We start from the raw sequence: 57671 nt of genomic DNA, 5'->3' as shown, positions 1-57671 counted from the left end.
GGCCGGGATTGCCGACGGTCGGGGTGGCGCGCGGCGGGTTGATGTCCTCGAGGCTCGCGTAGCGCTGGCCCCAGAAGGCGGTGCCCCAGGCCTCGTTCACCGCGTCGACACCGCCGTACGTCGTCCCCAGCCAGCGGCGGAAGTGGGCGGCGCAGGAGTCGCAGTAGCAGGCGGAGACGGGGACGCCGTACTCGTTGTGGACGTGCCACAGGGCGAGCGCCGAGTGGGCGGCGTAGCGTTCGGCGAGCCTGGTGGTGATGTTCGCGGCGGCCGCGCGGTAGTCGGCGTTGCTGTGACAGATGGCCCCACGGGAGCCGAACTCCAGGCGTACGCCCTCGGCCGTCACGGGCAGGGCCTCGGGGTGGGCCCGGTAGAACCAGACCGGCGGCACCACGGTGGGGGTGCCCAGGTCGACGCGGATGCCGTTCTCGTGCAGCAGGTCGATGATCCGGTCCAGCCAGCCGAAGTCGTACTCCCCCGGCGAGGGCTCCAGCAGGGCCCAGGAGAAGATCCCGACACTCACCATCGTGACGCCGGCCTCCCGCATGAGCCGGACGTCCTCCTGCCAGACGCTTTCCGGCCACTGCTCGGGGTTGTAGTCCCCACCGAAGGCGAGCCTGGTGAGGCCCCTGGGTGTGGTCTCCGGCATGGATCTCTCCCGTTAAATCGATCATTTGGGAACGTGCACACAACTCTGTGGCGGTGCGAGCCCAACATAACCGCACAGCAACAACCATTGACAAGTGTCCGGGATGTTTCTCTACTGTGAACGCTCACAGAGAGCATGGCAGGGCCTCGCGACGGGCGAGAGCCCAGGTCATGCGTTCGCATGGCAGGTTCCCGCACCCGGCGGGGACCCAGGTCAGGGGAGAGATCCATGCCCAACACGAAGCGCCGTCGCCTCGTGACAACCGCCGTTGTCGTCACTCTCGGCGCCACCGCCCTCGCCGCCTGCGGCTCGTCCGACGACGACAGCGGCGCCGAGTCCGGTCCGGTCTCGCTGACGTACTGGACCTGGACGCCCGGCATGGACAAGGTCGTGGACCTGTGGAACAAGGGGCCGGGCAAGAAGGACCAGATCACCGTCACGGTGAAGAAGCAGGCGTCCGGCGACACGCTGGTCACCAAGATCCTCACCGCGCACAAGGCGGGCAAGGCGCCCGACCTGGTCCAGGCCGAGTACCAGGCGCTGCCGACGCTGGTCAGCAATGACGCGCTCGCCGACATAGGCAAGAACGTCGGCGACGCCAAGAGCAAGTTCGCGGGCGGCGTCTGGCAGCAGACGACGCTGGGCACGGACGCGGTCTACGCGGTGCCGCAGGACATCGGCCCGATGATGTTCTACTACCGCGCCGACCTCTTCAAGAAGTACGGCCTGTCGGTCCCGGCGACCTGGGAGCAGTTCGCGGAGACCGCCCGCGCGCTCAAGAAGAAGGCCCCGGACGTGGACCTGACCACGTTCTCCGCCAACGACTCCGGTCTCTTCGCGGGTCTCGCCCAGCAGGCCGGCGCCCAGTGGTGGACCACCTCCGGCACCACCTGGAAGGTCGGCATCAACGACACGGCCACCAAGAAGGTCGCCGACTTCTGGGGCGGCCTGGTCGAGGAGGGCGCCCTCGACAACCAGCCGATGTACACCCCGGCCTGGAACAAGGCGCTCAACACCGGACAGCAGATCGCCTGGGTCTCCGCCGTGTGGGCGCCGGGCACCCTGACCACCGCCGCGCCCGACACCAAGGGCAAGTGGGCCATGGCCCCGCTCCCCCAGTGGTCGTCCGGCGAGAACGTCACCGGCAGCTGGGGCGGCTCCTCCACCGGTGTGACGACGGACTCGAAGCACAAGGAGGCCGCCGCGAAGTTCGCCGCCTGGCTGAACACCGACGACGAGGCCCTCCAGGCGCTGGCCAAGGAGAGCGGCATCTACCCCGCCGCCACGAACGCCCAGACCAGCGGCGCCTTCACCACCGCGCCGGACTACTTCTCGACGCAGCCGGAGTTCTACGCCCTGGCCTCGAAGATCGCGAAGACGACCGCGCCCTCGGCCTGGGGCCCGAACGTGAACGTCGCCTACACGACCTTCAAGGACGCGTTCGGCGCCGCCGCCAAGAACAAGTCGGACTTCTCCGCCGCCCTGGACACGATGCAGGCGGACACCGTCGCCGACATGAAGAAGCAGGGCTTCGAGGTCTCCGAGTGACGAGCGCACGCCGGACGTCGTACGGGGTCAAGGGGGCCCCGTACGCGTTCCTCTTTCCCGCGGCGATCCTCTTCGCCCTGTTCTTCGCGCTGCCCATCGGGTACGCGGTGTGGCTCAGCTTCCACAAGGTGAAGGTCTCCGGGCTCGGCCTGGGCACCGGCGCCCGCAAGGAGGTCTGGGCCGGCCTGGAGAACTACACGGACTCCCTCACCGACAGCGAACTGCTCGCCGGCGCCCTGCGGGTGCTCGGCTACGGCTGCATCGTCGTCCCGGTGATGCTGGGCCTGGCGCTGGTGTTCGCGCTGATGCTGGACTCCGAGAAGGTGCGTCTCGCGCCGTTCACCCGGCTCGCGATCTTCCTGCCGTACGCCATCCCCGGTGTGGTGGCGGCGCTGCTGTGGGGCTTCCTGTACCTGCCGAGCGTCAGCCCCTTCTACTACGTGCTCGACGCGCTGGGCCTGCCGCAGCCGGACCTGCTGGACGGAGGCCCCCTCTACGGCGCCCTGTCCAACATCGCGGTCTGGGGCGGCACCGGCTTCAACATGATCGTCATCTACACCGCGCTCCAGGCCATTCCGGCCGAGGTGTACGAGGCGGCGAAGCTGGACGGGGCCACCCCGCTCCAGATCGCGCTGCGGATCAAGATCCCGATGGTGGCACCCTCGCTGGTGCTGACCTTCTTCTTCTCGATCATCGCGACGCTCCAGGTGTTCAACGAGCCGACCACGATCAAGCCCCTCACCAACTCCGTGTCCACGACCTGGAGTCCGCTGATGAAGGTGTACCAGGACGCCTTCGGCAAGGGTGACATCTACCAGGCGGCGGCCGAGGCCACGATCATCGCCCTCGCCACGCTGGTGCTCTCCTTCGGCTTCCTGCGGGCCGCGAACCGCCGGAACAAGCGGAACGTCGGTCAAGGAGGCGCACGATGAGTTCACTTGCCGTACAGAAGGTGCCCTCGGCGGCCGGTACGACCGGGGCCACCCGGGGCCGTCCACCGCTGCGCAGCCGGATCGCGCTGGTCCCGACGCTCACACTGCTGCTGGGCGCGGTCTACTGTCTCCTCCCGGTGGCGTGGGTGGTGATCGCGTCCACCAAGTCCGGCAGCGAGCTCTTCTCCACGTTCACGTTCCTGCCCGGCACCGGCTTCACCGACAACGTCAAGGACCTCAACGCCTACCGCGACGGCATCTACTGGCAGTGGATGGGCAACTCCGCCCTGTACGCCGTGCTCGGCGCCCTGCTGTCGACGTGCGTCTCCGCGTTCAGCGGCTACGCGCTGGCGACGTACCGCTTCCGCGGCCGCGAGACGATGTTCAACGTCCTGCTCGCCGGCGTGCTGATGCCGCCGATCATCCTCGCCGTACCGCAGTACCTGCTGCTGGCGAAGGCCGACCTCACGGACTCCTACTGGTCCGTCCTGCTGCCGCAGATCCTCTCCCCGTACGGCGTCTACCTCTCGCGCATCTACGCGGCCGCGGCCGTGCCGGGGGACGTGGTGGAGGCCGGCCGGATGGACGGCGCGAGCGAATGGCGGATCTTCACCCGGATCGCGCTGCCGATGATGGTGCCCGGCATGGTCACGGTGTTCCTGTTCCAGTTCGTCGCGATCTGGAACAACTTCCTGCTGCCTTACATCATGCTCAGCGACGACGAGAAGTTCCCGCTCACGCTCGGTCTGTTCACGCTCCTCGAACAGGGCGCCAACACTCCGGCGCTCTACACGCTGGTCATCACCGGCGCCTTCCTCGCGGTCATCCCGCTGGTGGCGCTGTTCCTGGTCATTCAGCGGTTCTGGAGCCTGGACCTGCTGTCCGGAGCCGTAAAGTCATGACCATGAACAATGGTGCGGGGGCCCGGCGCAAACCGCCGACGATCCACGACGTGGCACGGGAGGCGGGCGTCTCACGAGGCACCGTGTCCCGGGTGCTCAACGGTGGGCACTACGTCAGCCCCTCCGCGCAGGAGGCGGTCAACGCCGCCATCCGCAGAACGGGTTACGTCGTGAACCGGCACGCCCGCTCCCTGATCACCGGCCGTTCCGACTCCGTCGGCTTCCTGCTGACCGAGCCGCAGGAGCGGTTCTTCGAGGATCCCAACTTCAACGTCCTGTTGCGCGGCTGCACCCAGGCGCTGGCCGCGCACGACATCCCGCTGCTGCTGATGCTGGCCGGGACCGAGGACGAACGGCGCCGCATCACGCGGTACATCACCGCGGGGCACGTGGACGGGGTGCTGCTGGTCTCCAGCCACTCCGGGGACCCGATCGCCAGCGAGCTGCGGGAGGCGGGCGTCCCGCTCGTCGCCTGCGGCAAGCCGATCGGGATCGGCTCCAAGGTGAGCTACGTGGCCGCCGACGACCGGGACGGCGCCCGGGACATGGTCCGCCATCTGCTGGCGCAGGGCCGGCGCCGGATCGGTGTGGTCACCGGACCACTGGACACCCCGGGCGGTGTGGAGCGGCTCGCCGGATACAAGGAGGTGCTCGCGGAGGCCGAGGTGGCCTACGACGAGCGGCTCGTCGTCTCCGGCGACTACAGCCGGGCCAGCGGTGAGGCGGGGGCGGCGCGGCTGCTGGAGCGGGCCCCGGACCTGGACGCGGTCTTCGTCGCCTCCGACCTGATGGCCCAGGGTGTGCTGACGACACTCCGGCGGGCCGACCGGCGGGTGCCGGAGGACGTGGCGGTCGGCGGGTTCGACGACTCCCCCGCGGCCACCGCGGCCACCCCCTCCCTCACGACGATCCGCCAGCCCTGGGACCGGATCAGCAGCGAGATGGTGCGCGTGCTGCTCGCCCAGATAGGGGGCGAGGACCCGGCGGCGGTGATCCTGCCGACGGAACTGGTGAAACGCGAGTCGACGTGAGGCGCGGGTCTGGGTGAGACGCGGGTCGGTGTGAGGCACGGCGCCAGGTGACGTGCACGTCGAGGCGTGGAGGGCGGGGCCGGTCGCGACGACCGGCCCCGCGGCGCGTTCCGGTCAGGATTCAAGAAGCGGCCCCCCGGTCCCTCGCCCTAGCGTGAGACCACCGGCGCATCCCGCCGGACCACGCACCAGCGAGGAGCGACCAGCCATGACCACGACCACCGGCGTTCAGACGATCATCTACCCCGTCAAGGACCTCGACGGGGCGAAGGCCCTGTTCAGCGCATTGCTGGAGGTGGAGCCGTACGCCGACGAGCCCTATTACGTCGGGTTCAAGGCCGCCGGCCAGGATGTCGGCCTCGACCCGAACGGACACGCGAAGGGCATGACCGGGCCGGTTCCGTACTGGCATGTCACCGACCTGCGGGCGCGGCTCGCGGCCCTCCTGGCGGCCGGCGCCGAGCTGCTCCAGGACGCGCAGGACGTCGGCGGCGGCCGCCTGATCGCCTTCGTGAAGGACGGCGACGGGAACCTGGTCGGGCTGCTCCAGGACCCCGCCGCCTGAGATCCCGCCGGCGGCCGCTTGCACCCGCACTAGTTGCACACTCAACGAATGCCGCCGACGGTGTTACCGTGCGGGTATGGCAGCGAAAACGGCCGGGGCGGGCCTCGAGGACCGGTGGCGGGACATCCTGTCGGTGCACGCCCGCACGATGTGTGAGATCGACCGCGCCCTGCACCCGCACGGGCTCGGCGCGAGCGATTTCGAGGTGCTCGACATCCTCGCCTCCGAGGCGCCCCGCACGGGCGACCAGTGCCGGGTCCAGGATCTCGTCGGACGGGTGCACCTCAGCCAGAGCGCCCTGTCCCGGCTGATCGGCCGGCTGGAGAAGGACGGTCTGGTCGAGCGGGCCGTCTGCATGGAGGACCGGCGGGGCGTATGGGTCGCCCTCACCCGCAAGGGCCGCGACCTGCACACCGAGGTACTGCCGCTCCAGCGTGCGGTGCTGGAGCGGATGCTGGGCGGGCAGGTCGCCTCCGTCTAGCGGCGCTCTCCGTCTGGCGGCGCTGCGGCCGAGCGCCTGCGTCCGGCGGCATTACGGCCGAGCGCCTGCGCCTGCGCCTGCGTCTAGCGGCGCTGCGGCAGGTCGGCGGTGGTGCGGCCGAGGACGAGCCGGTCGAACAGGGCTCCTCCGCCGTCGCTGCGCAGGCTGACACCGGCCACCGGCAGCTGTCCCCCGGTGAGTTCCCACAGGTCCAGGCGGACGGTCGTCCACTCGGCCGGGGGCCGCTCGCCCAGGGAGACCCTGGTCAGGACCGTCTCGTCCGGCCAGCTGGAGTCCCCCGCCAGCACGGTGACCGCGAGGCCGTCCCGGCCGCGGCCGATCCGCAGACCCATGCCGGTGGTCTCGGGTCCCGCGGCCTTCCAGTCGAACTGGAAGTGGCGGTACTGGCCCGGCTCGGGATGCTGCGCGATCACGAAGTCCCAGTCGGGGATCACCCGACCGAAGGGATGGACGTGCTCGGGCTGCGCCTCGGCCGGGCCGTCCAGCCGGACACGGGTCCCGCCGGGGTGGGTGCCGCCCCGCTGGAAGACCACCGTGTTCCGCGGAACGACCGGTGGCGTCCACGGACCCTGTGACCCCTGCGGCCCCTGCGGCCCCTGCGGCCCCTGCGGAACAACCTGGCGCACTGTCGTCATGGCGGTCGGTCCCCCTTGTGATCGCCTGTGATCGCCCCGAGCACGGCATCGTTGTCATCGTCCCCGGGGCGTGACGGCGGGGGCGATCGCCTGTTGGGGTGATGTTCCGGATTGGCCGATATACGCCCGGGGGGCTGACCGGTTCACCGGTCCGGGCCGGCCGGAACGCGGCCCCCGGCGCGGCGGCTCGCCCGCCGCGCCGAAGGACTGCGACCCGGCCCGGTGTCAGCGGACCAGGAGCGTGCGCACCCCTTCCGAGGTGAGGGTCAGCGGGTGGTCGCCGGCCGCGTCGATGCAGAGCGACAGTTCGCCGGTCGGCCACTGCGCGGCGAGCGCGCCGAGCGGCACCAGACGGTAGCGGTCGACGTCGGGCAGCAGCCCGGCCATCTCCGGTTCGGAGGTGAACACCGGGACGACGGGCGCGCCGCCGGGCTGCTCCAGCACCGGCAGGGCCACGGTGGACGGATCGGTGATGTCCTCGTCGGTGGCGTCGTCGGGCACGGGCACGAGGACGTCGCAGTGCGCGAGGGTGTCCAGGGCCGTGCTGTCTCTGGTGTCCCGGGCCAGCGCGTCCAGCGCCCACCGGGCGGGGTCGGGGGTGTCGTGGGCGGATGTCTCCATGGCGGGTTCCCTGGTGGTGGGGGTCGGTCGGCCCGTGCCGGACGCGGGTCCGGCCGGGCGCGGTCCCGCCACGCGTACCCGACAGGGCCCGGATCAATCCCCTCGGCGAAGGACGTCGTCGACGGTGACGACGCTGATCAGGGGCCGGTACAGGTCCATCACCGCCAGTGCCCGGGCGTGCGCGTCGTCGTCCGCGCCCGCGCAGGCGTCGGCGGCGACCAGGACCTCCACTCCGGCGTCGGCGGCGGCCAGCGCGGTGGACAGGACGCAGCAGTCGGTGCTGACACCGGCCAGGACCAGCCGGCCGGCGGGGCCGGCGCGCTCGGCGAGGGCCGGTGTCCACTTGCCGAAGGTGGACGCGTCCAGGGTGTCGGGTGCGAGGTCGGCGAACTCGTCCGTGAGCCGCCAGAAGGGCGCGTGGGGCGGCCGGAGGGCGAACGGCCATCGGTCGTAGTAGGCGCGCCAGGCGCCGGCCGGGTGCTCGGGGGCGAGGAACCGGGTGAAGGTGACGCGTCCGGCGAAGGCCGGCAGCAGCCGTCGTACGCCTGCCGCCGCCCGGGTGTAGCGCGGGGTCGCCCAGGGGCTGGTGGGGTCGGCGAAGACGTGCTGCATGTCGATGACGGCGAGGTGTCCGGTCATGCGGTGGGCACCGCCCGCGGGGTCTCCTGGGCACGGACGCGGGCGCGGCCGAGCGTGAGGGTTCCGGCGAAGCCCAGGGCGAGGGCGGCGAGGACGCCGAGGTTGGCGTAGGCCCAGGATCCGGACCGGCCGCCGAGGCCGAGGGGGCCCAGCAGATAGCCCTGCCACTCCAGCCAGTCGGCGGAGGCGTTGGTGACCAGACCCCAGCCGAGGGCGGTGGCGGCGAGGGTGAGGAGCAGGGGCAGGGCGGGGATGTCGCCGTAGCGGCCGTCGGGACGGTAGAGGTCGTTCTCGTCGTAGTCGCGGCGGCGCAGGGCGAGGTCGGCGAGCATGACGCCGCACCATGCGGCGACGGGGACGCCGAGGGTGGTGAGGAAGCCCATGAACGGGCCGAGGAAGTCGTCGGCGACGAAGACGATGTAGACCGAGCCCGCGATCATCAGGACACCGTCGACCAGGGCCGCCACCGGGCGCGGGACGCGCAGGCCGGCGGAGAGCAGGGCCAGGCCGGAGGAGTAGATGTCCAGGACGGCGCCGCCGACCAGGCCGAGGACGGCGACCACGGCGAACGGCACCAGGAACCAGGTGGGCAGCAGGATCGTGAGGGCGCCGATCGGGTCGGCGGCGACGGAGGCGGCGAGGTCCGCGGAGGAGCCGGCGAGCAGCAGACCGAAGAGGAGCAGCAGCAGGGGGGCGGCGGAGGCGCCGAAGGTGGTCCAGCCGATCACGCCCCGGCCGGAGGAGGAGCGGGGCAGGTAGCGGGAGTAGTCCGCGGCGGCGTTGACCCAGCCCAGGCCGAAGCCGGTCATCATGAACACCAGCGCGCCGATGAACTCCTGCGCGCAGCCCGCGGGGATCGCGCTGACGGCGCTCCAGTGGACGTCGTCGGCGACCAGCCCGACGTAGACCAGGGTGAGGACGCCCGTGACCACGGTGATCACGGTCTGGAGGCGCATGATCAGGTCGAAGCCCATGACGCCGACGACGACGGTGAGCGTGCCGACCAGGATCAGGGCGACGGCCTTGGTGCTGGTGCCGCCGCCCCAGCCGAGACGGTCGAAGACGGTGGCCGTGGCCAGGGCGGCGAGGGCGACGAGGACGGTCTCCCAGCCGACGGTCAGCATCCAGGAGACCGCCGAGGGCAGGCGGTTGCCGCGGACGCCGTAGGCGGCGCGGCTGAGGACCATCGTGGGGGCGGAGCCGCGTTTGCCGGCGACCGCGACGAAGCCGCAGAGCAGGAAGGAGAAGACGATGCCGACGACGCCGGCGGCCAGGGCCTGCCAGAAGGAGATGCCGAACCCGAGGGCGAAGGCTCCGTAGCTCATGCCGAGCACGGAGACGTTCGCGCCGAACCAGGGCCAGAACAGGGTGCGGGGCGTGCCCTTGCGTTCGCTGTCCCGGATGACGTCGAGGCCGTGCGTCTCCACCTGGAGCGGTCTGTCCGCCGAGGCGGCGCCTCTGGGGTCCTGGGGGCCTCCGGGGCCGTGCGGGCCTTGCGGGTCCTGGGGGCCGTGGGCGCCGCGGGGGTCCGTCATCGTCGACCTGCCTGTTCGAGTGAGGGACGGGGCGGGGCGCTCGCCCCATCGAGTCCTACCCGAGCCGGCCGCCCGATCCACGGCACGGGCGGCCGGGGTCCGCCCGGTGGCCGCCCGAGGCGGATCGCCCGGCTCGGCCCGGCCCCGTTCGGCTCAGCTCACGCGCCGACGTCCGCGATCCGCAGGCCGTCGTTGCGCACGCCCCGCTGGATCATCGCGGCGGCGGCACGGACGTGGGGGCCCACCCGCCGCGGATGGATGATCTCGACGGGCCCCACGACCCCGACCGCGGCCACGACCGCTCCGCGGCTGTCGCGCACCGGGACCGCGAAGCCGCCCCGCTCGGGAGCGAGGGTGCCGTGGACGACGGCGAAGCCCTCCCGGCGCACCTTGGCGAGGCGCTGCTGAAGTTGGGCGGCGTCGGTGATCGTGGCCGGGGTGAACCCGCGCAGCGGGGCGGAGCAGGCATCCTGCTGCACGGTCACCGCGGCGTGGGCGAGCAGCACCTGGCCCACGGCGGTGGCGTGGAGGGGGAGGCGGCTGCCGGGATCGCCGTGGCAGGCGGTCAGTTCGGGGTCGTCGGAGACGAAGGACAGACAGACGCTGTCCCCGCCGTCGCGGACGGCGACCGTCGCCGCCGCCGAGGTCTGCCCGTGCAGCGTCACCAGGTGCGGCCGCGCCGTCTCGACGAGGGCGGAGCGCGGCGCGAGGACGGCCGTTTCCCACAGGCGCAGTCCGATGCTGTACCCGCCGTCGGGGCACCGTTCCAGGGCGCCCCAGCCGTGCAGTTTGTTGACGATGCGGTGAACGGTGGCGACGGGCAGACCCGAGCGGCGGCTGAGGTCACTGAGTGTCAGCGTCCGGTTGTCCCGGTCGAAGGCGCCGAGGATGCTGAGCGTCCGGTCGACGACTGAGCGCTCCGGAGCGGCGGAGTGGGGGGTGGTCATCCCGTTCAGAGTCCCTTCACCTTCAGGTCAGATGCGCGTTGACACATGCGCGCGCGGGAAGTGCACGCGTACACACCAGAAGTGATCTGGCATCGGGCGACCACACCTATCATTGAAGACTCAAGTGGCCACTGAAAGGTCAATTCCGGAACGCTCATGGTCGATTTCGCATCATTACCGATCCCTGTCGTGCCCTACAGACCCGTCTGCCGACCCGGTCTCGGTATCGCCCTGGTGAGCCTGAGCCAACTGCTCACCCTCACCTCCCAGCGCTTCCTCGCCACCCCGCACCGGCTCGACTTCCACCAGATCATGTTGGTCCGCGAGGGAAACGGGAGTTACTCCGTCGACTCCACCCCCTTCGAGTGCCGGGCCGGCACGCTGCTGTGGACCCGCCCGAACCAGGTGGTCCAGTCGTTCCCCGAGGCCTCCATGGAGGCCGACATCATCATGTTCACCCAGGCGTTCCCCTTACAGATGGGTGCGCACATGGGAATGCTCGACGATGTCCTGCGCCCCTCCCACTGGCAGTTGCGCGACGACGAACTCGCCGCGTTCCAGCGCGTACTGGCGCTTCTGCAGGAGGAGTTCGAGCGGCCCGACCAGGGTCTGGGCGAGGACCTGCTGAAGCACCTGCTCGCCGTGGTCCTGCTCCACATCGACCAGATGTGCCGCCAGCGCCACACCGAGTCCTCCCCGGTCACGGGCGACAACGGCGAGCTGTTCCTGCGGTTCCGCAGGGAACTGGACCGCTCCTACCGCACCACCCGGCTCGTGGAGGACTACGCCACCGCCCTGAGCTGCAGCACCCGCGCGCTGGCCCGGGCCTGCCGGGAGGTCGCCGGCACCTCCACCAAGAACCTGATCGACGCCCGGGTCGCTCTGGAGGCCCGCCGGCTGCTGGTCCACACCGACCTGCCGATCACCGCGATCGCCCGGCAGCTCGGATTCTCCGAGGTGACCAACTTCGGCAAGTTCTTCATCCGCCGGGTGAATGTGACACCGGGTGCCTTCCGGCGCGACTCAAAGGTGGGCGGTCACCTGTAACGCGGGCCTCACCCGCCGCACTTCACCCGCCCGTCGGGTATTCCGCTCGCCCGATCCCCCCGGCGTCCACGCCCGTATACCCGAATTTCTTTCCACTCTTCGGAAGACTGGTTGTCCAGGATTCCGAGAACTGGCAAGACTGTGGCTCGCGTGCTTCGGGCGGCCACTCCGAAGTCACCCCCACACCCGCGATGCCGAGATCCGCATCGTCGACCACGAACGGACGACCGGCGACTTACTGACGAGTTGTCATCGCCCGCACCCCTGCACCCAAGGAGACGGCGGCCCGAATTCCGCCGCGGGAACCGGGCGGCCGGTTCGCGAGCCGGCGCGCCGAGCCGTTCGGTTCGCATGCCCGGCGCGCCAAGTCGTTCAGTTCGTGTGCCCGGCGCGCCAAGTCGTTCAGTTCGCGTGCCGGCGCGCCGACTCGTTCAGTTCGCGTGCCGGCGCGCCGACTCGTTCTCCTGGGCCAGACGCCTGAGGGCCATCAGGGCGGGTTCCAGGAGGACGGTCAGCAGGAGGGCGCGTTCGGCGGCCTCCAACGGGTCGGCGATGCCGTCGAGTTGGCCGAGGTCCAGTTCGGCGGTGCGTTCGGCGAGGCGGGCGTAGGGCAGCAAGGTGTGCCGGTCCACGGGGACACCGAGCGAGCGCAGGGTGCTCAGGGTCTCGGCGAGGGTGGCGCGGGCGGGTGCCGACTCGTGGACGTCCCAGCCCAGTTCCTCGACGAGCGCCCGGACCTCGCCGGCCTCCGGGGCGTCCCCGGCCGGCTCCTCGCCGACCCGGACCGAGCCCAGGGCGAGGCCCAGCAGGGTGTGGGTGTCGCCCGCGTGCTCGCCGAGGGCGTCCAGCACCTCCCTGGTGGTGCTGACCGACAGGCCCCGTACGCCGGTCAGGGCACGGATCAGCCGGAGCCGGCGCAGGTGCTGGTCGTCGTACTCGGCCTGGGTGGCCGCCGTCTGCCGGCCGGGCGGGAGCAGGCCCTCGCGGAGGTAGTACTTGATCGTCGTCACGGAGACGCCGCTGCGACGGCTCAGGTCGGAGATACGCATACAGGGGGCTCCGCTTCGGTCGTGCTCCGGCCTCGCTTCGATCCCGCTTCGGCCTTGAACCAGGAACTGGATACCTCTACTGTCTAACATAGATAGTAGAGGTATCCAATACTCCTTCCGAGAGGGCCACAGCCATGCCCACCCTGCGCTGGACCATCGTCAGCACCCCCGCACCCGGCACCGAGGCCTTCGTCATGGCGTCCCGGTTCGAGGTGCGCTCCCTCAAGGACGTGCCGCGCTTCTTCCTGAAGTCCCTGGCCGCGTGGAAGCAGGTCTCCGGCGCGCCCGGCGCGTACGGCGCCTCCCTGATCGCCCAGCCCCTGAAGCGCACCTTCTGGACCCTGTCGGCCTGGGAGGACAAGGACGCGCTCTACCGGTACGCGCGGACCGAACCGCACCGGTCGATCATGGTCGGCCTGCGCCCCACGACGAAGTCCTCGACCTTCACCTTCTGGCAGGTCCCGACGGCGGACCTGCCCGCCGACTGGACGGACGCCCGCCGCCGGATCGCCGAGCAGGAACGCACGGGCGCCTGACCCGCCCCGACCGCCCTGCACACCTGAGCGGACCCCCGCTTGAATGATCAGATGGCGGTCGGGTTAGCATCTGAGCGCCACCTAGCTCGAAAGATAGGCCCGTGACGCTCAACGACGATTCGTTCACCAACTGGAAGAACCGCGAGGAGATCGCGGAGTCGATGATCCCGATGATCGGGAAGCTGCACCGCGAGCAGGACGTGACGATCCTGCTGCACAGCCGCTCCCTGGTGAACAAGTCGGTGGTCAGCATCCTGAAGACCCACCGCTTCGCCCGGCAGATCGCGGGCGAGGAGCTCTCGGTCACCGAGACCCTGCCCTTCCTCGAGGCGCTCACCACGCTGGACCTGGGCCCGTCCCAGATCGACATCGGCATGCTCGCGGCCACCTACCGGGCCGACGACCGCGGTCTGTCCGTGGTCGAGTTCACCGCCGAGGCCGTCGCCGGCGCCACCGGCGCCAACAAGATCGACCTCCGCGAGCCCCGCGACGTCGTGCTCTACGGCTTCGGCCGCATCGGCCGGCTCGTCGCCCGCCTGCTCATCGAGAAGTCCGGCTCCGGCAACGGTCTGCGGCTGCGCGCCATCGTGGTGCGCGGCGGCGGCGAGCGGGCCGCCGAGGACATCGTCAAGCGCGCCTCGCTGCTGCGCCGCGACTCCGTGCACGGCCAGTTCCAGGGCACGATCACGGTCGACGAGGCCAACAACAAGATCATCGCCAACGGCAACGAGATCACGGTCATCTACGCCGACCGGCCGGCCGACGTCGACTACACGGCGTACGGCATCAACAACGCCATCCTGATCGACAACACCGGCAAGTGGCGCGACCGCGAGGGCCTCTCCCAGCACCTGCGGCCCGGCATCGACAAGGTCGTCCTGACCGCGCCCGGCAAGGGTGACGTCCCGAACATCGTGCACGGCGTCAACCACGACACGATCAAGCCGGACGAGCAGATCCTGTCCTGCGCCTCCTGCACCACCAACGCGATCGTCCCGCCGCTGAAGGCGATGCACGACGAGTACGGCGTGCTGCGCGGCCATGTCGAGACCGTCCACTCGTTCACCAACGACCAGAACCTGCTGGACAACTACCACAAGGCGGACCGTCGCGGCCGCTCGGCGCCGCTCAACATGGTGATCACCGAGACCGGTGCCGCGTCCGCCGTCGCCAAGGCGCTCCCCGACCTCAAGGCACCGATCACCGGCAGCTCGATCCGGGTTCCGGTGCCGGACGTCTCGATCGCGATCCTCAGCCTGCGACTCGGCCGCGAGACGACCCGCGAGGAGGTCCTCGACCACCTCCGTGAGGTCTCGCTGACCTCGCCGCTCAAGCGTCAGATCGACTTCACCACGGCTCCCGACGCGGTCTCGATGGACTTCATCGGCTCGCGCCACGCCTCGATCATCGACGCCGGCGCCACCAAGGTCGACGGCGACAACGCGATCCTCTACCTCTGGTACGACAACGAGTTCGGCTACTCCTGCCAGGTCGTCCGCGTCGTCCAGCACGTCTCCGGGGTGGAGTACCCGACGTACCCGACGACGAGCGTCTAGGGCCTGTCTTTCGGATCAGGCCGGCTCCGGTCCACGGGAGTTGTCGGCGCGGCCGAGCGGGGTCGTGGGGGCCCCTCCCGCTCGAGCGAAGCCGAGAGTGGGGGAGCGTGCAGCTGCAAGGCGGAGAAGGGCGGCAACGCGGTGGGGCACCCCCGGCCGGAGGCTGGGGGACGTTGACAACCGACGACAACGCCGCTGGGGGTCCCCCCTCCGGGGGAGTGCGTGCCGGACCCCGCGACCCCCGGCAAGATCCGAAAGAGAGGCCCTGGGAACCGGACGGGCCCCGGTGGGCCTGTCCGGTTCCCAGGACCCGTCGGCCGGACAGGTCCTTCGGGACCCGTCCGGCCGACGGACGTCGGGTGCACCGCCAGGGGCGGGGCGGAGGCGAACGCTGTCCGGTTTCCGGCGAGGCGCCGCCCGTCTCCGCCACCCTGCGCGGGATCCCGTGTGCAGTAACGTCGAGCCGTGACGGATCAGGCGACCGGGCGCGGCGCGAGCCCCCGTGCGACGGGCGGCGGCGGACGGCGGCGGGGCACGGCGGGCCGGGACAAGCCCAGCACCATTCGTGACGTGGCCGCCCGCGCGGGAGTGTCGGTGGCCACCGTCTCCCGGACCCTGGCCGGGAACTACCCGGTCTCCGAGGGCACCCGGACCCGGGTGATGGCGGCGGTCGAGTCGCTGCACTACGTGGTGAACGTGCACGCCAAGGCCCTGTCCGGTGCCGTGCTCGGCCCGGTCGCCCTGGTCCTGCGGGACATCACCGGACCCTCCCTCGCCCATGTGGCGGCCGGCGTGGAGCAGGAGGCGGCGACCCGGGGACGGCTGAGCCTGGTCTGCGCCACCCATGGGGATCCGGCCCGCGAGGACGACCTCGTGCAGCTCATGCGGGAGCAGCACGCGGCCGCGGTGGTGCTCGTGGGCGGCGCGGAGATCGACGACGCGTACCACGAGCGCATGGCCGCGTACGCGCGCGGTCTGGACTCCGCGGGATCCCGGCTGGTGCTGGTCGGCCGCCCGCCGCCGGCCGCCGGTCTGCCGGTCACGGTCATCGAGTACGACAACCGCGGCGGCGCCTTCCAGGTGTCCGCCCATCTGCTCGCCGGCGGGCACCGGCGCGTGCTGTACCTGGGCGGCGAGGCCGGGTTCACCACGGCCCAGGAGCGCCGCGCCGGCCATCTGGACGCGCTGCGCGCCCACGGGGTGGAGTACGACGGGGAACTGGACGTCCCGGGTCCGTTCACCCGGACGTCCGGCTATCTGCGCACCCGGGACGCGCTGCGGGCGGGGCTGGACTTCACGGCCGTCTGCGCAGGCACCGACATGGTGGCCCTCGGCGTGCTGGCCGCGCTGGGCGAGGCCGGCCTCGCCGTCCCCGGGGACGTGTCGGTCGTCGGTTTCGACGACGTGCCCTTCGCCGCCGACCTGACGCCCGCCCTGACCACGGTCCGGGTCCCCTACGAGGATCTGGGCCGGTCGGCGGTCCGGCTGGCGCTGGAGCGGGAGGAGCGGGTGTCCGGTGACGACCATGTGGTCCTGGGCACCCAGCTCGTGATCCGGCGGTCGGCGGCGCCGCGCGCGTGAACCGACCCCCTCACGCCTCGCCGGCCGCGATGGGCCGGCGAGGGCGACCGGGTGACGGCCGTCAGTCGGACGTCTCCGGGCGGCCGGGCTCGGCCCAGTGCGTGTGGAAGGCGCCGGGACGGTCGGTACGGCCGTAGGTGTGGGCGCCGAAGTAGTCGCGCTGGCCCTGGAGGAGGGCCGCGGGCAGACGCTCGGCGCGCAGGGTGTCGTAGTGGGAGAGGGCGGCGGAGAAGGCCGGGACCGGGATGCCCCGGCGGGCGGCGGAGGCCACCGTCTCGCGCCACGGCACCTGCGCGTCGGTGATCTCCATGGCGAACTCCATCTCGCCGAGCAGGCTGACCAGTTCCGGGTCGGCGGCGTACGCGGCGCGGATGCGGTCGAGGAAGGTGGCACGGATGATGCAGCCGCCGCGCCAGATTCTGGCGACCGAACCCAGGTCGATCTTCCAGCCGAACTCGGCGGCCGCGTCCTGGATCATCTTCCAGCCCTGGTCGTAGGCGATGACCTTCGACGCGTACAGGGCGTGCTCGACCTGCGAGGTGAAGCGGGCGGCCTCGGTACGGCTGAGCAGGGGCGTGGTGCCGCCGGGCAGTCCGGCGTAGGCGGCGCGCAGTTCGCGCTGGCCGGAGGCGGCGCGGGCGAAGGTGGCCTGGGCGATGGCGGTGACCGGGGAGCCGAGGTCGAGGGCGGTCTGGACGGTCCAGCGGCCGGTGCCCTTCTGGCCGGCGGCGTCGGTCACGATGTCGACGAACGCCTGCCCGGTGAGGGCGTCGGTGTGGGCGAGGACCTCGGCGGTGATCTCGATCAGATAGGAGCCGAGCCGGCCCCGGTTCCACTCCTGGAAGACCTCGGCGATCTCGGCGGGGGTGTAGCCGGCGACCTGGCGCAGCAGGTCGTAGGCCTCGGCGATGAGCTGCATGTCGGCGTACTCGATGCCGTTGTGCACCATCTTGACGAAGTGCCCGGCGCCGTCGGTGCCGACGTGGGCGGCACAGGACTCGCCGTCCACCTTCGCGCTGATGGAGTCGAACATCGGGCCCAGGACGTCGTACGACTCGCTGGAGCCGCCGACCATGATCGACGGACCGTTGAGGGCGCCCTCCTCACCGCCGGAGACGCCGGTGCCGACGAAGTGGATGCCCTTCTCGCGAAGGGCGGCCTCGCGGCGGCGGGTGTCGGCGAAGTGGGCGTTGCCACCGTCGATGATCATGTCGCCGGGCTGCAGGAGCGGGGCGAACTCGTCGATGACGGCGTCGGTGACCTCGCCCGCCTGCACCATGATCATCAGGCGGCGGGGGCGCTCCAGGGCGGCCACGAACTCCTCCGCCGTCTCCGCGGGGACGAACGTGCCCTCGTGGCCGAACTCCTCGACGAGCGCGCGGGTGCGCCCGACGGAGCGGTTGTGGACGGCGACGGTGTGGCCGTTGCGGGCGAAGTTGCGCGCGAGGTTGCGACCCATCACGCCGAGGCCGGTGACGCCGATGGCGGCGGTTGCGTTCACGAGGTACGTCCCTTGGATCGGTGGCGTGTTCGACAGCGGGGCGAGCGACCCCGTACCCCCAGGTACGCGCCGTGGGCCGGTTCTTCTCGATGCCGGACCGAAGATCTCGGCGAACGGTCGCCGGGGCGCTCCGGGAGTGCCGCCGCCTCACCCGCGCGAGACAGTTCTCAGCGGCGCCGCCAGGGCAGTACGGCGGGGTCCGTCTCGGTTCCCTCGGCGCGGTGCAGGGCGGCGCTGATCGCCTCGCCGATCTCCGCGAACTGCTCGACCTGCTCGGGGGTGAGGACGTCGAACACGGCCCGGCGCACGGCCTCGACATGGCCGGGGGCGACCTCCTCCAGCAGGGCCTTGCCCTCGTCGGTGAGGACGGCGAGCTGGCCGCGGCCGTCGGCGGGGTCCTCCCGGCGGTCGACCAGACCGACCTCGCGCAGCCGGCTGACCGCGTGGGTGAGCCGGCTGCGGGTGATCTTCAGGCGCTGGGCCAGCTCGGACATGCCGAGCGTGCCGTCGGGCGCGGCGGAGAGATAGGCCAGCAGGCTGTAGTCCGCGTGGGTCATCCCCGCGTCGCGCCGCAGCTGCCGGTTGAGGTGGTCGGCGAGCAGGGTGGAGAACTCGATGTAGGCGAACCAGGCCCGTCGTTCGTCGGCGTTGAGCCAGCGGGGGGTCGTGGACATGGTCACACATTACCCAAACCCCCCTACGTTTGACATTTCAAACGCACATCGGACCCTGGCGCGTGTCAATATGTTTTACATATCAAACACTGACGTTCCCGACGGACTGTCAGTGGCGCGTGCCAAGATCGGTCGTATGCTCGCCCACGCCCTGCTGCCCCCGGAGCCGCACCGGTCCGTCACCTACGCCCTCTGGGTCACGTCCCAGGACCCCGAGGGGGAATCCGCCGCGCTCGCCGTCCTCGACGAGGTCCGGGCGGCGGTGTCATCGGCCCACCCGCGGCCCGGCCGCTGCCTGGACCGGCTCCAGCGCCGGGCGCCGGCGCTGCCACCGGCCCATCTGCCCTGGTTCTGGGACACGGTGGCGCACCGGCTGAGCGGCTACCCCGGACGTGCGGCGGCCAAGGCCTACACCCTGGCCCGCAAGGCGGAGCAGGACCACGCCCTGCCCGTCGACCCCGACTGGCGCCGGGCCAACGTACTGCTGTGCGCGGGCGCCGGGGCGCTGCCCGTCAAGGAACTGAGCGATCATCAGCGCTGGCTGTCCGACCACGCCTCGCCCGCCGAGGCGCACGAGGAGTACGTCCGGGTCCTCACCGCCTGGGCGGCGTCCCCCGGGGAACTGCCGGCCGATCTCGCCCGCCGGGTCCGCGTCTCCACCCGCGCGGCCGGGCTGGACGGCGCCGAGGAGGCCCGGGTGCTGGGCCGACTGCTCGGCTCCGCGCGCGGCAAGGCCGTGCCGGACGCGCTGCTGGAGGCGGCCACCGCCCCGCTGACCGCGCACCCTCAGGACGCCGGGGTGCAGCGGGCGTTGCTCGACCTGTTCCCCGAGTCGCGCAACGACGCGGCGGCCTGGCTGCGACTCCTGCTGCGCGCCGGCGCGGTCGACGCGGCGGGGGACGGCCGGCTGACCCCCGAGGGAGGTCTCGGCGCCTGGCTGGGCAGGTACACACGCGCGTACTCCCACCGGAAGGTGCCCTACGGCGGGGTCTCACGCCAGCCGATGCCGCCGGAGCTGTTCGAGATCGTGGCCCGCTGCGCGCCCGTGCTGCGCGAGGAGGGCGGGCCCGTCCGGCTCCACGAGGACCAGTACCACTACCCGGGCCTCGACGCCGACCTCCTGGACGCCTGCCTCGCCGAGGGCATCGCCGTGGAGGACCCGGGCGAGTCGGTGCGGCTGGAGTTCTGGGGCGAGCGCTCCCGGCGCGACCTGCGGGCGCTGGCCGCCGACCCGGTGTTCGGCGCCCGGCTGGAGGGCACCGTGCACGCGGGGCTGCGCGGCACGGGCACCGCGATCACCCGGCTGCCGCGCAACGCGGGCATCGCCGCCGAGGTCCGGAGCCGGATCGAGGCCCTGCTCGCCGCACTGCGCGGAGGCGGGCTCGCCGCGGCCGACGAGGCGCTGGAGGAACTGGACACCCTGCTGGACCGGCCCACGGCCACCGCCTTGGACGGCATCGAGGGAATGCTGGCCGCGCTGGACCTCACGGGCCCGCTCGCCCGGGCATTGCGCTCGGGACTGCCGGAGGAGCTGGGCTGGCCCGCGCTGGAGGAGGCCATGGCGGGCTACGAGGCGTCCGAGACGCTCCGTGTCACCTGCACCTGGCCGGTTCTCACCGTGTACGGCAGGGACCGGGCCGTCGCCGTGGACCACGCGGGCACCCGCGCGTCGTACTCCTTCCGGGTGCCGGACGACGCGAAGGCCACCACGGTCCATTTCGCGGGCGGCGAGTTCCTGGTCGGCTGGACGGCCGGCGAAGGCAAGGAGGCCACCCGGTCGGCCTTCTGGAGCGGCAGCCCGCAGGACGTGTTCACCCCGCAGGACACCTTCGGGATGCGACCCTGGGGCGGGCTCGTCCAGGGTGGGCTGGGCTACCAGTTCGCGAGCGCGGACGGCGGTGGCCGCCACGACGGCGGGCGGGTCCTGCGCCCCGGCGGGCACCAGGGCATCGGCGGCATCGACCTCCAGATGAGCGACGGCCGGGACGTCTGGAGCGCCGAGGTGTTCCGGGGAGCCTGGACCCGCTGCGAGCCGGTGACCGGGGAGCGCGGCGCCGACCGCACCCCGCCGGACTTCCACCGGGACCGCGAAGTCCCGCCCGGCATGGCGGAGTTCCCGGACGGACACACCCTCGCACTGCTCCCGGAGGGCGCCCCCGGCTCCCCGCTCGGCCAGGACGGACGGCTCGTCGGCTGCCGCGTCCTGCACCGCACGCCCTACTCGGGTCCCTCACCGAGGGAGTTCCTGCTGGAGTCGGTGGACGGCCGCAGCGCCCGCTACCGCAGCCGGCGCCCGGGGCGGCGCCCCTGGGGCGTCGTCCGGTTCCCCGAGGGCGGCGAGGACGCGGTCCTGGCCGGCCTGGAGGACATCCGCTGTCACGCGGCCGGGGACAACTCCCTGCTGTGGCAGGTCCGCGGCTTCCTGCCCGACGCCCGGTACGGCCACCGCGCCACCCTCGGCGAGGGGCACACGCCCGTGCCGCCGCCCGCGTACTGGCACTTCCTCACCCCGCGCGACGCCGGTTCCTCGCGGGCGCTGCGCACGGTGGGCTCCGACACCGTGGGCGCCCTGCTGGCCGCGGCCGTCGAGACCCCTCGGGACGACACCCTGCACACGCGTGTGTCCCGGCTCCTGCCCGAGGTGACCGACCCCCGGATCCTGGCGGGTGTGGTGCGCTCGGCCGAGCTGGCCGCCGACGTGCTGCGGCGCCGGCGGGAGCTGTCCCACCGGGTGTCCGTCCTGCGGGCCGGACCGGTGGTGGACCTGCCCGCGGACGTCCCCGACACGGTCCTCGCCCCGGCCCTGTCCGGACTCCTGCCCGACCGGCGCCCCTACGAGGCCCACAAGCCGGAGGGCCACCCCGGCACCCTCACCGCGGTCGCCGCCGACGGACGCCGGCTGCGCGGCGAGATCGACGAGGAGACCCGGCGGCTCGCCCCGCCCTCCGCGCCGGCCGAGTGGCAGGTGCTGCTCGGCGGGATCGGCGCCGTCGCCTGGCGGGCCTCGGTCGAGACCACGCCGGAGGGCGAACGGGAAGCGCTGGCCGCCCTGTTGGCCGTCTGGCGGACACAGCCGTTCGCCGAGCCCGGCGGTGTCTGGCGCACCGGCCGCGCACCCGAGGAGGAACTCGCCCGGTCCCGGGCCGCCGGGCTGCTCCTCGCCGGCGGCCCCGCGCGCGGTGGCACGGCCCGCTTCCTCCAACGGGCCGGCGACCCGGCACCGGCCCGGACCGAGGAGGACGAGACCGTCACCCTGACCGGGGACGACAGCGTCCGTCTGACCCGTCTGGCGGACCTGGCCGAGCGGCACGGACCGCTCCCCCTCACCCCGGAGGCGGTGCGGCTGTTCTCCCGGCTCACCGGGGTCCGGCGCCCGGTCGCCACGCTCGTCCTGGGCGGTCTGCCGCGGCGCGAACACCACGACGAGCACCAGAAGATGCTGCGCGCCGCACCCTTCAGGGCGAACAGAACGACGGCCGCCGAGTACGACGCCCTGTGGCACCGGCTCGGCCCGGCCGGCCGGCGCGCCGTGCTCGCCGCGGGCGTCCCCGAGGATCCGGCCGACCTGTGGCAGCGGGACGGCATGGACCGGGCAGCGGAACGGATGGCGGCCGTCTGGGCCGGCCTCCTCGGCACGACTCCGTACGTCGACGAGGAACTCGCCGAGGCGCTGGAGAGCGACCTGGGCCTGGGGGCCGAGTGGGCGCGCGGCCTGTCCTGCGGACGCCCGCCCGTCGACGGGCGGGCCGTGGTCCTCGTCGGCGAGCGTTCCGGACGGCTCGCCCTGCGCCACACCGGCCCGGACGGATCCGTCGGGGACCGGGTGCCGGACAGCCGGCCCGGGCACCTGGAGGCGGCGGCGGTCATCGCGTGGGCCCTGTCGGAACGGCCGGTCGGCCATCCGGCCGCCACGGGCGCGCTCCAGCTGTACGAGTGGCTGCGGGCCCGACTGGACGATCCCGGCACCCTGGTGGAGCTGAGCGCCCACCTTCCGCCCTCGGTCCTGGACGGCGCGGCGGACTTCCGGCCGTACGAGGGGGTCGTCCTGCCGTGCCCGCAGCCGCTGTGGGAGGGGCGGGAGCCGGTGGAAGCGGTGCTCGACGACGGTCTGCTGGTCGTCGCCGTCCCGCGGGGAGAGGTCTTCCTGCGCCCGGCCGCGCTGGCGGATCCGGCGCTGGTCGAGGGCGTCCTGGCCCGCTGCACGGACAGGGGACTGACCTGGCTGCGGGCGACCCTGGAGGCGGTCCGGGACATGTTCGAGGGACTGGCCCGGATCGTCGACCGCGCCGCCACGACCCCGGTGCCCGCGGGCGGCTACGAGGCAGATCCGACGCTCAGCGCCCCGGACGCGGTGGCCGGGCACGCCCGCCGGCTCGGCATCGGCGCCGATGCCGCCGCCCTCCATCTCCAGCTGCTGACGCTGGCCCGGCCCACGGACCGCAACATCCGCCGGTGGAACGGCTGGACGGCGGCCCGGCACAAGGCGGCCCAGGCGGAACTGGTGGACGCGGGCGCCGTCGACACGGACCGCCGCCCCCGGGCCGGCCGCACGGTGTTCGTCCCGGGCGCCTGGGAGACCCTCGACGCACCCCATCTGCCGCTGGAGAGCCACAAGTTGGCGGACCATCTCGCGACCGTGTCGGCCAAGGTGGTCCGCGGTCCGTTCCCCCGGCTGCTCGCCCCCGTACCGCTCCACGACCTGTTCGCACGGGCCGCCCGGGAGTGAACTCCCCCGGGCCGTTCGGCCCTCAGGCGGCGTCGGGGGCGTTCCCCGGGTCCGGCTGAGGGCCGACGGCCCGCCCGGTAGCGCGGCGCCAGGCCGGCCTGCTGACCGGCACCTGGGTGAGCCGGGTCCGCTCGGGGTCGATGTAGTGGCGCGCGGTGTTGATGAAGTGCAGCCGGGCGGCCTCCATCCGGTCCCTCGCCTCGTCCCAGTCGTCAGCGCCGGCCCCGGTGTTCCGTACGAACCGGTCGCTGCAGGCCCAGAACACCTCGTCCACCCGGGCGGCGGCCTGCACCACGGCGGGAGAGCCGACCAGCCAGATCGTCCCCAGGGCGACGTTCCACTGCACCCAGTCCACCGCGTCGCCGTGCGTCCAAGCACGGCGTAGTGCGAGCTGGACCCGGGTCGACTCGGCCACGATCGCCGAACATGCGGCGATCTGCTTGTCACGCGCCCAGTGCGCGCGGTCGCTGCGACTGGTGAGGAGCGAGCCGGCCACCACGCCGATCAGCGTGGCCGCCACCCCGCCCACCGTGGTGACGGTCGCGGCCCAGTCCATGGACATCCGATCCCCCTCGCGGCTGCCATACGGGACCTCTCTGCCCACCCCGGTCGTACGGGTATGCCCCGGGCTCCCCTCGGGCGCTGGATTTCGGCCAGGTGCGGCAGCCCGGAGGCGGCACCCGGTGCATGAGGGGAGCGGAACGCCGGACGGGGAAAGGGGACGACCTCGTCGGCGCCGAGCGGCGGACTGCGGGCCGAGGGCGACGCTGATCCAACGCTTCTCCCCGGGCCGGGCCGAGCGGTCGCCGGCGGCCACCGCGGCGAGGATCAGCAGCGCGAGGGCGGCGGTCGGCGGGATCTCAGCGCAGTGTTCCCTTCGACGGCGTGGGCGGCTTCGGCGACTTCTTCGACTTCCTCGACGTCTTCGTGGGCCTGCCCCCCGCGGCCGGGTTCTCGAAGCCGGGCAGGGGGCGCGCGCCGCTCAGGCTGCTGCCCTTGGACTTGGCCTTGGGGGTCGCCCTGGGGGTGGCCTTGGGTGTCGCCCCGGTCTGCCCCTGCCCGGCGGTCTTCGCCCGCTTCCTCTTCCTGGGTTTCGACGGAGCCGGGAGACCGCTCAGCCAACGCCCGGTCAGCCGCATCTCCTCGGCCAGCCGGCCACGCTGCGGTTCGGGCAGCCGCGGCAACCCCCGCTCGGCCTCCTTCAGCAGATACGCGGCACGCTGACGGTCCTGTACCTGTCGTGCGGCGACCAGGGCGTGCCGGATCTCGGCGTCCTGCCGCCGGGCGGGACGCCGTACGGCGCCGCCCTTCACATGGACGATGGTCCGGTGCCGCGGCGGCTCCGCGCCCGGTGCGGCGATCTGCCCGTCGTCCGTGAGCGGCAGCCGGGGCGGAGCGGTGCGCGACGGCACGCCGTGGACGGCGAACGCGCGGTCCGCCTCCCGCTGGCACCACCGCTTGAGCACGCCCGCCGTCGCCGGCGTACCGCACCCGAGGACGGCGACGACGTCCGCCACATAGGGCGGCGGATCGCCCTCCCCGGTCCGCAGCAGGGCCGAGAGGAGCGGGGCGCCCTCGGTGCCGGCGGCCCGTTCCACGGCGACGAGGAGACGCACCCGGGACGGGACGGACAGCTCCGCGAGGTCACCGCCCGCGGCCCGGGCGAGCGCCTCCCACGTGGGCCGGGTGCGCAGACGCGCGGCATCGGCCAGCGCCTCCCGGACCGCGCGCACCTGTTCCTCGGGGGACCGCCGCGCGGGTGTGGCCGTGAGAGGGACGGCCGGGACAGGGCCGCGTCGGCGCGGCCGGCGTTCGGCGCCCGGCACCACGAGCCCCTCGGGGGTCATCGCGCAGGCTTCGAGCGGCACCCAGTCGGTACTGCGCCGGGGGTCCTCCGCCCGCAGCCGGATCCGGCGTACGGCGCCGAGCGTCTCGAAGCGGAAGCGGAGCACATGTCCGTGCTCGTCGTACAGCTCCTCCACGGTGTCCGGGTGGGCCGTGCCCGGGCCGAACACCCAGTCGAGGGTGGACGATTCACGGGTCAGCCGGTCGCGGGTGCGCCGCCAGTCGGTGTGCGGAAGCCTGCTGAACTGGAAGCGGACGTGCTGCCGGGACTCGCGGACCCGGAAGTCCACCACGTCACCGGGCCCGGATCCCAGGTCGTGGGCGGTGACGCGCCCCTTCAGCCGGTGCCGGCCGGCCCAGGCGGCGAGGTCGTCGCGGATGAAGAGGTGGTCGGCGCTCGCCGCGCCGGTCGCGGTGCGGTGGCAGGAGGTGTGCGGGCGGTGCGCGAAGTGGCAGACCTTGTCGCGGTACAGCCGGTCCGACAGCTCGTGGCCGCAGCCGCCGAGCTGCGTTCCGCAGTAGTAGGCGTATGTGGGATGGCGGCGCCGCCAGCGGGTGAGGTCGTCCGCCTCCGTCGGAAGGATGATCGCCCGGGCGGAGCCCGGTGTGCCGATCACCGCCGTCTGCACGAGCCGGCTGTCCGGACCGCTCATGACTCCCCCGAGGCCACGCACCCCACCGCGCGCGGCAGGGCTCTTTCTTGATCGCGCTCAGTATGCGATCCCCTGTCCCGCCGTCACAAGAAGTTCACGGCTGTACTTTCGGCAGCGGTGCTGGTGGCAGGGCTGCGGGGGTGGGGCGAGGGGACGGGTGCAAAGTGCGAGTACGGGGGTGGGTGTGGGTGTGGGTGCGGGTGCCGGTCGGCGGAGGTGACGGCTCCGCCGACCGGCGGGGTGGCGGCCGACCGGCGGAGCGGTGCCCGGTCGGGCAGCCGGAGTGAGGGTGTCCGGTCAGGTGGTGGCGCAGGTCGTGCCGTTGAGGGTGAAGGCGGCGGGTGCGGTGTTCGTGGCGCCCTTGGCGCCGATGAAGCCGACGGTCACCGAGCCGCCCGCGGGGATGGTGGACGTGTAGGAGGCGGGGGCGACGCTCACCGTGCCGCCGCTCTGGGTGGCCGTCCCGCCCCACATGTTCGTGACGGTCTGGCCGTCGGCGAAGGCGAAGACCAGCTTCCAGCCGGTGACGGCGGCGGTGCCGGTGTTGCGCAGGGTGATGTCGCCCTGGAAGCCGCCGGGCCACTCACCCACGACGCGGTAGCCGACCGAGCAGGGCGTGGCGGGCGCGCTGCCGGTGGTGACGTTCACCGTGCCCGAGCGGGCCGAGCGGTTCCCGGCGGCGTCCCGGGCGTAGACGGCGAAGCTGTAGGCCGTGCCGGCGGTGAGGCCGGTCACCGTGACCGCGTTGGTGGTGGACGCGGCGACGGCGCTCTCGGAGCCGCCGCCGATCCGGACGACGTCGTACCCCGCGACCCCGACATTGTCGGTGGCGGCGCTCCAGCCGAGTGTGACGGAGGTGGCCGTCACCGCGGAGGCGGTGGGGGTGCCCGGGGTGCTCGGGGCCTGGGTGTCGCCGGGGGTGCCGCCGCCGTAGACGGTGGCCTCCCTGGCCGTCTGGGCGATGCCGTTGGTGCCGTTGAAGATGCGCTGGCCCCAGGAGCTGAGGCGGCTGGGGTCGAAGTCGGTCGCCAGGTCGAGGATCGGGTCGGTGTTGCCGCTCCAGGACCAGGCCAGGTAGCCCAGCTTCAGCTGCTGGGCGGTGGCCATCATGGTGTCCTCGTCCGGGTCGCCCCACTGGTCGGCGGGGCCACCGAACTCGCCTATCAGGAGGGGAAGTCCGGCGTCGACGAAGGCATGGAGATAGTCGGTGATCTCCGCCGCGGTGTCGAAGACGCTGTACATGTGGATCGAGAAGATCAGGTTGCCGGTGGGGTCGGCGGCGTACACGGACTGGGCGTTGGCCCGCATGACGCCCTGCCAGTCCTGGCCCCAGTTGGGCGCGTCCACCATGATCGTGTGCTGGAGACCGGCGTTGCGCAGCTTCTGGATCGCGGCGATCGTCGGGGCCGTCCAGCCCGCGGGATCGGTGTTGCCCCAGGGCTCGTTGCCGATGTTGACGACGACGTAGTCCTCCTGCCCGGCGAGCACGTCCTTCAGGCCGATCCAGTAGTCGGCGGCCTGGTCGAGCGTGCCGGCGGCGGTGTCCTCGCCGTAGCCCGTGGTGTCGTGCACCTCCAGGACGCAGATGAGGCGGTTGGCCTTGCACTGGCTGATGACGTTCGCCACGTCCGAAGGGCTGTTGGCGCTCCAACGGTGGCCGTCGGCGAGGACGACCCGGACGGTGTTGGCACCCAGCGCCTTGATGTCGGCGAGCGACTGCGTCTCGCCCGGGTACCAGGTGTGGGCGTGGTTCACGCCGCGCATCACGAAGTCGTTCCCGTTGCCTTCGAGGAGCCGGCCGTCGCTGATGTGCAGGCCGGTGGCGGCGAGGTCGCCGGAGGCCGTCCGGGCCTGGGCCGTGGCCGGGGAGAGCACACCGAGGGCCACGAGCCCGAGGAGCACGGTCAGCCGGACCAGACGGGTGGCGTACCGGCGGGCGGAGGCGGCGTACCGGCCCGCGTCGCGTTCAGAGCTTCGTGTCGCGCTTCGTGTCGCGCTTCGTGCCGCGCTTCGTGCCGCGCTTCGTGTCGCGCTTCGTGCCGCGCTTCGCTTCGTGCTTCGTGCCGTGCTTCGTGTCGTGCTTCGTGCCGCGCTTCGTGTCGCGCTTCGTGCCGCGCTTCGCTTCGTGCTTCGTGCCGTGCTTCGTGTCGTGCTTCTTGTGGTTCTCACTGCGACTCCTGGGAGTGAGGCCAAGAAACTCGGGTGGGGGGAGCGGAACACTGCGTGAGAGTGCCTGAGCATGTGCATGTGTGGGAGCGCTCCCATAAAGCCATCACGCCAAGTACACGTCAAGACATCGCGCAGCGCGCCCCGCCCGGAGGGCAGAACGCGGACGCGCTCAGAGGGCGTTGAGCAGGACGACGTACACAGCCGTGCCGAACCCGACGCTGAGGATGGTGCGCCGGCCGAAGGCCAGGTGGACGGCGATGGTGACGGCCACCGCGAGCAGCGCGTACCGGGTGCCGTGCGGGTCGGTGGCGATCGTGCCGCGCAGGGCCGTCACGGCGAGGATCGCCAGGATGCCGACCGGCATCCACGCCGCCAGCCGCCGCACGATCATCGAGTCGCGCAGCCGGCCGAGCACGACGAAGGGGACGGCACGCAGGGCGAAGGTGATCGTGAAGACGATCGCCAGGACGGCGACGAGGTACGAGGTGCTAGGCATCGGCGGTCTCCGGTGCGGGTCGGCGGGCGGTGAGCGCGTGGCGGGCCAGCAGCAGGGCGACGAACAGCAGCAGCGCGGCGAACAGGGCCAGGCCCGGGGCCAGGACGAGCGCGACGGTGACGCTCGCGCCGGCCAGCAGGACCGAGGGAATCTCCCGGCGGGAACGGAAGGCGTCCAGGGTGAGCACGGTGAACAGGGCGCACAGGGCGAACTCCAGGCCCTTGACCGGCGCCGGCAGGACCGCGCCCAGGGCGACGCCGACCAGTCCGCCGCCGACCCAGTAGATCTCGCAGGCGATCTGGAGGGCGAGCAGACGCTCGGCGGAGCGTTCACGCTCGGGCAGGGAGGCGTTGACGGCGTACGCCTCGTCGATCATCGCGTAGACCGCGTACGCCTTGGCCACCGGGTGCCTGACCAGGTGGAGCGGGAAGGAGAACGCGTAGAAGACGTGCCGGAAGTTGACCACCAGCACGGTCAGCGCGATCGCGGCCAAGGGCGTGACGCTCGCCGTCATACCGACCAGGAGCAGTTCCAGGGAGCCGGCGAACGCCGACAGGGACAGGGCGGGCGTGAGCCACCAGGGCAGCCCGGCCTGGAGGACGAGCAGCCCGAGGGCGATACCCAGGGGGAAGATGCCGAGGCCGGCGGAGAAGGAGTCCCGGACGCCTGCGGCGATCCGGCCGCGCCGGTCCACGAGAGCCTCAGGCGTCCTGGCAGCCCCGGGAGCCTCAGGCGTCTCGGCAGTCCGTGGCGTCGGCACCGGCGTCGACGAGGTCGGAGTCGGAGGAGAAGCGTGTTGCTGCACCCGTCCATCGTCTCGTGAAAGCGGCGCCATGTGGTTGCGAAGATTGCGCTGATCATGACCTGAGGTGCAATCTTCTGCTATGGATGCGATCGACGGTGCAATCATTGCCGAGCTGGAGCGGGACGGACGGCTCACCAACGTGGAGCTGGCGCAGCGGGTCGGGCTCACCACCGGGCCCTGTCTGCGGCGCGTCCAGCGACTGGAGGCCGACGGGGTGATCCAGGGGTACCGCGCGGTGATCGACCCGGTGGCCCGGGGGCGGGCGTTCGAGGTGCTGATCGACCTCGGTCTGGAATCCCAGGACGCGGAGACCGTGGAGCACTTCGAGCAGACCCTGGCCGAGGCCGAGGAGGTGCTGGAGCTGCGGAGGCTGTTCGGCACCCCCGACTACTTCGTGCGGGTGGCCGTGGCCGATCTGCCGGCCTACGAGACGTTCCTCAGTCAGCGGGTCATGACGATCCCGCGGATCAAGAACGTCACCTCGCACTTCACGATGAAGACCGTCAAGGCCGCGCTGTAGCGGTCCCGCCCGGGGAGCCTGCCCTGGGCACTCCTCGCGATGGGGCGGGAAGCGGCGACCGTTCAGCGCGCTGTCGTCGCGACCGCCGCCGCCCCGGCCGCCAGGAACACCACGGCCCACCGCATCCAGCGGTACTTGACGGCGAGGATGGCCCCGAGCACGCGGGCCTGGTCCAGCATCCAGCGGACGGGGTCCCCGCCGGCCGCGAGGACGGCCGTCGCCAGTTCCCCGGGGCCGGCCTCGGCGTGCAGGGTCGCCACCGAGGGGCCGCGCCCGGCGTCCGTGGCCCTCGGCCCTCGCCGGGGACTTCCCGGCGGTCGGGTGCGCGGCAGGATCACCATGGTCAGCATCATGATCCCCGCGCACCAGAGCCCGGCGCCCACCGCGCCCACCGCGCCCACCGCGCCGGAAGCCCCGGGCCCGTGCCCGGCCGACACGACGAGCACGGAGACGGCGACGACGCCCGAGAGCAGCACTGACGCCTTGGTGTCCGCCCGTGCGACCTCCTCACGTGCCCAGGTGAGGAGCCGCTCCGCGACGAACCGGGGGCCGGGTTCGTCCAGCGTGCCCCGCGCCGGACCGGGCACCACGGCCCGCCGCCGGGACGGCTCGGGATCCGTCACCGCCATCACCCTCCCCTCCCCTTCCCTCAGGCCCCCGAGCCGCCGTGACCGCCCTGACCGCCCTGAACACCGGTACCGTCCGAGCCGTCGGTCGTCGTACCGGAGGACCCGGTGTCGTCGGCGCCGTCCTCCTGCTCCCAGAAGAGGCTGCGCCGGGGTGTCGAGCCGTTCGCCACCTGCGGGCGCGGGTCGGCGGTCACCCTGCGCATGCCCGACCGCAGGAACTCCACCACCACCATGGCCTGATCGCCCAGTTCCCAGCGTTCCAGCAGTCCGCCGTCGATCAGCCGGGACATCAGCTCCATGACGTCCTGGCGCTCCTCGCGCTGCTCCTTGCGGAACATCTGGCGGATGTCCTGGAGGTCTTCGGGGTTGCGGGCCATCATCTGCGCCATGACGGTGTGGTCACCGCCGTCCATGGCGTGCTGGAACTCGCGGGTCCAGATGCGGATCAGCTCCCGCTTGCCCTCGTCGCGGCCGAGGTTCTCGCCGTGGTCCTGGATGAGCTTGTCCGACGAGATCGTCACGAACACGTCGAGTTCCAGGCCGAACCGGGTGCCCAGGTCGTGGCCGTCCAGGGCCGCGTGGACCGCGTCACGGACCTCCTCGGCGCGCCGGATGGAGTAGCCGCGGGAGACATCGCGCAGCCGCTGCTCCAGTTCGGGGACGAGCAACGCGGCGACGTCGGAGACCTGGCTCCGGGCGACCAGGAAGGGGTCGTTCACCTGCCAGCGGACGCGGATCGCGGTGGGAAAGGACCGGCCGGACTCCGCGGCGGGCAGCTGGGCCTCGAACGCCACGGTGTGCCAGCCCAGTTGCAGTTCCAGGGCGGCGAGGGGGCGCGGGAGCCAGCGCAGCAGCCACGCGCTGAGCACCCGGCGCGGCAGCGGGCCCTCCTCCCCCTCGGGCCGGACCACCCGGGGGCGTCGGTGGCGGTAGTAGAGCACGGCCGCGATCTGCGCGCTGCTGTGCCGGTAGGGCCAGGCCGGTCGGTACTCGCGGATGAACGGACCCGCCAACTCCTGTGCGGGTGAGGGGAGTTGTACGGGGTGTCTGGAAGGCTCCGGTGTCCAGGCGGGCGCCGCACGGAAGACCGGCCCGGGGGCGGGCTGCGGCACGGAAGCCTGCGGTGACGACACCGGGGCCTGTGGCGGCACCGGGTTCAGGGGGTTCATGTGCGGCGCGGGGTGCATGGGGTTCATGTGCGGCGCGGGATTCAACGGGTTCATGTGCGGCGCGTTCTGGGCGTTCATCTCACTCCGTCCTCTCGGTGGCGGCCGCGACTCACCGGCCGGACGCGTCCGGCCGGCGGATCACGGCCGGCGCATCACGGCCGGCGGATCACGGTCGGGTGCCCGGCCGCTGGGGCCGGCGGCCGCTCGGGGATCGCCTCTCGCAGCCGTCGTACGGTGGCCGGGGTCAGGGACTCGTCGGGGTCGCGCTCCAGTCGGCGCACCAGGTTCCGCAGCCGTTCGGCGTCCGCCACGGAGGTCACCAGGCGGGGCAGGAAGCCGCAGATCGGGTCCAGCAGCCGTGGCTCGGCCTCCGCCCGGCGGATCCACTCGCTCAGGGAGATCTCCAGTTCCTCCCGCCACCGGGCGGTGTCCAGGCCGCACCACACCAGGTCCGCCATCATCCGGGTGTTCTCCGGGCGTACGGTGAGCAGCGCGGCGATCAGCGGCCAGTTCCCGTGGCGCTGGAGTCCCGGGGCGTCCTCCAGGTTCCACAGGTGCGAGGCGCGCTGCCAGACCATCCGGTCCACGGTGAACAGGGCCAGGTTGCGGCGGTTCTGCCGGCGGTCGCCCATCCAGGCGCCCAGGCGCCGCAGCACCGTGCCCGGTTCGGCGCCGGCGAGCAGGCGGGCCACGCTGAAGGAGGCCCCGGACAGCAGGTCCAACTCCTCCCGTTCCTCCCGGCCGGCCAGCCGGCCCAGTGCGTCCAGGCTGTCGGAGACCGAGGGTTCCACGGTGCCGAAGCCGTGGACCAGGGCGGCCGTGACGGACTCGGCCTCGCCGCCGATCCGCGCCCACCCGCGGACCAGATCCCGTACGACCGGGCGCACCCCCTCGTCCAGGGCCGCGGCGTGGGCGAGCGCGGTGGCGGCCGCCATCCGCTGCTGGACGGAGTCGGAGAAGGCCATCGGGTGCAGGACGTCCTCCAGGACGAACGAGAAGTCGCGGGTGCACAGCGTGCCGGCCGTGATGGCCGCCGGGATCCACACCATCGGCCGGTCGTCGTCGCACTGGACCCGCAGCCAACGGCACAGCGGGCCACGGGCGTTGTGGTATTCGTCCCACACGTGGGAGAGGACGGCCCAGGACAGGGCGCGGCCCTGGAGCCGCACCTTGCGGGCGGCCAGTGCCCGCTCGTCGAACGTCACGTCGCCGGTGAACAGTTCGGCTCGGGCGGCCGCGAGCCGGGCCAGGAGGTGGTCGTTGAACAGCGCCCGCCCCGGTACCCGTTCGGGGTGCGTGGTCTGGGCGAACTCCCAGGCCAGCTGTTCCGCCGCCTCGGCGGCCACGCTGTAGGGGGAGCCGTTGTACACGGAGACGGCCGTACGGAACGCCGCCTGCCGGAGCGCCGGCGCGGGGGCGTCGCGGTGGCGGGGCACGGCCCGGCCGGTGGTGTCGAACCATGCCTGGGCCTGCTGGTGGGAGAACAGCCTCAGTTCGGCGAGCAGTTCGTCCTCGGGGGTCTCGCCGCCGAGGTGGGCGACGAGCAGCCCGGCGAGGGTGCGCACCTCGTGCGGCCGGAGTCGGTCGAGGCCCATGGCCTTCACCACGTCCGGGCGCCGGGCCAGGGCCAGTGCCTGCTCCAGCCGGTCGTTCTCCGAGTGGCCCAGCAGGGCGACGAGGTGTCTGCGCAGCATGCCGTCGGCCGAGGCGGGCCGGCCCAGGCGGCCGTACCGTCCACGCAGCAGCTCGTCGGCGAAGCCGCCGACGCCGACGACGAGGACGGCGTACGCGTCCCGTCCGTCCAGCAGACGACTGAGCCGGTCCAGATGGATCTCGGCGGGGCGTTCGGCGGGCCTGCGCCACTCCTCGTCGTCCCCTCGCCCGCCCCGGACGCGCCGCTCGACCGGCACCGGCTCGTCACCGGTGATCTCGATGCAGTAGCCGTGCCCCTCCTGGAGGTCCGACGCGGTGATCCGGTCCAGTTCGGTGCTCGCGTCGATCCGTTCGACGCGGCCGCGGGTCACCTCGTCGAGCAGGGAGAGGGTGGTGTAGCCGCGCCCGGTGCCCGGGTCGCCGCACAACGCGAGCAGCCGCTGCCGCTCCAGCAGCGTCTTCAGGTCGAGGTAGCCGGGCGGGGGCTCGAAGACCAGCCGCAGACGCCGTAGTTCGTCCCTGGGCACGGCGCCGGAGATCAGACGGGGAAGGCTCTCCCGGGTTCCGTGGTAGTGGTGGTGGTCGCCCAGGTGCACATCGCCCTGGCTGCCGTCGACGATCGCGTTGCGCCCGTGGACGCCGACGAAGTTGGCCCGTGCCTGCCGTACGGCGTCGTGCGCGCCGGCCTCCCTGCGGTCGCCCAGCGGACCGGCGCGCCCCGCACCCGGCCTGCCGTCGGCCGCCGAGGTCTGCGGACCTCCCCCGGCCGGACCTCCGTCGGCCCGACCGCCGCCGGCCGCCGGGCCGCCGCCCTTGCCCGCCTCGGTCATCCGCGCCCGCCCCCTCGGGCGCCGCCCTCGTCCTCGCGGGGGAGGCGGACGCCGACGATGTCGCCGTGGACCTCGGCTCCGTCGACGACCTGGTTGGGGCCGCCGTTGACGGTGATCCAGTACTTCGTGGGCGTGGCCCGCGGGGCGGGCCGCGGTGCGGGCCGCTCGCCGTCCTCCGGCACGGCCGCCACCACACGGCGTACCGCCGGCTCCGGCAGTGGCGGCTCGCTGCGGCGGGGCACGTGGAACCAGGCGGTCTCGTCGGTCTCCTTGAGCCGTACCTGACGCGGCCGGTAGTGCTCCGGCTCCACGAACCTGCCGCCCTCGGCGACGACCGTGCGGTAGAGGTGGTCGGAGACCACGAAGACCAGGTCCACGTCGTCGGCGGCGGCGAGGACCGCCCTGGCCGGTTCGCTGTCGCAGAGCCGGCAGGTCAGATCGACCGCCCGGCCGACCAGTCCGCGGCCGTCGTCGGTCACCGGGCCCGCGTGCATCGCGACCCGGAGCCGCAGCGGGTCGCGCAGTCCGGCGTTGTGCTCGCGCAACCCCTGGTGCACCTCTTCGAGCCACAGTCCCACCAGGGCCGTGGGCGGCACCTCCGGCGCCACCGCGGCCAGCAGCCCGTCGCCCCGGTCCTCCAGGTGCAGTTGGCCACCCGTCACGCCCACCGCGTCGAAGGCGAGCCCGAAGATGTCGTACATGCCGGCGCGCGAGCGGAGCCTGGCCCGCCGGCCCTGTCTTCCCGAGTCCTTGATGTCGGCGCTCACCACCATGCGGTGCACGGCCTCACGACTGCTCATTCTTCCCCCCTGAGAATCCCTGAGAATCCGAAGAATCACGGCCCGGCACGGACAGGATGAGCCCGGTCCGCCCCGGCCGTCTGTAGCCGTTTACACAGTCGGCCGGCCCGGCTCGGATCCTTCCCCGGCCAGCAGCCGCAGCGGCTCCAGTTCCACGACGGCGATCTGCCGGGTGGCCGTGCGGACGATGCCCCGCTCGCGCAGCAGCCGCAGCGCCTTGGCGACCGCCTCCCGGGTCGAGCCCACGGAGGCCGCGAGATCGTGCTGGGGCAGCGGCAGGTCGACGGTGACACTGCCGTCGGCGGCGCGGCGCCCGGTCCGCACGGCCAGTTCCAGGAGCCGGGCGGCAAGCCGTTGCAGGACGTTCTCCGAGGCCAGGGAGCGGCGTTCGCCGTCGGCGCTGCGCAGCCGCGAACCGAGCTGCCGGAACGCCAGCGCGCTGACGGCGGGGCTGGCGGCGAGAAAGCCGCGGAACCGGTCACCGGGGATCACCACGGCGTCCACGTCACCGAGGGCCGTCACCGTGGCGCTGCGCGGGCGGCGGTCCATCGCGGCGAGTTCACCGACGAGTTCACCGGCTCCGCGCAACGCGAGGATCAGCCGGCTGCCGCGCTCGGTCGACACGGACACCGTCGCCCAGCCGCCGAGGAGTGCGACGACGTACGACGTGGTGGCGTTCTCGGACAGCAGTACCTCGCCGGTCCGGTAGCCGCGCGGGACGCCCAGCGCCAGCAGCGCGGCCCGGTCCCGGGGCCGTAACGCGTCGAGAAGCGGCTGCTCCTGCTCGATGAGACTCACCCAGACCGCTCCCGGACCGGCACCGACGAGGACACGACGGCCGCGCCCGCGGCTCTGGCAGGCACACGCCAACGCCATCGTCGCAGCCGATCGCCGATCGCGCACCAGCCCCGCGCGCCGCACACCGGGCACAGAGCACCGGGGGCCGGGGGCCGGCTCGGCCCGGACGGCGGGACTGTCGGCCGGGGGCGACGGCTGGGGGCGACGGCGCCTACTGCCGTCCGGCGAGGTCGGCGGCCCAGAACGTGCCGTCCGGGTAGCGGTACTCGGCGATGGACGCGGGGTGCATGGTGGCGGAGAAGCCGGGGGTGAGCGGGGCCGTGTAGTGGCCGTCGCGGATCACCACGGGCGCGGTGAAGTGCTCGTGAAGATGGTCGACGTACTCGATGACCCGGTCCTCGGTGGTGCCGGACAGGGCCAGGTAGTCGAACATCGACAGGTGCTGGACCAGCTCGCACAGGCCCACGCCGCCGGCGTGCGGGCACACCGGCACGCCGAACTTGGCGGCGAGCAGCAGGATGGCGAGGTTCTCGTTGACGCCGCCGACCCGGGCCGCGTCGATCTGGAGGACGTCGAGGGCGCCGGCCTGGAGCAACTGCTTGAAGACCACGCGGTTCTGGACGTGTTCACCGGTGGCGACCTTCACCGGCGCCACTCCCTCGCGGACGGCGGCGTGGCCGAGGATGTCGTCGGGGCTGGTCGGCTCCTCGATCCAGTACGGGTTCAGGCCGGCGAGCGCCCGGGTCCACTCGATCGCCTCGCCCACGTTCCAGCGCTGGTTGGCGTCGACGGCGATACGGACGCGCTCGCCGACGGCCGCGCGGGCGGTGCGCATACGGCGGAGGTCGTCGTCGAGGTCGGCCCCGACCTTGAGCTTGATCTGGGTGAAGCCGTCGGCGACGGCCTGCTTGGCGAGCCGGGTGAGCTTCTCGTCGGAGTAGCCGAGCCAGCCCGGCGAGGTGGTGTAGCCGGGGTAGCCGCGCTCCAGCAGTGCCGCCTCCCGCTCGGCCAGACCGCGTCGCCCCTCGCGCAGCAGGCCGAGCGCCTCCTCGGGGGTGAGGGCGTCGGCGAGGTAGCGGAAGTCGACCTGGGAGACCAGCCATACGGGATCGGCGTGGGCGAGCAGCCGCCACAGCGGCTGTCCGGCCCGCTTGGCGGCCAGGTCCCACGCGGCGTTGACCACCGCGCCGATCGCCATGTGCATCACGCCCTTCTCGGGCCCGAGCCAGCGCAGTTGACTGTCCCCGACGAGGTCGCGGCTGAGCGAGGCCGGGTCGGCGCACAGCTCGGCCACGTTCCGGCCCAGGAGATGCGGCCGCAGGGCGGCGATCGCGGCGACCTGGACGTCGTTGCCGCGCCCGATGGTGAAGGTGAAGCCGTGCCCTTCGAGTCCGTCGGAGGAGTCGGTGCGCAGCACCACATAGGCGGCGGAGTAGTCGGGGTCCGGGTTCATCGCGTCGGAACCGTCCAGCTCCCGCGAGGTGGGGAAGCGGATGTCGTGGGTGTCCACCGCGACGATCCGAGCGGGAGGCGCGGTCAGAGGGCTGGTCGAAGGGGTGGTCAAGGAGGACGCCTTTCGCAGCTCGGCACTCATTCATCGGAGGAATGGCAGCACAGCGACTGTAGGGGCCCTTCGATGTCATGACAACGCATTCCTCGGATGTATTCGATCGAGGTGGTGAATCGACGCAGGCCAGGGGCGCAATATGCGCCGAATGGACCACTTGGGGCCACACGAGCACGCCGCACCCTCCGATGAATCAGGCGACAGAGGGGCATCCTGCGACCCCGGACACCCCACTCCTCCGCACACCGCCCGGACCGCCGGGGGACGACGATCGCGGCCACCCGTCAACTCCCGTTCAGGCAGTCCTGTTCAGGCCGAGCACCCTCCTCCGATTCCGTGCGAACGGACCCCTTGTCAACGCCGATGACACCGTCGTAACGTCCTCGACGTCCGAGATACATCGGAGGAATCACCGGCCTTCGGTGCGCTCCCTCCTTCTCTTCCCTCAGCTCCCCTCTCTCCGTCTCCTCCCTCTTCCGCTCCTCCCTCCCCACCTCCGCCCCCCCTCCCTTCGCTCTCCCTCTCTGCCGTCGCCCCGCACGGTTCCCAGCCCTGGCTAAGGAGAGAACCCGGCCATGAAGCTCGCTCGTACCCGCTCCACCGCCCTCGCAGCCGGCGCCGCCCTCGCGGCCTTCGTCCTCCTCACCGCGTGCAACCGCGACAGCGGAGGATCCGGCGGCTCGGCCGGCGACGGCCCGGCCGTCGGCATCGACCTGCCACGCTCCGACTCCGACTTCTGGAACTCCTACGCCGAGTACCTGCGCAAGGACATCAAGTCCGAGGGCGTCAACGCGCTGCCGCTGAGCAACTCGCAGAACGACATCACCAAGCTGGTCGCCAATGTGCAGGTCTTCCAGAACACGGGCGCCAAGGCCGTCGTCATGGCCCCGCAGGACACCGGCGCGATCGCTTCCACCCTCGATACCCTCGCCTCGAAGAAGATCCCCGTGGTGAGCGTCGACACCCGGCCCGACAAGGGCGACGTCTACATGGTCGTCCGCGCGGACAACCGGGCGTACGGCACCAAGGCCTGCGAGTTCCTCGGCGAGCAGCTCGGCGGTGAGGGCAAGGTCGCCGAACTCCAGGGCGCCCTGGACTCCATCAACGGACGGGACCGCTCCGAGGCCTTCGCGGAGTGCATGAAGACGAAGTTCCCGAAGATCGAGGTGTTCGAGCTGCCCACCGACTGGAAGGGCGACGTGGCCTCCGCCAAGCTCCAGAGCCTGCTCGCCCAGCACCCCGATCTGAACGGCATCTACATGCAGGCGGGCGGCGTCTTCCTCCAGCCGACCCTCGCCCTGCTGGAGCAGAAGGGCCTGCTCAAGCCGGCCGGCCAGAAGGGGCACATCTCGATCATCTCCAACGACGGCATCCCGCAGGAGTTCGAGGCGATCCGCAAGGGCCAGATCGACGCGACCGTCTCCCAGCCCGCCGACCTCTACGCCAAGTACGCGCTGTACTACGCGAAGGCCGCGGCCGAGGGCAAGACCTTCGAGCCGGGCGGGACGGACCACGACTCCACGATCATCAAGATCCCGAACGGCCTCGAGGACCAGCTTCCGGCACCGCTCGTGACCAAGGAGAACGTGGACGACAAGACGCTGTGGGGCAACTCCGTCGGCCAGTGACCGGCCGACGGCCCCGCCCGTCCCCGCCTCCCCACCTCCCGCCTCCGCTTTCCCACCTCCCGCCCCCTCTCCCGCGCATCCCGCTTCTCCCGCGCATCCCGCTTCTCCCGCGTCTCCCCACGAAGGACGGTATCCATGACGGACACCGCGACCGCTCCGGCACCCGGCGGCGGCCCCGCGCCGGTGGCCGAGGCCATCGGTGTCGGCAAGAGGTTCGGCGCCACCGTCGCGCTGCGCGACGCCCGGATCGCCGTCGCCGCGGGCGAGGCGCACGCCCTGGTGGGCCGCAACGGAGCCGGCAAGTCGACGCTCGTGTCCCTGCTGACCGGGCTCCAGCGCCCCGACACCGGCGGTCTGCGCTTCTCCGGCGAACCGGCGCCCGCCTTCGGCGACATCGACGCCTGGCGATCCCGGGTGGCCTGTGTCTACCAGCGGTCCACGATCATCCCGGGGCTGACCGTCGCGGAGAACCTCTTCCTGAACCGGCAGAGCGCCGGCCCGCTCCGGCCCATCCGCTGGCGGCAGTTGCGGCGACGGGCCGAGGAACTCCTCGGCGAGTACGGCGTGGACGTCGACCCCGCCGCGCGGGCCGGTGAACTCACCGTGGAGCAGCGGCAGTTCGTGGAGATCGCGCGAGCGCTGTCGTTCGGCGCACGCTTCATCGTGCTGGACGAGCCGACCGCGAAGCTCGATGCCCGAGGCATCGCCCGGCTCTTCGACAAGCTCCGCGACCTTCGGCGGCAGGGCGTCGCCTTCCTCTTCATCTCGCACCACCTCCAGGAGGTGTACGACCTCTGCACCACGGTCACGGTGTACCGCGACGCGACGCACATCCTGACCGCTCCCGTCGCCGAGGTCGGCCACCAGGCGCTGGTGGAGGCGATGACCGGGGAGACCGCCACCGCGACGGACGCTCCCGCCGCCGGTCCGCCGGCCGCCGGGGCCACCGGTCTCCCCACGGCGCGGGCCGGTGACCCGGCGCCGACCGCGCCCGGCACCCTGCTGACGATCGAGGACCTCACCCTCCCCGGCGCCTGCCGCGACCTGTCGCTGGCGGTGCGCGCCGGTGAGGTGGTGGGGCTGGCGGGAGCGGCGGCCAGCGGTCATGTGCGGGTCGGGGAGGCCGTGGCCGGTCTGCATCGTGCCGAGGCGGGCCGGATCACGGTCGACGGCCGGGCCGTCCGCACGGGCAGCGTGCCGTCGGCGCTGGCCGCCGGGGTCGGTCTGGTCCCGGAGGACCGGCATCTGCAGGGCCTGGTCCACCACCGCAGCGTGGCGGAGAACGCGACGCTCACCGTGACCGGCCAGCTGGGCCCGTTCGGCACGGTGCTGCCCGCGCGGACCAGGGTCTTCGCCCAGCGCATGATCCGGGACCTCGACATCAAGACGCCGGGGGCGGCCACCTTGGTGTCGGCCCTGTCCGGCGGCAATCAGCAGAAGGTCGTCGTCGCCCGGGCGCTGGCCACCGACCCGCGTGTGCTGGTCGCCGTCCGGCCCACCAACGGGGTGGACGTGCGGTCCAAGGAGTTCCTGCTGCGCCGTATCCGCCAGGTCGCGGACGGCGGGAAGGCCGCGCTGATCGTCTCCGACGAGCTGGACGATCTCAGGGTGTGCGACCGGGTCGTCGTCATGTTCCACGGGCGCGTGGTCGCCGAGTTCGACCGGGGCTGGCGGGACGAGCAGGTGGTCGCCGCCGTCGAGGGCGTGGCCGGCCGGGCACCGACGTCCGCCACCGGAGTGTCCGACACCGCAGAGCACGGAAGGTAGTCATGTCCGCCACCACAGATGTCACCGACCCCACGGCGAACGTGGCGCGGAAGGACGCCGAGGGGACCCGGCGCGGGCTCGATCTCGGCCGCTTCCGTGAACTGTCCCTGATCCCCGCCATCCTGGTGCTGGGGCTGATCGGGTTCATCGTCTCGCCGGCCTTCCTGACCGGCGACAACCTGATCGGGGTCGCCCAGCAGTCCACGGAGCTGAGTCTGCTGGTCCTGGCCACCGCGCTGATCCTGATCTGCGGGCGGATGGACCTCTCCCTGGAGTCCACGATCGGCGTGGCCCCGGTCGTCGCGGTGTGGCTGGTCCTGCCCACCAGTGGCGCGCGGTTCACCGGCCTCGGGCTGCTGCCCGAGTGGACGGCCGTGCCGCTCTGTCTGCTGGTGGGCGTGGTGATCGGGGCCGTCAACGGGTTCCTGATCCTGAAGCTGCGCCTCAACGGCTTCATCGTGACCCTCGGCATGCTCACCATGCTCCGCGGTCTCCAGGTCGCCCTGTCCGAGGGCCAGTCCATCGTCGAACTGCCTTCCTCCTTCACCTACTTGGGCAAGGCGTCGTGGTGGGGGGCGCCCGCGGCGATCTGGATCTGCGTGGTGCTGTTCGCGCTGGGCAGCGCGGCCCTGGCCTGGCTGCGGCACGGCCGGGCGCTGTACGCGATCGGCGGCAACGCGGAGGCGGCCCGTACCGCGGGCATCCGGGTCGACCGGATCGTGTGGGTGGTGCTGATCCTCGGCAGCCTGCTGGCCGCGTTCGCCGGGATCCTGTACAGCGGTCACTACGGCTCGATCTCTGCGACCCAGGGCAGCGGCTGGATCTTCCAGGTGTTCGCGGCGACCGTCATCGGCGGCGTCAGCCTCAACGGCGGCAAGGGGTCCGTGTTCGGCGCGCTGACCGGTGTGCTGACGCTCCAGCTGGTCGTCAATGTGATGACGCTGGCGGGTGTGCCGCCGTTGTGGAACCAGTTCCTGAACGGCGCGATCATCATCGTCGCGCTGATCATCTCGCGGTTCGCGTCGGGCGAGAAGCAGGAGTAGCGGCACGGTCACGGCCGTCCACCGTCCCGGCGTGTTCACCGCTTCGGCCGCCCCCTTGTCCAAGGGGGCGCCGCGTCGTACGTCGCGGCCCCTCGTCCAAGGGGGCGCGCCTCATACGTCGCCCTCGGCACCCAATCGGAGCGGGTGGCTCGCCGGTCGCTCCGCCGGGAGCCACACCCGCATCGTCGAGGGTCCGCGGTTCGCCCAGGAGTGGTACGGGACCAGGACGATCCCCCGGCGCTCGGCGGCCGGCGGACCGGCGGGGGTGTCGAGCGGGTGGTACGGCCAGGGCGCGTCGGGCCGGTCGCCGTAGGCGGTGGCCTCGCCCGCGACCACGACGGTGCCGTCGGGCCCGTCCTGCGGCGGGGCGGACGGGTCCACCCGGATCGTGTCGACGTCGTGGCCGTCCGGGAGGTCCACGGACTCCGCGCAGTACACCAGCGGTCCGCGCTGGACGGCCAGCGTGCCGCGTACCGCGTCGACGCGGGGGTCGGGCACGGTCCAGCGCGGGGCGACGGGCAGTTCGAGGCGGATCTCGTCGCCGGGCCGGAAGGCCCGGGTGACCTGGGCCGTGCCGGGGCCGACGGGGCGGCGGGCGCCGTCCGGGCCGATCAGCCAGGCGGTGGCGCCGGCCGTCCACGCGGGGACCCGCAGCGACAGGGTCCACGGCCGGCCCGGGACTGCCCGCTCGACGCGCACGGCCACCTCGCCGCCGTACGGACAGTCGGTACGGACCCGTAGCGCGACGGGGTGGCCGTCCGCGAGGGTGGTGGTGATCTCCGCGTCGGCGTACTGGTGCAGCTGGATGCCGTGGTCGTCGGCGGTGGCGAGGTGGGCGGGCAGCTGGGCGAGGGTGCGGGCCACGTTGGTGGGGCAGCAGGACACCGCGAACCACGGGGCGCGCAGGCCGGATTCGGCGCGCAGGGTCACGGCGTCCGCCGCCGGCACGGTGCCGCGCCGCCGCCGGTGCAGGGTGTTGGCGTAGAAGAAGGACCGGCCGTCCTCGGACGGGGAGGTGGCGACCACGTTGAACAGGGTCCGCTCCGCCAGGTCGGCGAACCGGGCCTCGCCGGTGGCCAGCAGCAGCCGCCAGGCGAGCTGGACGGAGGCGACGCCCGCGCAGGTCTCCGAGTAGGCGCGGTCGGGCGGCAGCACGAAGTCGTCGCCGAAGGACTCGTCGCGGTGGTGGGAACCCATGCCGCCGGTGAGATGGGTGCGGCGGGCGACAGCGGCCTCCCACTGCCGTACGACGGCGGCGAGGAGGTCGTCGTCGCCGCTCTCCACGGCCACGTCGACGGCGCCGGCCGCGAGGTAGAGGGCACGGACGGCGTGGCCGCGCAGCACACCGGCCCGACGGACGGGCAGGTCGTCCTGGTGGTAGGCGCGGCCGAACTCGCCTTCGGGGAGGGTGCCGTGGCCTCGGCGTTCGACGAACAGCGCGGCCTGGTCGAGGTAGCGCCCCTCCCCTGTCAGCCGGGCCAGTTCGACGAGGGCGGTCTCGATCTCGGGGTGTCCGCAGACGCCTTGGTCGCCGTCCGGTCCGAAGGTGGCGCACACGTGGTCGGCGGCCCGTCGGGCGACCTTCGTCAGCTCGCCCTCGCCGCGGGCGCGGGCCTGGGCCACGCCCGCCTGGATCAGATGGCCGTGGCAGTAGAGCTCGTGGCCCCAGGCGAGGTCGGTGTAGCGGGGCTGCTGGCCCGGGCGGCCGAAGGCAGTGTTCAGATAGCCGTCGGGTTCCTGGGCGGCGGCGACGGTCTCGGTGAGCGCGGCGAGGTCCGCGTCGTGCGCGGTGTCGCCGCTGCCTGCCTGCCAGGCCATGGCTTCGAGGAGCTTGTACAGCTCGGAGTCGGCGAACTCCCGGCCGCGCCGGTCCCGCCCGAGGCGGCCCTCGGCGGCGGCGCGGAAGTTGCCGGTCCAGCCGGCGCGTTCCATCCAGTCACGGCAGTGGTCGAGTGTGGCGGTCGCGTTGACCTGTCGGCGCCGGGCCCAGAAGCCTCCGGTGATCCTGACCTCGTCGAGGCCGAGCGGCCGCAGCCGGCCCCGGCTCGGCGCCACCGGCAGGACGGTCGAGCGCGCCGTGTTCCCTGTCACCGGTTCATGCCTTCGGTACGTCCCTTCGGTTGTCCGTGGAGGTCCGGGGCCCGGGGTGGCTCAGCCCTTGAGCGCGCCCGACATGAAGCCCCGTACGTAGTGCCGCTGGAGGAGCAGGAAGAGGAGCAGGCAGGGCACGGCGAGAACCACCACGCCCGCCTCGGTGGCCCCGTAGTCGACGGCTCCCATGCTCTGCTGCCGCAGGTTGGCGACGGCCAGCGGCAGGGGCGCCTTCGCGCTGTCGGAGATGAGGATCAGCGGGGCGATGAAGTCGTTCCATGCGGCGAGGAAGGCGAACAGGCCGACCGTGATCAGGCCGGGCCGGACCGCGGGAAGGAGGATCCGGCGCAGCGCGCCCGCGGTGCCGCAGCCGTCGACGAGCGCCGACTCCTCCAGTTCGCGGGGTACGGCCTCGAAGGAGATCCGCATCATGAAGGTGGCGAACGGCAGTTGGAACATGGCCAGGACGAGGCTCAGTCCGATCAGCGAGTTCTGGAGGTGGAGCCGGCCGAGCAGCACGTAGAGCGGGATGAGGAGGGTGGCGTACGGCACCATGAGGATGGCCAGGGTCAGCAGGAACAGCAGGTTCTTGCCGGGGAACTCGAAGCGGGCGAAGGCGTAGCCGCCGAGCAGGGACACCGCGAGGGTGAGCGCGACGGTGAGCGCCGAGACGAGGGTGCTGTTCAGGAGGTAGCGCCACAGGCCGGCGTCGTAGTCGAGGAGGGTGCGGTAGTTGCCGAGGCCGTAGCCGGTTTCCTGGGCGGTGCCGGGCTGCGCGCTGACCGAGGCCCAGGCGTTCCACACCAGCGGGAACAGGAAGATGACGGCCAGTCCGCCGGCGGCGACGTAGTGGGGCGTCCGGCCGAGGGCGCGGGTGAGCACCGTGGTGTCCCTTCGCGGTGGGGTGCGGGTCATGACTCGTCGGCGCGGCGCAGGCCGCGGAACTGGAGGACGTTGAGCAGGAGCAGCGCGCCCAGTACGAGGATCGACAGGGCGGCGGCGGTGCCGAGGTCCAGCCGCTGGAACGCCTCGCGGTAGATCAGCTGCACGACGGTGACGGTGCTGTTGTCGGGTCCGCCCTTGGTGAGGACGAAGAACTGGTCGAAGGCGAGCAGTGAGCCGGTCACGCAGAGCAGCAGGGAGAGGGCGAGCGAGGGCCGCAGCAGTGGCAGGGTGATCCGGCGGAAGATCTGGGCGCGGCTCGCGCCGTCCGTCCGGGCCGCCTCGTACACCTCGTGGGGGATGCGCTGGAGGCCCACGAGGAGGATGAGCATGTAGAAGCCGGCGAACTTCCAGACGACCAGGAAGACCGTCGAGAGCAGGGCGGAGGTCGGGGTGCCGAGGAAGGACACCGGTTCGTCGGCCAGGCCGAGCCTTGCCGGGGTACGGCCGAGCGGGCCGGTGGTGGGGCTGTAGAGGCCCCAGAAGAGCAGGGAGGCGGAGGCCAGGCCCAGGGCTCCGGGCAGGAAGTAGACCGTGCGGAAGAAGCCGGCTCCGGGGCGCGACTCCTGGACGAGCAGGGCGAGCAGCAGCGCCAGGCCGAGGAGGGCGACCGTGACGATCGCGGTGTAGAGGAGGGTGAAGCGGACGGCGGGCCAGAAGAGGGTGCCGTCGACGGCGTCGGTGTAGTTCTCGGGGGCGTTTCCGCCCTGGTCTCCGGCGAGCAGCGGCCAGTCGCTGAGCGACATCCGGCCGACGAGCAGCAGCGGCCACAGGAAGAGGACGGTGACGAAGACGGCCGTGGGGGCGGCGTAGCCGAGGCCCTGGACCTTGCGGGACCACCGGCGGGGCGGGGCGGCGCGCTGCGGGCGGACCCGGTGCCGCAGCCGGCCCGGACGCGCGGCCGCAGGCGGCTCGGCTGCCTTCACCTGCATGGCTCTCCTCTGCCGTGGGGCCGGTGACCGGTCAGTCGGCCAGCGAGGCGCTGACCGCGTTGTTGTCCTTGTCCACGGAGTCCCCGTCACCGAACACGGCGTCGCGCATCAGTGCCAGCCAGGGCCCGTTGGGGTCGTTGAAGGTCTGCCCGAACTTCAGCGCGTACGGGGTGCGGCCGTCCGCCACGAGCCGGTTGACGGCGACCAGGCGCGGATCGGCCTCGGAGTACTTGTTGGCGGCGAGGTCGGTGCGCGCCACCACGTCCCTGTGCGCGGCGACGACGTCGATCTGGGCCTTGTCGCCCAGGGACCAGGCGAGGAAGTTCCAGGCCTGGTCGGCGGACCCGCTGGTGGCGGAGATGCCGATGGCGTCGCCGCCGACGAAGGTGGATCTGCCGCCGTCGGGGCCGGGGATGGGCGCAACGCCGAGGTCGAGGTCCTTCGGCATCAGCCCGAGCGTGGTCGACGGCATGGGCATGACCCCGACCTTGCCCTTGGGGAACACGCCCGTCCAGGTCGTGCCGGTCTCGTCGCGGGCGCCGGGGGCCACGATGCCGTCCGCCACCCAGCCCCGGTAGGTCGCGTAGACCCGTTTCGCGGTGGCGGAGTCGAGCAGTGCCTCGGTGCCGTCCTCGTTCATGACGTCCTCGCCGGCCGCCCAGATGGACGGCCACCAGGTGAAGACGCCGCAGCCGCCGCAGTTGCCGCCGAAGAAGGTGCCATCGACGCCCGCGCCCAGCGCGTCCACGGCCCGCGCCTGCTCGTCCCACTCGGCGAGGGTGGTGGGCGGCTTCTCCGGATCGAGCTTCGCCTTGCGGTACAGGTCCTTGTTGTAGAAGAGCACCGACAGGTCGAGGGTGTGCGGTACGACGTACTTCCTGCCCTCGTAGGTGCCGGCCTTGATGTGCGACTGGGCCAGGTCCGCGGCGAAGGGCAGGGCGTCGACGCGGTCGGTGAGGTCGGCGAAGAGCCGGCTGGTGGTGTAGTTCGGGACGAACACCACGTCGGAGGCGAACAGGTCGGGCAGGTCGTGGGAGCCGGCGGCCGCGCCGACCTTGGCCTGGTAGTCGTCGGTGGGGACGACCGTCAGCTCGATCTTGTTGCGGTGGCTCGCGTTGTACGCCTTGACCAGGGCCTCGCTCTGCGGGCGGGTCGCCGCACGGGTCCACATCGTCAGTTCGGTGCCGTCGTCGACGCCGTTCGGGTCTCCCGCCGCGCCGCCTCCGCCGCCGCCCGGGTCACCGTCCCCCGACCCGCAGGCCGTGGCCAGGCTCGCGGCGGCGAGGAGCGCTACGGCGCCGGTGACGAGCCGGTGTACGCGTCCACGTGGTCCGGTGGTGCTCCTCATGACGATCCCCCCTGTGCGACGAACTTGTCCGACGTGCTCTGGGGCAGAAACGAACCGAAAAGGCTTTCTGAAAAGTAGGACTCGCCTGATGGCTCGTCAATCCCCTTGCACATGAACGGATCCGCCCTTCAGCCGAAACCCGTGGAACCGCTCACGCCACCTCTCCGCCGAAACTTCTCGCGTACGGTTTACGCACCCGGCGCGTGACAGGAGAACCTCATGGCACAGCCCCTCGGCCCCGCTCGTTCGCATCCGGCCACGCTCGGCGACGTCGCCCGGCTGGCCGGCGTCTCCATCGCCACCGCGTCCAAGGCGCTCAACGGCCGCAGCCAGGTGCGCGCCGAGACCCGGCAGCGGGTGATCGAGGCGGCCGAGCGGCTGGCGTTCCGGCCCAACCAGCTGGCGCGGGGCCTGCTGTCCGGCCAGACCGGCACGGTCGGCCTGCTCACCAGCGACCTGGAGGGCCGGTTCAGCATCCCGATCCTGATGGGCGCCGAGGACGCCTTCGGCGCGGGCGAGGTCGCGGTCTTCCTGTGCGACGCCCGCGGCGACGCGATCCGCGAGCAGCATCATGTCCGGGCGCTGCTCGGGCGCCGGGTGGACGGCCTCATCGTGGTCGGCAGCCGGACCGACCCCCGCCCCTCCCTCGGCCGTGAGCTGCCGGTTCCCGTCGTCTACGCGTACGCGCCGTCGGAGGATCCCGAGGATCTGTCGATCGTGCCCGACAGCGTGGACGCCGGCCGGATCGCGGTGGACCATCTGCTGGCCTGCGGCCGGACCCGGATCGCGCACATCACCGGCGACCCCGGGTACCTCGCGGCGCGGGAGCGGGCCCAGGGGGCGGCGGCCGCGCTGGCCGACGCCGGTCTCGACCCGGTCGGCGCACCACGGTTCGGCGCCTGGTCGGAGGGGTGGGGGCGGGCGGCCACCGCGCTGCTGCTCGACCGGCACCCGGACGTGGACGCCGTGCTGTGCGGCAGCGACCAGATCGCCCGCGGCGTCATGGACATGCTGCGCGAGCGCGGCCACCGGGTGCCGGAGGACGTGGCGGTCATGGGCTTCGACAACTGGCAGGTGCTGACCACCGCCTCCCGTCCGCCGCTCACCAGCGTCGACATGAACCTGGAACAGGTCGGCCGGGCGGCCGCGCACGCCCTGTTCACCGCGATCTCCGGAGCCCGTCGCTCGGGGATCGAGACCGTGCGCGGCCGTGTGGTGCTCAGGGGTTCCACGGCGCCTCAGTCCTGAGGCGCGCCGTGCTGTCCACGGATTCCGCAGCACGGCTGTCCTGATCCGACCGTCCCCGAACTCCGGCCCCACGACTCTCCCTTGACACCTCATCAGCTCGCTCCTACGTTGCGAAAACCTTTCAGGTCGTTTTCCGCACTCCTCGGACCATGAACGCATGTCGTCGTCTGGACAGGGAGCAGCCGATGAGAAGACCGCACGTCCTCCTGCCACGGCTCCGGCGTTCGAGATGCCTTCTCGTCGCCCTGGTGCTCAGCGTCTGTTCCGTCCTCACCGCCGCCCCGGCGGCCCGGGCCGCGCAGACCATCGGGCTGCCGACCTTCACCGGGCCCGCGGTCCCGGCTCCGCCCGTCGCCTACACACCGGGCGACATGATGCGCGGCATCTACGACGCGGAGAGCTCGGGAACCGACTTCTGGATGGACCGGCTGCTGGCCCGCTCCGGCGACGATCCGGCGGGCCCCTGGCTGATGAGCCGGGGCCGGGCGCTCTTCATGAAGACCCACAACCCGGCGGTGCTCGGCTTCGGCGGCAACGCCGCCTACTGGGAGGGCATCGGCAACAACAGCGCCTACACGGTGGCGGTCACCCCGGGCACCCTCACCGAGCAGGTCTCCCAGCGGTGGCAGGCGCCCAGCCACTGGAGGAGCGTCCACACGGGCGGCCCGGTCACGGTCACCCAGACCAAGTTCATCACCGAGAACAACGTGGCCGTCACCAACCTGTCGATCAAGAACAACGGCGGCGCCGCCACCACACTCCAGCTGCGGGCGACCTCGCCGTACGCCACCACGGGATCGGGCAGCGAGCTCACCGGCCAGGTGAACGCGTACAACAACCTCACCACGATCCGCCCCCGGCTGACCGGGGACGGTTTCACCGCCACCAACGGCGGGCTGAACCGGTCCGTCACCGTCGCCGCCGGCGCCACGGTCACCGCCAAGGTGGTGATGGGCTTCGTCACCGACGAGATCCCCGACTCGCTCACCGAGTACAACGCCTACGCCGGCTACTCGGCCGCCACCGCGTTCGCCACCCACGTCCGGGCCTACAACCTGTGGTGGGCGAAGAACGTGCCCTACATCGACGTACCGGAACCGGCGATCAAGAAGAACGTCTACTACCGCTGGTGGCTGATGCGCTTCAACAACCTCGACGCCGACATCCCCGGGCAGACCTTCCAGTTCCCGACCTCCACCGAGGGCGTCCTCGGCTACAACAACGCGATCGCCCTGACCCAGCCGATGCACATCGACGACCTGAAGTACCTGCGCGATCCGTCCTACGCGTACGGGGACTGGCTGAGCGCCGGCCAGGTCTCCAAGGGCGGACGGTTCCTCGACAACCCGGGCGACCCGGAGAACTGGTCCAACAGCTACACGCAGTACATCGCCGAGGCGGCCTGGCGCAGTTACCAGATCCACGGCGGCCAGCCTTCCGTCGCGGGCAGCCTGGCGCACTACGCCGAGGGGGACGTCAAGGGCCAGCTCGCGTACTACGACCACGACGACAACAAGCTGATCGAGTACGACTGGGGCGCCCTGACCGGCAACGACGCCGACGCCGTCTCCTTCCACTGGAAGCCGGGGAACATGGACCGCGCCGAGTCCGCCTACCAGTACAGCGGGGCGCTCGCCGCGGCCCAGGCCTACGAGGCGGCGGGCAACACGGCCAAGGCCACCGAAATGCGCACGCTGGCCGGCCAGATCAAGGACGCGATCGTCGACGTCCTGTGGAACCCGAACCGCCGGCTGTTCGAGCACCGGCTCAAGTCGACCAATGAGTGGGTGCCCTGGAAGGAGATCAACAACTACTACCCGTTCTCGGTCGGCGCGGTCCCCAACACCGCCACCTACCGGCAGGCGTTGCGTCTGTACGACGACCCGGCCCAGTACCCGGTGTTCCCCTTCTACACGGCCAACCAGGTCGACAAGAAGGCGGCGGCCGACGCGGGCGAGCCCGGTTCGAACAACTTCTCCACGATCAACTCCACCGTCCAGTTCCGGCTGTACTCCTCGGTGCTGCGCAACTACCCCAACTCCTGGATGACCGCGACCGACTACAAGAAGCTGCTCTACTGGAACACCTGGGCGCAGTACGTCGGCGGCAACACCGCCTGGCCGGACGCCAACGAGTTCTGGGCCGACTGGAACGGCAGCGCGATCACCTACCGCTCCTGGATCCACCACAACATCCTCGGCAGCAGCAACTGGACGGTGATCGAGGACGCGGCGGGGCTGCGGCCGCGCAACGACGCGAAGGTGGAACTCTCCCCGATCGACATCGGCTGGAGCCACTTCACGGTCAACAACCTGCGGTACCGCAACGCCGATCTGTCGATCGTCTGGGACGACCCCTCCGACGGCGTGGTGCGCTACCCGGGTGTCCCGGAGGGCTATTCGATCTACGTCGACGGCAGCCGGGCGGCGACCGTGAACTCCCTGGTCCCCTTCACCTGGGACCCGGCCACGGGTGAGGTCACGACGAGCGGCACGGTCTCCTTCCACACGGCCGTCCCCGGTCTCCAGGCACCGAACCAGGTCGTCCAGGACAGCCCCCGGATGACCGACATGCTCGCCAAGGCCGGCGTCGACCTGACCGCCGATCTCACCGATCTCGCCGCCGGGGCGACCGTCTCCGCCTCCTTCACCGGCTCCGGCACCACCACCTCCGGAGCGGTGGACGGCTATCCGACCAACGAGCCGTTCTGGGGCGCGGGCGGCTCCTCGGCCGCGCAGGACTGGTACGAGCTGAACCTCGGCACCGCACGTCAACTCGACGAGGTGCGGCTGTACTTCAAGGACAGCCGTCCGGCGAGCACGACCTACCGGGCGCCTTCCGCCTACACCGTCCAGTACCACAACGGCAGTTCCTGGGTGGACGTGCCGAGCCAGACCAGGAGCCCGGCGGTGCCCAGGGCCAACTACAACCTGGTGAGGTTCCCGGCGGTCACCGCCCAGCGGCTCCGGGTCCTGGCCACCCATGCCTCCGGGGCGAGGACCGGCCTCACCGAGGTCAAGGTGTTCAACCGGGGCGGGGTCCAGCCACCCGGCAACCAGGCGTCCTCCGCGACCGCCTCGGCGTCGTACACCTCGCCCTGGGAGACAGTGACCGCCGTCAACGACGGCATCGACCCGCCCTCCTCCGACGAAACCGTGAACCCGCGCTGGGGCACCTGGCCGGAGACCGGTCAGCAGTGGGCCGAGCTGACCTGGCCGGCCGCGAAGACCCTGAACCGGGCCGAGGTGTACTTCTTCGACGACGACCAGGGCATCGACATGCCGGCGTCCTGGAGACTCCAGTACTGGAACGGCAGTTCCTACGTCGACGTGCCCGGCGCGAGCGGTTACCCACTGGCCAAGAACCAGTACAACACCGTCACCTTCACCGCCACGAGCACCACGCGCCTGCGGGTGCTGCTCACGAGCAACGGCTCGAACTCCGTCGGCCTCCTCGAAGCGAAGGTGTACAGCCCGTGACCCGGTCCAGACACCTTTCCGCGCTTCTCGCCCTGCTCACCCTGGGGGTCGCCTTCCTGGTGGCGCCGCCCGCGTCCGCCGCCGTCACGTTCACCTCGACGGGGGTCAACCAGAACGGCGGCAACTGCCTCGATCTTCCCGGCAGTTCGACGACCGCCGGGGCTCAGCTGCGGGCCTTCGCCTGTTCCTCGGGCGCCAACCAGAACTTCGGTCACACACCGGTGGCCGGGACGAGTGACACGTACACGATCACCACCCGGTCCGGTCAGTGCGTCGACGTCCACGGGGCGTCCACGGCGGACAACGCGGCGGTCGTCCAGTGGCCCTGCCACGGCGCGAGCAACCAGCAGTGGCGGCTCGTCCCCGTGACGGTCTCCGGGACGGACAAGACCTTCAACCTGGTCTCCGTCGGATCCGGCAAGTGCGTGGCGCCGAGCGGGGGTTCGTCCGCGTCGAACACCAACCTCGTGCAGCTGCCGTGCTCGTCCACGGCCGGCAGGGTGTGGCGGCTGCCCGGCTTCACCGCCGGCGGCACGAGCGCCGGCACCTACACCAACCCGCTCTCGCAGCACGGTCCCGACCCCTGGCTGACGTACTACGACGGCTTCTACTACCTGGCCACGACCACCTGGAACTCGACGGTCACCATGCGCAGAGCGAGCACCCTGGCCGGCCTCGCCACCGCCACCGACCAGGTGATCTTCAACCTGACCCGGCCCAACGGGGCCGGCACGATGTGGGCGCCGGAGTTCCATCTGCTCGACGGGCCGAACGGCAAGCGCTGGTACTTCTACTACACGGCCGGGCGGGAGCCGTACGACCTGGGCACCCAGCGGATCCATGTGCTGGAGAGCGCGGGGCTCGACCCGATGGGCCCCTACACCTTCAAGGCCGATCTGCTCGACCCCACCCAGGACAACACCTGGGAGCTGGACCCGAGCGTTCTCCAGCTCGACGGGAAGCTGTACCTGCTCGGCACCTTCTACAACGGCTCCCAGCCGATGTTCATCCGGCCGCTGTCGAACCCGTGGACCGCGAGCGGTACGCGCAGGGTGCTGTCCACGCCGACGTACGCCTGGGAGACGGTGGGCGGCTCGGTCAACGAGGGCGCCGAGGTCCTCCAGCGGAACGGGAAGACCTTCATCGTGTACTCCGCCAGTCACTGCTCCACTCCCGACTACAAGCTGGGGATGCTCACCTACAACGGCGGTGACCCGCTCAGTTCGTCCTCCTGGGTCAAGTCGCCGAACCCGGTGTTCCAGCGCTCCCAGGCGAACGGCGTGTACGGCCCCGGCCACAACGGGTTCTTCACGTCGCCGGACGGGACGGAGAGCTGGATGGTCTACCACGCCAACAGCTCCGCGAGCGGCGGCTGCGACATGAACCGCACCACCCGGGCGCAGAAGTTCACCTGGAACGCCGACGGCACCCCGAACTTCGGCACCCCGGTGGCCCTGGGCGTGCCCCTGACCTCCCCTTCCGGGGAGTAGCGGGCAGCCGTCGGCGGGGCAGCGCGATCCGCTGCCCCGCCGACGTGCCCGCACCCGTCTCGGGCGTCACACGGCCTGGTCCCGTCGGAGCGGAACGGGCGCCACGGGATGCGGAATGATCATTTCGGCGGCAGAGTCTGCGGCGGCGCAGTCTCCGGCGGCGGCCGGCTGGCGGATCAGCAGCAGTGCCGCGTCGTCGTGCAGCCGCCCGCCGACATGGGTCAGCAGCTCGTCGTGGAGCGCGTCCAGGGTGCGGGCCGGCTCGTCGCAGACATGGCGGGTCAGCCCCTCGACGAGGGGGTAGAACTCGCGGCCCCGGTCGCGGGCCTCGGTGACCCCGTCCGTGTAGAGCAGCAGCTGGTCCGCGTCGGCGAAGGGCAGCACCTGGAGGCTGGGGGTCTGGTCGTGCAGGGCGCGCAGCCCGAGGGGCGGGGACGGATGCGTGGGCTCCACCGCGACGACGTCCCCGGCGGCCCGCACGAGCAGCGGGGGCGCGTGCCCGCAGTTCACGACCTCCAGCTGGCCCGTCCTCGGGTACCCGGCGACCACGGCGGTGACGAAGTCGTCGCCGCCCAGGTTGCGGGCCAGGCTCCGCTCGATCCGGTCGACGACGTCGAGGAGGTCGGGCTCGTCGTAGGCGGCCTCGCGGAAGACACCGAGCACGAGCGCGGCGGTCCCCACCGCGGGCAGCCCCTTGCCGCGCACATCGCCGACGATCAGTCGCACACCGTAGGGGGTGGGGATCAGCGCGTAGAGGTCGCCGCCGATCCGGGCCTCCGCCGCGGCGGCGCAGTAGCGCACGGCCGTCTGGAACGGGCCGACGGTCGCGGGCACCGGCTTGAGCAGCGCGTGCTGGGCGGCCTCGGCGACCGAGCGGACCGCCGCGAGCACCCGCTCACGGCGTCCGCGCAGCGCGCTCGCCAGCGCACTCGCCAGGGTGACGGCCACGAGGGCGCCGAGGACGGCGGCCAGCGCCGGGCCGGGGACCACGTCGCGGATACCGAGGGCCGCACCGAGCCCCGCGGCGAGGAGGCCGACGCACAGGACGCCGCGCGGGCCGTTGGTCGTGGCGGCCAGCGCGGGGCCGGCCGCGAGCAGGGGCAGCCAGATCATTCCGGCTCCGTCGGCGAGGTCGAGGAGCAGCACGACGAGAACGATCAGCACGGGTAGGAGGGGGGCTGCTGCGGCACTGCTTCGGAACAGCCGTGTCGGCCGGTGGTCGCCGCCATGCTCTCGGGCCTGAGTCATCCCTGGTCCGCAGTCCTCACCTGTATGTCGGTCGGACATGTCACCGGTGCGCGCCACTGCGACACCCTGAAATGTCCGTTTCATATAAGGAAACGGGTTCGACCCGGGATGCCACAAGGATCCGATTTTCAGATAGTGAGCGACAGACTCCTGGTCACCCGGTCCGCGGTCGGGAGCAGCCGGGCCCGGATCTCCTCGATCCGGGAGAGCCGGTCCGCCGGCACGGAGACGCCGAGCGAGCCGAGGATTCCCCCGCTGTAGACGGGCACCGCGATGCAGACCGTGCCGAGGGAGTACTCCTCCAGGTCCGTGACGGCCGGGGCCACGGGCGAGGAGTCCAGCCGCCGCAGCAGTTCGGGGGTGCTGGTGATGGTCCGGGGCGTGAGGTCGGCGAGGTGGTGCCGGGAGAGGTAGTCCTTGCGGGCCTCGTCGTCCAGCTCGCGCAGCACGGACTTGCCGAGCGCGGTGGCGTGCCCCGCGTCCTCGAAGCCCACCCAGAGATCGACGCGCGGCGCCCGGGGGCCGTCGACGATCTCGGCGACCCGGATCTCGCCCTCCTCGTAGAAGGTGAGGTAGGCGGCGGCCGCCAGTTCGTCGCGCAGGGCGGCGAGGGTGGGCCGGACCCGGCTGAGCAGCGCCTGCCCCCGGCCCGCGGTGTGCAGGGTTTGCAGCCGGTCGCCGAGGACGAACCCGCCGTCGTCCAGTTTCCGCAGGTAGCCGTCGTGCACCAGGGTCCGCAGCAGATGGTAGGCGGTGGCCAGGGGCAGCCCCGTCTCGCGCGCCAGCTGTTTGGCCGGCGCGCCGTTCTCGTGCGCGCTCACCGCCTCGAGCAGGCGGAACGCCCGCTGCACGGAGGTGATCAGCGTCGGGCTGTCACCCGTACCCACAGGACCAGCGTGCGCCCGGCGCCCCCTCGCGGCAAGGTGAGCCCGACCGCCCCGCACCCGTCATCCGCACGCTGTCGGATTCTGACCATCGCGGGTCGCCTTTCGGTCTCCCTCTCCCCGCCGCCGTGCGCATAAGTGGAAGGGGGGAACGCGATCCGAAGGGAACCCGGAGACAGATGACCGTCCAGAACGACACGCCGCGGACCGCCGTGCCGCCCGCCGGCCTCCCGGCGGCCGGCCTCCCGGCAGCCGCCGAGGCGCTGCGCGGCCGGCTCGACGAGTGCGACCGGATCCTGGTCGCCGCCGGTGCGGGGCTGAGCGCGGCGGCGGGGTACGACTACGGCGACGCCGAGCGGTTCGGGGAGCTGCTCCCGGCGCTGCACCGGCTCGGGCTGCGCTCCCGGTACCTGCTGGGCGCACCGCTGCCCGCCGACATGATGTGGGGCTACTGGGCCGTCCACATCGACGACATCCGCTTCGGCACCCGCCCCAACCCCCTCTACCGGCGGCTGCGCGCGCTGGTCGGGGACCGCGACCACCGGGTGACGACGTCGAACGTCGACGCGCTGTTCGCCCGCAACGGCTTCGAGCCGGACCGGGTCTTCACGCCCCAGGGCGACTACGGGCGTCTCCAGTGCACCGTGCCGTGCACCCGCGAGACCTGGCCGAGCCGGCCGTTCCTCGACCGCGTCCTCGCCGCGTACGACCGGGACACGGGCCGGGTGACCGACCCGGCCGCGCTGCCCGTCTGCCCGCGCTGCGGCGGCGACGTCTTCCCCAACGTGCGGGTCGGACCGGAGTTCGTCGACGACGCCCACCGGCCGGCCGGGGACCGGCTGGTGCGGTGGCTGGGCGACGCGCCCGCCGGTGCCCGGTTGCTCGTCCTGGAGATCGGCGCCGGTTTCCATACACCGGGAGTGATCCGCCTGCCCATGGAGCACCTCGTGCGGCACACCCCCGGGGCGCGCCTGGTCCGGGTCAATCCCGACCACCCGGACGTCCCGGCCGACCTCGCCGACCGCGCCCTGTCCCTCCCGTACCGCGCCGACCTGCTCCTGGACACGGTCACCGCCCTCACCGGGTGACGGCGGCACCCCGCCCGCGCACGCCCCCACCCGACCCGACCCGATCCGATCCGACGGAAGTGATCAGCCATGACCGCATCGCCCGAACCGACCCTGGTCGTCACGGGAGCCACCGGACGCCTCGGCGGACGCGTCGCCCGCCGACTGGCCGGGCGGGGCGTCCCGCAGCGGCTGCTGGTGCGCAGCCCCGAGCGGGCGCCGAAGCTGCCCGGCGCCACGGCTGTCCGCTGCGGCGACTTCGGCGACCGGGAGGCCATCCTGCGGGGCCTCGCCGGCGCGCGGACCGTGCTCATGGTGTCCGCCTCCGAGAGCGCCGACCGGCTCGCCCGGCACCGGACGTTCGTGGACGCCGCCGCCGAGGCCGGCGTACGGCACCTGGTGTACGTGTCGTTCTACGGTGCCGCGCCCGACGCCGCGTTCACCCTCGCCCGCGACCACTTCCACACCGAGGAGCACATCCGGGCCCGCGGTCTGGCGTACACCTTTCTGCGCGACAACCTCTACGCGGACTTCGTGCCCGAGTTCGTCGGCGAGGACGGTGTCATCCGCGGTCCGGCCGGGCGGGGGCGGGCCGCCTTCGTCGCCCAGGACGACATCGCCGACGCCGCCACCACGGTCCTGACCCGGCCGGACGACCACGCCGGTGCCGTCCACGACCTGACCGGGCCCGAGTCCCTGACCCTGGAGGAGGCCGCGGGCGCCCTGTCGGAGGCGCTCGGCCGTACGGTCTCCTACCGGCCGGAGACGGTCGAGGAGGCGTACGCCTCCCGTGCCTCCTACGGCGCCCCGCGGTGGCAGCTCGACGCCTGGGTGTCGACGTACACCGCGATCGCGGCCGGCCAGCTGGCGGGCGTCACCGATGCCGTGCCCCGCCTCACGGGCCGTCCCGCCACGCCGCTGGCCGACGTCCTGCGCGCCGCCCGAGCCTGACCCCGCCCGACCGCCGTCCCCCGACGCCGTACGAGGACCCCTGCGTTGACATCCCGTTTCCTGCCCCTGGCCGCCTACCGCGCCGCGATCGGCCTGGACGAGCCCTTCCGTCCGGCGGCACCGCCCGCTCCGGCCGCCCGGCTCGACGAGGGGGTGCGTTCGGTGCTGCGGCTGCTCGGCGGCGACCCGGCGGTGGCCCGGCTCGGTCCGCGCGGCGACTTCGCGCGGGACCTCGCGGACGCCGACGCGGCGGCGGCCCGCCGACTGCTGCGGGCCCTGCTGACCGTCCGGGCGCCCGGCCCGCTGCCCGAGGGCGCCGACGCCGCGCTGGACGCCGTCCTCGGCGCGGAACGCGGACTGCGTCCGGTCACCCGGGTGCACGGGCTGCCCACGATCGCCGAGGCGTTCCCCCGCACGGCGTTCCCGGCGGCCCGCAGCACCGC

47 protein-coding genes (2 of these 47 running past the window's edge) are annotated in these 57671 nt (G+C 72.3%); 21 read left to right on the top strand and 26 right to left on the bottom strand.

What is annotated here, in order from left to right; genetic code table 11:
• A protein-coding gene (locus tag IE275_RS17625; RefSeq protein ID WP_189712267.1) for a beta-galactosidase crosses the window boundary here: on the bottom strand, positions 1-649 show its 5' end (the start). It extends 1373 nt beyond the left edge of the window; 649 of the gene's 2022 nt are visible here — the first part of the coding sequence; it begins with the start codon at positions 647-649; its stop codon lies beyond the left edge, outside the window.
• Positions 650-877: 228 nt separating this feature from the next.
• On the opposite strand from IE275_RS17625, the gene IE275_RS17620 reads away from it, so the two are divergent.
• The 6 genes from IE275_RS17620 to IE275_RS17595 all read left to right on the top strand — a co-directional run bounded on the left by IE275_RS17620 (position 878) and on the right by IE275_RS17595 (position 6108).
• Complete coding sequence (locus tag IE275_RS17620; protein ID WP_189712266.1) at positions 878-2197, top strand: ABC transporter substrate-binding protein; 1320 nt, start codon at positions 878-880, stop codon at positions 2195-2197.
• A complete protein-coding gene (locus IE275_RS17615) occupies positions 2194-3129 on the top strand; it encodes a carbohydrate ABC transporter permease (RefSeq protein WP_189712265.1) in 936 nt (311 codons plus the stop codon). Before IE275_RS17620 ends, IE275_RS17615 begins: the two co-directional genes overlap by 4 nt.
• Complete coding sequence (locus IE275_RS17610; RefSeq protein ID WP_189712264.1) at positions 3126-4031, top strand: carbohydrate ABC transporter permease; 906 nt, start codon at positions 3126-3128, stop codon at positions 4029-4031. The genes IE275_RS17615 and IE275_RS17610 overlap by 4 nt, the downstream gene beginning before the upstream one ends.
• Positions 4028-5062, top strand: a complete 1035-nt coding sequence (locus tag IE275_RS17605) for a LacI family DNA-binding transcriptional regulator (protein WP_189712263.1) — start codon at positions 4028-4030, stop codon at positions 5060-5062. The genes IE275_RS17610 and IE275_RS17605 overlap by 4 nt, the downstream gene beginning before the upstream one ends.
• A gap of 208 nt (positions 5063-5270) precedes the next feature.
• A complete protein-coding gene (locus tag IE275_RS17600; RefSeq protein WP_189712262.1) occupies positions 5271-5627 on the top strand; it encodes a VOC family protein in 357 nt (118 codons plus the stop codon).
• Between the two features lie 76 nt (positions 5628-5703).
• Complete coding sequence (locus tag IE275_RS17595) at positions 5704-6108, top strand: MarR family winged helix-turn-helix transcriptional regulator (RefSeq protein ID WP_189712261.1); 405 nt, start codon at positions 5704-5706, stop codon at positions 6106-6108.
• 83 nt (positions 6109-6191) lie between these two features.
• Here IE275_RS17595 and IE275_RS17590 read toward each other — a convergent pair whose 3' ends face one another.
• From IE275_RS17590 to IE275_RS17570, 5 genes are all read right to left on the bottom strand, one after another.
• On the bottom strand, positions 6192-6662 hold the full coding sequence (locus IE275_RS17590; RefSeq protein WP_189712260.1) for a hypothetical protein: 471 nt from the start codon (positions 6660-6662) through the stop codon (positions 6192-6194).
• A 327-nt stretch (positions 6663-6989) separates the two neighbouring features.
• Entirely contained in the window at positions 6990-7385 is a 396-nt protein-coding gene (locus IE275_RS17585; protein ID WP_189712259.1) for an SseB family protein, read from the bottom strand.
• 93 nt (positions 7386-7478) lie between these two features.
• Entirely contained in the window at positions 7479-8024 is a 546-nt protein-coding gene (locus IE275_RS17580) for a cysteine hydrolase family protein (RefSeq protein ID WP_189712258.1), read from the bottom strand.
• Positions 8021-9559, bottom strand: a complete 1539-nt coding sequence (locus IE275_RS17575; protein ID WP_189712257.1) for a purine-cytosine permease family protein — start codon at positions 9557-9559, stop codon at positions 8021-8023. Before IE275_RS17575 ends, IE275_RS17580 begins: the two co-directional genes overlap by 4 nt.
• Before the next feature lie 158 nt (positions 9560-9717).
• Positions 9718-10506, bottom strand: coding sequence for an IclR family transcriptional regulator (locus IE275_RS17570; RefSeq protein ID WP_189712256.1), 789 nt, complete (start codon positions 10504-10506; stop codon positions 9718-9720).
• 189 nt (positions 10507-10695) lie between these two features.
• Here IE275_RS17570 and IE275_RS17565 point away from each other — a divergent pair, with 189 nt between their 5' ends.
• Positions 10696-11553 carry an AraC family transcriptional regulator gene (locus IE275_RS17565; protein WP_229870320.1) on the top strand — a complete coding sequence of 286 codons (858 nt, stop codon included), beginning with the start codon at positions 10696-10698 and terminating at the stop codon, positions 11551-11553.
• A 431-nt stretch (positions 11554-11984) separates the two neighbouring features.
• Here IE275_RS17565 and IE275_RS17560 read toward each other — a convergent pair whose 3' ends face one another.
• Complete coding sequence (locus IE275_RS17560; RefSeq protein ID WP_189712254.1) at positions 11985-12602, bottom strand: MerR family transcriptional regulator; 618 nt, start codon at positions 12600-12602, stop codon at positions 11985-11987.
• A 134-nt stretch (positions 12603-12736) separates the two neighbouring features.
• Here IE275_RS17560 and IE275_RS17555 point away from each other — a divergent pair, with 134 nt between their 5' ends.
• From IE275_RS17555 to IE275_RS17545, 3 genes are all read left to right on the top strand, one after another.
• Positions 12737-13138: a DUF3291 domain-containing protein gene (locus IE275_RS17555; RefSeq protein WP_189712253.1), complete on the top strand. Its 402-nt coding sequence runs from the start codon at positions 12737-12739 to the stop codon at positions 13136-13138.
• A 101-nt stretch (positions 13139-13239) separates the two neighbouring features.
• Entirely contained in the window at positions 13240-14694 is a 1455-nt protein-coding gene (locus tag IE275_RS17550) for a glyceraldehyde-3-phosphate dehydrogenase (protein ID WP_189712252.1), read from the top strand.
• Between the two features lie 465 nt (positions 14695-15159).
• Positions 15160-16275 carry a LacI family DNA-binding transcriptional regulator gene (locus IE275_RS17545; protein WP_189712251.1) on the top strand — a complete coding sequence of 372 codons (1116 nt, stop codon included), beginning with the start codon at positions 15160-15162 and terminating at the stop codon, positions 16273-16275.
• Positions 16276-16336: 61 nt separating this feature from the next.
• Here the strand turns inward: IE275_RS17545 and gnd are convergent, their stop codons facing one another.
• Positions 16337-17776 (bottom strand): NADP-dependent phosphogluconate dehydrogenase, encoded by a 1440-nt coding sequence (gene gnd / locus IE275_RS17540; protein WP_189712250.1) that lies wholly within the window; start codon positions 17774-17776, stop codon positions 16337-16339.
• Between the two features lie 167 nt (positions 17777-17943).
• Positions 17944-18450, bottom strand: coding sequence for a MarR family winged helix-turn-helix transcriptional regulator (locus IE275_RS17535; RefSeq protein ID WP_189712249.1), 507 nt, complete (start codon positions 18448-18450; stop codon positions 17944-17946).
• 136 nt (positions 18451-18586) lie between these two features.
• Here IE275_RS17535 and IE275_RS46820 point away from each other — a divergent pair, with 136 nt between their 5' ends.
• Positions 18587-23176, top strand: coding sequence for a hypothetical protein (locus tag IE275_RS46820; RefSeq protein WP_189712248.1), 4590 nt, complete (start codon positions 18587-18589; stop codon positions 23174-23176).
• 22 nt (positions 23177-23198) lie between these two features.
• On the opposite strand, the gene IE275_RS17525 is transcribed toward IE275_RS46820, so the two are convergent.
• The 5 genes from IE275_RS17525 to IE275_RS17505 form a co-directional block, all read right to left on the bottom strand.
• A complete protein-coding gene (locus IE275_RS17525) occupies positions 23199-23738 on the bottom strand; it encodes a hypothetical protein (RefSeq protein ID WP_189712247.1) in 540 nt (179 codons plus the stop codon).
• Positions 23739-24036: 298 nt separating this feature from the next.
• Positions 24037-25674, bottom strand: coding sequence for a hypothetical protein (locus IE275_RS17520; protein ID WP_229870318.1), 1638 nt, complete (start codon positions 25672-25674; stop codon positions 24037-24039).
• A 297-nt stretch (positions 25675-25971) separates the two neighbouring features.
• Entirely contained in the window at positions 25972-27582 is a 1611-nt protein-coding gene (locus IE275_RS17515; protein WP_229870324.1) for a cellulase family glycosylhydrolase, read from the bottom strand.
• Positions 27583-28012: 430 nt separating this feature from the next.
• Positions 28013-28339 carry a branched-chain amino acid transporter permease gene (locus tag IE275_RS17510; protein WP_189712246.1) on the bottom strand — a complete coding sequence of 109 codons (327 nt, stop codon included), beginning with the start codon at positions 28337-28339 and terminating at the stop codon, positions 28013-28015.
• Positions 28332-29033 (bottom strand): AzlC family ABC transporter permease, encoded by a 702-nt coding sequence (locus IE275_RS17505; protein WP_229870316.1) that lies wholly within the window; start codon positions 29031-29033, stop codon positions 28332-28334. The genes IE275_RS17510 and IE275_RS17505 overlap by 8 nt, the downstream gene beginning before the upstream one ends.
• A 190-nt stretch (positions 29034-29223) precedes the next feature.
• On the opposite strand from IE275_RS17505, the gene IE275_RS17500 reads away from it, so the two are divergent.
• Positions 29224-29664 carry an Lrp/AsnC family transcriptional regulator gene (locus IE275_RS17500; RefSeq protein ID WP_189712244.1) on the top strand — a complete coding sequence of 147 codons (441 nt, stop codon included), beginning with the start codon at positions 29224-29226 and terminating at the stop codon, positions 29662-29664.
• A gap of 62 nt (positions 29665-29726) precedes the next feature.
• On the opposite strand, the gene IE275_RS17495 is transcribed toward IE275_RS17500, so the two are convergent.
• The 6 genes from IE275_RS17495 to IE275_RS17470 form a co-directional block, all read right to left on the bottom strand.
• The gene (locus IE275_RS17495) at positions 29727-30287 is read right to left on the bottom strand and encodes a Pycsar system effector family protein (RefSeq protein ID WP_189712243.1); all 561 of its coding nucleotides are present in this window, start codon (positions 30285-30287) and stop codon (positions 29727-29729) included.
• Between the two features lie 26 nt (positions 30288-30313).
• Positions 30314-31540: a hypothetical protein gene (locus IE275_RS17490; RefSeq protein WP_189712242.1), complete on the bottom strand. Its 1227-nt coding sequence runs from the start codon at positions 31538-31540 to the stop codon at positions 30314-30316.
• Positions 31541-31614: 74 nt separating this feature from the next.
• Positions 31615-33945: a hypothetical protein gene (locus IE275_RS17485; protein ID WP_189712241.1), complete on the bottom strand. Its 2331-nt coding sequence runs from the start codon at positions 33943-33945 to the stop codon at positions 31615-31617.
• Positions 33942-34745: a hypothetical protein gene (locus IE275_RS17480; protein WP_189712240.1), complete on the bottom strand. Its 804-nt coding sequence runs from the start codon at positions 34743-34745 to the stop codon at positions 33942-33944. The genes IE275_RS17485 and IE275_RS17480 overlap by 4 nt, the downstream gene beginning before the upstream one ends.
• Before the next feature lie 90 nt (positions 34746-34835).
• Positions 34836-35543 carry a Crp/Fnr family transcriptional regulator gene (locus tag IE275_RS17475; RefSeq protein ID WP_189712239.1) on the bottom strand — a complete coding sequence of 236 codons (708 nt, stop codon included), beginning with the start codon at positions 35541-35543 and terminating at the stop codon, positions 34836-34838.
• Between the two features lie 211 nt (positions 35544-35754).
• Positions 35755-37083, bottom strand: coding sequence for an L-fuconate dehydratase (locus tag IE275_RS17470; RefSeq protein WP_189712328.1), 1329 nt, complete (start codon positions 37081-37083; stop codon positions 35755-35757).
• A gap of 602 nt (positions 37084-37685) precedes the next feature.
• Here IE275_RS17470 and IE275_RS17465 point away from each other — a divergent pair.
• The 3 genes from IE275_RS17465 (at position 37686) to IE275_RS17455 (ending at position 41548) form a co-directional block, all read left to right on the top strand.
• On the top strand, positions 37686-38738 hold the full coding sequence (locus IE275_RS17465) for a sugar ABC transporter substrate-binding protein (RefSeq protein WP_189712238.1): 1053 nt from the start codon (positions 37686-37688) through the stop codon (positions 38736-38738).
• Between the two features lie 135 nt (positions 38739-38873).
• Positions 38874-40505: a sugar ABC transporter ATP-binding protein gene (locus IE275_RS17460; protein ID WP_189712237.1), complete on the top strand. Its 1632-nt coding sequence runs from the start codon at positions 38874-38876 to the stop codon at positions 40503-40505.
• 2 nt (positions 40506-40507) lie between these two features.
• Positions 40508-41548, top strand: a complete 1041-nt coding sequence (locus tag IE275_RS17455; RefSeq protein WP_189712236.1) for an ABC transporter permease — start codon at positions 40508-40510, stop codon at positions 41546-41548.
• A gap of 111 nt (positions 41549-41659) precedes the next feature.
• Here the strand turns inward: IE275_RS17455 and IE275_RS17450 are convergent, their stop codons facing one another.
• The 4 genes from IE275_RS17450 to IE275_RS17435 are packed head-to-tail and all read right to left on the bottom strand — an operon-like array spanning position 41660 to position 46861.
• Entirely contained in the window at positions 41660-43639 is a 1980-nt protein-coding gene (locus tag IE275_RS17450; RefSeq protein WP_229870314.1) for a glycoside hydrolase family 127 protein, read from the bottom strand.
• Between the two features lie 60 nt (positions 43640-43699).
• Positions 43700-44521, bottom strand: a complete 822-nt coding sequence (locus tag IE275_RS17445; protein WP_189712326.1) for a carbohydrate ABC transporter permease — start codon at positions 44519-44521, stop codon at positions 43700-43702.
• A 29-nt stretch (positions 44522-44550) separates the two neighbouring features.
• Complete coding sequence (locus tag IE275_RS17440) at positions 44551-45513, bottom strand: carbohydrate ABC transporter permease (RefSeq protein WP_189712235.1); 963 nt, start codon at positions 45511-45513, stop codon at positions 44551-44553.
• Between the two features lie 31 nt (positions 45514-45544).
• On the bottom strand, positions 45545-46861 hold the full coding sequence (locus tag IE275_RS17435; protein ID WP_189712234.1) for an ABC transporter substrate-binding protein: 1317 nt from the start codon (positions 46859-46861) through the stop codon (positions 45545-45547).
• 219 nt (positions 46862-47080) lie between these two features.
• Between IE275_RS17435 and IE275_RS17430 the strand changes: the two genes are divergently transcribed.
• From IE275_RS17430 to IE275_RS17420, 3 genes are all read left to right on the top strand, one after another.
• Positions 47081-48109: a LacI family DNA-binding transcriptional regulator gene (locus tag IE275_RS17430; protein ID WP_189712233.1), complete on the top strand. Its 1029-nt coding sequence runs from the start codon at positions 47081-47083 to the stop codon at positions 48107-48109.
• Between the two features lie 185 nt (positions 48110-48294).
• The gene (locus IE275_RS17425) at positions 48295-51588 is read left to right on the top strand and encodes a discoidin domain-containing protein (RefSeq protein WP_189712232.1); all 3294 of its coding nucleotides are present in this window, start codon (positions 48295-48297) and stop codon (positions 51586-51588) included.
• On the top strand, positions 51585-53078 hold the full coding sequence (locus tag IE275_RS17420) for a family 43 glycosylhydrolase (protein WP_189712231.1): 1494 nt from the start codon (positions 51585-51587) through the stop codon (positions 53076-53078). Before IE275_RS17425 ends, IE275_RS17420 begins: the two co-directional genes overlap by 4 nt.
• Positions 53079-53144: 66 nt before the next feature.
• Here IE275_RS17420 and IE275_RS17415 read toward each other — a convergent pair whose 3' ends face one another.
• Entirely contained in the window at positions 53145-54326 is a 1182-nt protein-coding gene (locus tag IE275_RS17415) for a PP2C family protein-serine/threonine phosphatase (protein WP_189712230.1), read from the bottom strand.
• Between the two features lie 128 nt (positions 54327-54454).
• The gene (locus IE275_RS17410; RefSeq protein WP_189712229.1) at positions 54455-55213 is read right to left on the bottom strand and encodes an IclR family transcriptional regulator; all 759 of its coding nucleotides are present in this window, start codon (positions 55211-55213) and stop codon (positions 54455-54457) included.
• A 176-nt stretch (positions 55214-55389) separates the two neighbouring features.
• Between IE275_RS17410 and IE275_RS17405 the strand changes: the two genes are divergently transcribed.
• From IE275_RS17405 to IE275_RS17395, 3 genes are all read left to right on the top strand, one after another.
• The gene (locus IE275_RS17405; RefSeq protein ID WP_189712228.1) at positions 55390-56298 is read left to right on the top strand and encodes an SIR2 family NAD-dependent protein deacylase; all 909 of its coding nucleotides are present in this window, start codon (positions 55390-55392) and stop codon (positions 56296-56298) included.
• Positions 56299-56367: 69 nt separating this feature from the next.
• The gene (locus tag IE275_RS17400) at positions 56368-57228 is read left to right on the top strand and encodes an SDR family oxidoreductase (protein WP_189712227.1); all 861 of its coding nucleotides are present in this window, start codon (positions 56368-56370) and stop codon (positions 57226-57228) included.
• Positions 57229-57273: 45 nt separating this feature from the next.
• Positions 57274-57671, top strand: the start of a protein-coding gene (locus tag IE275_RS17395) for a macro domain-containing protein (protein WP_189712226.1). It continues 532 nt past the right edge of the window; 398 of the gene's 930 nt are visible here — the first part of the coding sequence; the start codon lies at positions 57274-57276; its stop codon lies off the right edge, out of view.

The sequence above is a fragment of the Streptomyces phaeofaciens genome, assembly GCF_014648915.1.
Lineage (GTDB): Bacteria > Actinomycetota > Actinomycetes > Streptomycetales > Streptomycetaceae > Streptomyces > Streptomyces phaeofaciens.
This window is presented reverse-complemented; position numbering and strand designations above follow the sequence as displayed.

What these genes read in the sequence shown, in the direction of transcription:
- IE275_RS17620 (WP_189712266.1), top strand. Translation starts at nt 878, where the DNA reads ATGCCCAACACGAAGCGCCGTCGCCTCGTGACAACCGCCGTTGTCGTC.
- IE275_RS17610 (WP_189712264.1), top strand. Translation starts at nt 3,126, where the DNA reads ATGAGTTCACTTGCCGTACAGAAGGTGCCCTCGGCGGCCGGTACGACC.
- IE275_RS17605 (WP_189712263.1), top strand. Translation starts at nt 4,028, where the DNA reads ATGACCATGAACAATGGTGCGGGGGCCCGGCGCAAACCGCCGACGATC.
- IE275_RS17600 (WP_189712262.1), top strand. Translation starts at nt 5,271, where the DNA reads ATGACCACGACCACCGGCGTTCAGACGATCATCTACCCCGTCAAGGAC.
- IE275_RS17595 (WP_189712261.1), top strand. Translation starts at nt 5,704, where the DNA reads ATGGCAGCGAAAACGGCCGGGGCGGGCCTCGAGGACCGGTGGCGGGAC.
- IE275_RS17585 (WP_189712259.1), bottom strand. Translation starts at nt 7,385, where the DNA reads ATGGAGACATCCGCCCACGACACCCCCGACCCCGCCCGGTGGGCGCTG.
- IE275_RS17580 (WP_189712258.1), bottom strand. Translation starts at nt 8,024, where the DNA reads ATGACCGGACACCTCGCCGTCATCGACATGCAGCACGTCTTCGCCGAC.
- IE275_RS17575 (WP_189712257.1), bottom strand. Translation starts at nt 9,559, where the DNA reads ATGACGGACCCCCGCGGCGCCCACGGCCCCCAGGACCCGCAAGGCCCG.
- IE275_RS17570 (WP_189712256.1), bottom strand. Translation starts at nt 10,506, where the DNA reads ATGACCACCCCCCACTCCGCCGCTCCGGAGCGCTCAGTCGTCGACCGG.
- IE275_RS17560 (WP_189712254.1), bottom strand. Translation starts at nt 12,602, where the DNA reads ATGCGTATCTCCGACCTGAGCCGTCGCAGCGGCGTCTCCGTGACGACG.
- IE275_RS17555 (WP_189712253.1), top strand. Translation starts at nt 12,737, where the DNA reads ATGCCCACCCTGCGCTGGACCATCGTCAGCACCCCCGCACCCGGCACC.
- IE275_RS17535 (WP_189712249.1), bottom strand. Translation starts at nt 18,450, where the DNA reads ATGTCCACGACCCCCCGCTGGCTCAACGCCGACGAACGACGGGCCTGG.
- IE275_RS46820 (WP_189712248.1), top strand. Translation starts at nt 18,587, where the DNA reads ATGCTCGCCCACGCCCTGCTGCCCCCGGAGCCGCACCGGTCCGTCACC.
- IE275_RS17525 (WP_189712247.1), bottom strand. Translation starts at nt 23,738, where the DNA reads ATGTCCATGGACTGGGCCGCGACCGTCACCACGGTGGGCGGGGTGGCG.
- IE275_RS17520 (WP_229870318.1), bottom strand. Translation starts at nt 25,674, where the DNA reads ATGAGCGGTCCGGACAGCCGGCTCGTGCAGACGGCGGTGATCGGCACA.
- IE275_RS17510 (WP_189712246.1), bottom strand. Translation starts at nt 28,339, where the DNA reads ATGCCTAGCACCTCGTACCTCGTCGCCGTCCTGGCGATCGTCTTCACG.
- IE275_RS17500 (WP_189712244.1), top strand. Translation starts at nt 29,224, where the DNA reads ATGGATGCGATCGACGGTGCAATCATTGCCGAGCTGGAGCGGGACGGA.
- IE275_RS17490 (WP_189712242.1), bottom strand. Translation starts at nt 31,540, where the DNA reads ATGAACGCCCAGAACGCGCCGCACATGAACCCGTTGAATCCCGCGCCG.
- IE275_RS17485 (WP_189712241.1), bottom strand. Translation starts at nt 33,945, where the DNA reads ATGACCGAGGCGGGCAAGGGCGGCGGCCCGGCGGCCGGCGGCGGTCGG.
- IE275_RS17480 (WP_189712240.1), bottom strand. Translation starts at nt 34,745, where the DNA reads ATGAGCAGTCGTGAGGCCGTGCACCGCATGGTGGTGAGCGCCGACATC.
- IE275_RS17465 (WP_189712238.1), top strand. Translation starts at nt 37,686, where the DNA reads ATGAAGCTCGCTCGTACCCGCTCCACCGCCCTCGCAGCCGGCGCCGCC.
- IE275_RS17460 (WP_189712237.1), top strand. Translation starts at nt 38,874, where the DNA reads ATGACGGACACCGCGACCGCTCCGGCACCCGGCGGCGGCCCCGCGCCG.
- IE275_RS17455 (WP_189712236.1), top strand. Translation starts at nt 40,508, where the DNA reads ATGTCCGCCACCACAGATGTCACCGACCCCACGGCGAACGTGGCGCGG.
- IE275_RS17440 (WP_189712235.1), bottom strand. Translation starts at nt 45,513, where the DNA reads ATGCAGGTGAAGGCAGCCGAGCCGCCTGCGGCCGCGCGTCCGGGCCGG.
- IE275_RS17435 (WP_189712234.1), bottom strand. Translation starts at nt 46,861, where the DNA reads ATGAGGAGCACCACCGGACCACGTGGACGCGTACACCGGCTCGTCACC.
- IE275_RS17430 (WP_189712233.1), top strand. Translation starts at nt 47,081, where the DNA reads ATGGCACAGCCCCTCGGCCCCGCTCGTTCGCATCCGGCCACGCTCGGC.
- IE275_RS17425 (WP_189712232.1), top strand. Translation starts at nt 48,295, where the DNA reads ATGAGAAGACCGCACGTCCTCCTGCCACGGCTCCGGCGTTCGAGATGC.
- IE275_RS17415 (WP_189712230.1), bottom strand. Translation starts at nt 54,326, where the DNA reads ATGACTCAGGCCCGAGAGCATGGCGGCGACCACCGGCCGACACGGCTG.
- IE275_RS17405 (WP_189712228.1), top strand. Translation starts at nt 55,390, where the DNA reads ATGACCGTCCAGAACGACACGCCGCGGACCGCCGTGCCGCCCGCCGGC.
- IE275_RS17400 (WP_189712227.1), top strand. Translation starts at nt 56,368, where the DNA reads ATGACCGCATCGCCCGAACCGACCCTGGTCGTCACGGGAGCCACCGGA.